The organism is Rhodopila globiformis, assembly GCF_002937115.1.
GTDB classification, from domain to species: Bacteria; Pseudomonadota; Alphaproteobacteria; order Acetobacterales; family Acetobacteraceae; genus Rhodopila; species Rhodopila globiformis.
The window spans coordinates 57672-112280 of record NZ_NHRY01000139.1 but is presented as its reverse complement, the minus strand read 5'-3'; the positions used below and the strand labels follow the sequence as shown (position 1 = coordinate 112280).

57 protein-coding genes, 1 tRNA gene and 1 riboswitch (2 of these 59 running past the window's edge) are annotated in these 54609 nt (G+C 69.9%); of the genes, 29 read left to right on the top strand and 29 right to left on the bottom strand.

Annotation, left to right across the window (positions count from 1 at the left end):
* The 6 genes from CCS01_RS14055 to CCS01_RS14030 form a co-directional block, all read right to left on the bottom strand.
* Positions 1-311: the start of an NADH:ubiquinone reductase (Na(+)-transporting) subunit F gene (locus tag CCS01_RS14055; protein WP_104519436.1), read on the bottom strand. The gene continues 745 nt to the left of window position 1, outside the view; only the first 311 of its 1056 coding nucleotides appear in the window; its start codon is at positions 309-311; the stop codon falls past the left edge of the window.
* A 1-nt stretch (position 312) separates the two neighbouring features.
* A complete protein-coding gene (locus CCS01_RS14050) occupies positions 313-681 on the bottom strand; it encodes a phenol hydroxylase subunit P4 (protein ID WP_104519435.1) in 369 nt (122 codons plus the stop codon).
* 13 nt (positions 682-694) lie between these two features.
* Positions 695-2209: an aromatic/alkene/methane monooxygenase hydroxylase/oxygenase subunit alpha gene (locus CCS01_RS14045; protein WP_104519434.1), complete on the bottom strand. Its 1515-nt coding sequence runs from the start codon at positions 2207-2209 to the stop codon at positions 695-697.
* A 12-nt stretch (positions 2210-2221) separates the two neighbouring features.
* A complete protein-coding gene (locus CCS01_RS14040; RefSeq protein WP_104519433.1) occupies positions 2222-2494 on the bottom strand; it encodes an MmoB/DmpM family protein in 273 nt (90 codons plus the stop codon).
* A gap of 284 nt (positions 2495-2778) precedes the next feature.
* On the bottom strand, positions 2779-3774 hold the full coding sequence (locus CCS01_RS14035; protein WP_104519432.1) for a ferritin family protein: 996 nt from the start codon (positions 3772-3774) through the stop codon (positions 2779-2781).
* A gap of 13 nt (positions 3775-3787) precedes the next feature.
* The gene (locus CCS01_RS14030) at positions 3788-4123 is read right to left on the bottom strand and encodes a phenol hydroxylase subunit (protein ID WP_146101749.1); all 336 of its coding nucleotides are present in this window, start codon (positions 4121-4123) and stop codon (positions 3788-3790) included.
* A gap of 209 nt (positions 4124-4332) precedes the next feature.
* Here CCS01_RS14030 and CCS01_RS14025 point away from each other — a divergent pair, with 209 nt between their 5' ends.
* From CCS01_RS14025 to CCS01_RS14000, 7 genes are all read left to right on the top strand, one after another.
* On the top strand, positions 4333-5121 hold the full coding sequence (locus CCS01_RS14025) for an FCD domain-containing protein (RefSeq protein ID WP_104519431.1): 789 nt from the start codon (positions 4333-4335) through the stop codon (positions 5119-5121).
* 119 nt (positions 5122-5240) lie between these two features.
* Entirely contained in the window at positions 5241-6002 is a 762-nt protein-coding gene (locus CCS01_RS14020; RefSeq protein ID WP_104519430.1) for an N-acyl homoserine lactonase family protein, read from the top strand.
* A 436-nt stretch (positions 6003-6438) separates the two neighbouring features.
* Positions 6439-6512, top strand: a tRNA-Cys gene (locus CCS01_RS14015).
* 566 nt (positions 6513-7078) lie between these two features.
* The gene (locus CCS01_RS14010) at positions 7079-7408 is read left to right on the top strand and encodes a hypothetical protein (RefSeq protein ID WP_104519429.1); all 330 of its coding nucleotides are present in this window, start codon (positions 7079-7081) and stop codon (positions 7406-7408) included.
* Positions 7409-7570: 162 nt separating this feature from the next.
* Positions 7571-7747 carry a hypothetical protein gene (locus tag CCS01_RS33685; RefSeq protein WP_158258382.1) on the top strand — a complete coding sequence of 59 codons (177 nt, stop codon included), beginning with the start codon at positions 7571-7573 and terminating at the stop codon, positions 7745-7747.
* Positions 7748-7833: 86 nt separating this feature from the next.
* Positions 7834-8097 carry a hypothetical protein gene (locus CCS01_RS14005; RefSeq protein WP_104519428.1) on the top strand — a complete coding sequence of 88 codons (264 nt, stop codon included), beginning with the start codon at positions 7834-7836 and terminating at the stop codon, positions 8095-8097.
* A gap of 16 nt (positions 8098-8113) precedes the next feature.
* Entirely contained in the window at positions 8114-8314 is a 201-nt protein-coding gene (locus tag CCS01_RS14000; RefSeq protein ID WP_104519427.1) for a hypothetical protein, read from the top strand.
* A 195-nt stretch (positions 8315-8509) separates the two neighbouring features.
* On the opposite strand, the gene CCS01_RS13995 is transcribed toward CCS01_RS14000, so the two are convergent.
* The 3 genes from CCS01_RS13995 to tcuA are packed head-to-tail and all read right to left on the bottom strand — an operon-like array spanning position 8510 to position 12085.
* Positions 8510-9967: a cobyric acid synthase gene (locus tag CCS01_RS13995; protein WP_104519426.1), complete on the bottom strand. Its 1458-nt coding sequence runs from the start codon at positions 9965-9967 to the stop codon at positions 8510-8512.
* Complete coding sequence (locus CCS01_RS13990) at positions 9964-10731, bottom strand: cobalt-precorrin-6A reductase (RefSeq protein WP_104519425.1); 768 nt, start codon at positions 10729-10731, stop codon at positions 9964-9966. Before CCS01_RS13990 ends, CCS01_RS13995 begins: the two co-directional genes overlap by 4 nt.
* Complete coding sequence (gene tcuA, locus CCS01_RS13985; protein WP_104519460.1) at positions 10718-12085, bottom strand: FAD-dependent tricarballylate dehydrogenase TcuA; 1368 nt, start codon at positions 12083-12085, stop codon at positions 10718-10720. Before tcuA ends, CCS01_RS13990 begins: the two co-directional genes overlap by 14 nt.
* 69 nt (positions 12086-12154) lie before the next feature.
* Positions 12155-12349: riboswitch (cobalamin riboswitch) on the top strand.
* Between the two features lie 109 nt (positions 12350-12458).
* Between tcuA and CCS01_RS13980 the strand changes: the two genes are divergently transcribed.
* From CCS01_RS13980 to cobA, 10 genes are read left to right on the top strand one after another with little or no spacing between them, the layout of a single operon-like run.
* Entirely contained in the window at positions 12459-13115 is a 657-nt protein-coding gene (locus CCS01_RS13980) for a cobalamin biosynthesis protein (protein WP_158258381.1), read from the top strand.
* Positions 13112-14011 (top strand): adenosylcobinamide-phosphate synthase CbiB, encoded by a 900-nt coding sequence (cbiB, locus tag CCS01_RS13975; protein ID WP_104519423.1) that lies wholly within the window; start codon positions 13112-13114, stop codon positions 14009-14011. The genes CCS01_RS13980 and cbiB overlap by 4 nt, the downstream gene beginning before the upstream one ends.
* A complete protein-coding gene (locus tag CCS01_RS13970) occupies positions 14004-15032 on the top strand; it encodes a pyridoxal phosphate-dependent aminotransferase (protein WP_104519422.1) in 1029 nt (342 codons plus the stop codon). The genes cbiB and CCS01_RS13970 overlap by 8 nt, the downstream gene beginning before the upstream one ends.
* A complete protein-coding gene (locus CCS01_RS13965; protein WP_104519421.1) occupies positions 15029-16453 on the top strand; it encodes a cobyrinate a,c-diamide synthase in 1425 nt (474 codons plus the stop codon). Before CCS01_RS13970 ends, CCS01_RS13965 begins: the two co-directional genes overlap by 4 nt.
* Before the next feature lie 15 nt (positions 16454-16468).
* On the top strand, positions 16469-17155 hold the full coding sequence (locus tag CCS01_RS13960; RefSeq protein WP_104519420.1) for an energy-coupling factor ABC transporter permease: 687 nt from the start codon (positions 16469-16471) through the stop codon (positions 17153-17155).
* Positions 17152-17469, top strand: coding sequence for an energy-coupling factor ABC transporter substrate-binding protein (locus CCS01_RS13955; protein WP_104519419.1), 318 nt, complete (start codon positions 17152-17154; stop codon positions 17467-17469). The genes CCS01_RS13960 and CCS01_RS13955 overlap by 4 nt, the downstream gene beginning before the upstream one ends.
* On the top strand, positions 17453-18208 hold the full coding sequence (locus CCS01_RS13950) for a CbiQ family ECF transporter T component (RefSeq protein WP_158258380.1): 756 nt from the start codon (positions 17453-17455) through the stop codon (positions 18206-18208). The genes CCS01_RS13955 and CCS01_RS13950 overlap by 17 nt, the downstream gene beginning before the upstream one ends.
* Positions 18205-19137 carry an energy-coupling factor ABC transporter ATP-binding protein gene (locus CCS01_RS13945; RefSeq protein ID WP_104519417.1) on the top strand — a complete coding sequence of 311 codons (933 nt, stop codon included), beginning with the start codon at positions 18205-18207 and terminating at the stop codon, positions 19135-19137. Before CCS01_RS13950 ends, CCS01_RS13945 begins: the two co-directional genes overlap by 4 nt.
* On the top strand, positions 19130-19648 hold the full coding sequence (locus CCS01_RS13940; RefSeq protein WP_104519416.1) for a bifunctional adenosylcobinamide kinase/adenosylcobinamide-phosphate guanylyltransferase: 519 nt from the start codon (positions 19130-19132) through the stop codon (positions 19646-19648). Before CCS01_RS13945 ends, CCS01_RS13940 begins: the two co-directional genes overlap by 8 nt.
* Positions 19645-20460 carry a uroporphyrinogen-III C-methyltransferase gene (gene cobA, locus CCS01_RS13935; RefSeq protein ID WP_104519415.1) on the top strand — a complete coding sequence of 272 codons (816 nt, stop codon included), beginning with the start codon at positions 19645-19647 and terminating at the stop codon, positions 20458-20460. The genes CCS01_RS13940 and cobA overlap by 4 nt, the downstream gene beginning before the upstream one ends.
* Here the strand turns inward: cobA and cobO are convergent.
* Positions 20415-21023 carry a cob(I)yrinic acid a,c-diamide adenosyltransferase gene (gene cobO, locus CCS01_RS13930; RefSeq protein WP_104519414.1) on the bottom strand — a complete coding sequence of 203 codons (609 nt, stop codon included), beginning with the start codon at positions 21021-21023 and terminating at the stop codon, positions 20415-20417. The two genes, cobA and cobO, sit on opposite strands and share 46 nt — an antisense overlap.
* Positions 21024-21511: 488 nt before the next feature.
* On the opposite strand from cobO, the gene CCS01_RS13925 reads away from it, so the two are divergent.
* From CCS01_RS13925 to CCS01_RS13905, 5 genes are read left to right on the top strand one after another with little or no spacing between them, the layout of a single operon-like run.
* Positions 21512-21883, top strand: coding sequence for a DUF1636 family protein (locus tag CCS01_RS13925; protein ID WP_104519413.1), 372 nt, complete (start codon positions 21512-21514; stop codon positions 21881-21883).
* Positions 21880-22935 carry a cobalamin biosynthesis protein CobW gene (gene cobW / locus CCS01_RS13920; RefSeq protein ID WP_104519412.1) on the top strand — a complete coding sequence of 352 codons (1056 nt, stop codon included), beginning with the start codon at positions 21880-21882 and terminating at the stop codon, positions 22933-22935. The genes CCS01_RS13925 and cobW overlap by 4 nt, the downstream gene beginning before the upstream one ends.
* 3 nt (positions 22936-22938) lie before the next feature.
* Positions 22939-26481: a cobaltochelatase subunit CobN gene (gene cobN / locus CCS01_RS13915; protein WP_104519411.1), complete on the top strand. Its 3543-nt coding sequence runs from the start codon at positions 22939-22941 to the stop codon at positions 26479-26481.
* Complete coding sequence (cobM, locus tag CCS01_RS13910; RefSeq protein ID WP_104519410.1) at positions 26481-27245, top strand: precorrin-4 C(11)-methyltransferase; 765 nt, start codon at positions 26481-26483, stop codon at positions 27243-27245. The genes cobN and cobM overlap by 1 nt, the downstream gene beginning before the upstream one ends.
* Before the next feature lie 20 nt (positions 27246-27265).
* Positions 27266-28030, top strand: coding sequence for a precorrin-2 C(20)-methyltransferase (locus tag CCS01_RS13905; RefSeq protein WP_104519409.1), 765 nt, complete (start codon positions 27266-27268; stop codon positions 28028-28030).
* A 76-nt stretch (positions 28031-28106) separates the two neighbouring features.
* On the opposite strand, the gene CCS01_RS13900 is transcribed toward CCS01_RS13905, so the two are convergent.
* The 8 genes from CCS01_RS13900 to CCS01_RS13865 form a co-directional block, all read right to left on the bottom strand.
* On the bottom strand, positions 28107-28700 hold the full coding sequence (locus CCS01_RS13900; protein WP_275112916.1) for a trimeric intracellular cation channel family protein: 594 nt from the start codon (positions 28698-28700) through the stop codon (positions 28107-28109).
* 44 nt (positions 28701-28744) lie between these two features.
* Complete coding sequence (locus tag CCS01_RS13895) at positions 28745-30034, bottom strand: amidohydrolase (protein ID WP_204848265.1); 1290 nt, start codon at positions 30032-30034, stop codon at positions 28745-28747.
* 411 nt (positions 30035-30445) lie between these two features.
* On the bottom strand, positions 30446-31216 hold the full coding sequence (gene cobF, locus CCS01_RS13890) for a precorrin-6A synthase (deacetylating) (RefSeq protein ID WP_104519408.1): 771 nt from the start codon (positions 31214-31216) through the stop codon (positions 30446-30448).
* Positions 31213-31761, bottom strand: a complete 549-nt coding sequence (gene cobC, locus CCS01_RS13885) for an alpha-ribazole phosphatase family protein (RefSeq protein WP_104519407.1) — start codon at positions 31759-31761, stop codon at positions 31213-31215. Before cobC ends, cobF begins: the two co-directional genes overlap by 4 nt.
* A complete protein-coding gene (gene cobS / locus CCS01_RS13880) occupies positions 31758-32513 on the bottom strand; it encodes an adenosylcobinamide-GDP ribazoletransferase (protein WP_104519406.1) in 756 nt (251 codons plus the stop codon). The genes cobC and cobS overlap by 4 nt, the downstream gene beginning before the upstream one ends.
* On the bottom strand, positions 32513-33571 hold the full coding sequence (cobT, locus tag CCS01_RS13875; protein WP_104519405.1) for a nicotinate-nucleotide--dimethylbenzimidazole phosphoribosyltransferase: 1059 nt from the start codon (positions 33569-33571) through the stop codon (positions 32513-32515). Before cobT ends, cobS begins: the two co-directional genes overlap by 1 nt.
* 33 nt (positions 33572-33604) lie before the next feature.
* On the bottom strand, positions 33605-34372 hold the full coding sequence (gene cobJ / locus CCS01_RS13870; protein WP_104519404.1) for a precorrin-3B C(17)-methyltransferase: 768 nt from the start codon (positions 34370-34372) through the stop codon (positions 33605-33607).
* Complete coding sequence (locus CCS01_RS13865) at positions 34373-34999, bottom strand: precorrin-8X methylmutase (protein WP_104519403.1); 627 nt, start codon at positions 34997-34999, stop codon at positions 34373-34375.
* Positions 35000-35127: 128 nt separating this feature from the next.
* Between CCS01_RS13865 and cbiE the strand changes: the two genes are divergently transcribed.
* From cbiE to CCS01_RS13850, 3 genes are all read left to right on the top strand, one after another.
* Positions 35128-36345 carry a precorrin-6y C5,15-methyltransferase (decarboxylating) subunit CbiE gene (gene cbiE, locus CCS01_RS13860; RefSeq protein WP_456307602.1) on the top strand — a complete coding sequence of 406 codons (1218 nt, stop codon included), beginning with the start codon at positions 35128-35130 and terminating at the stop codon, positions 36343-36345.
* 163 nt (positions 36346-36508) lie between these two features.
* The gene (locus CCS01_RS13855) at positions 36509-37078 is read left to right on the top strand and encodes a Uma2 family endonuclease (RefSeq protein WP_104519402.1); all 570 of its coding nucleotides are present in this window, start codon (positions 36509-36511) and stop codon (positions 37076-37078) included.
* Positions 37079-37189: 111 nt separating this feature from the next.
* Positions 37190-38296 (top strand): enolase C-terminal domain-like protein, encoded by a 1107-nt coding sequence (locus CCS01_RS13850; RefSeq protein WP_104519401.1) that lies wholly within the window; start codon positions 37190-37192, stop codon positions 38294-38296.
* A gap of 267 nt (positions 38297-38563) precedes the next feature.
* Here CCS01_RS13850 and CCS01_RS13845 read toward each other — a convergent pair whose 3' ends face one another.
* From CCS01_RS13845 to CCS01_RS13825, 5 genes are read right to left on the bottom strand one after another with little or no spacing between them, the layout of a single operon-like run.
* Positions 38564-38869 carry a hypothetical protein gene (locus tag CCS01_RS13845; protein ID WP_146101746.1) on the bottom strand — a complete coding sequence of 102 codons (306 nt, stop codon included), beginning with the start codon at positions 38867-38869 and terminating at the stop codon, positions 38564-38566.
* Positions 38870-38922: 53 nt separating this feature from the next.
* Positions 38923-39327, bottom strand: coding sequence for a DUF6481 family protein (locus CCS01_RS13840; protein WP_104519399.1), 405 nt, complete (start codon positions 39325-39327; stop codon positions 38923-38925).
* Positions 39328-39381: 54 nt separating this feature from the next.
* Positions 39382-40311, bottom strand: coding sequence for an LLM class flavin-dependent oxidoreductase (locus CCS01_RS13835; RefSeq protein WP_104519398.1), 930 nt, complete (start codon positions 40309-40311; stop codon positions 39382-39384).
* Positions 40308-41162 carry an LLM class F420-dependent oxidoreductase gene (locus tag CCS01_RS13830; protein WP_104519397.1) on the bottom strand — a complete coding sequence of 285 codons (855 nt, stop codon included), beginning with the start codon at positions 41160-41162 and terminating at the stop codon, positions 40308-40310. Before CCS01_RS13830 ends, CCS01_RS13835 begins: the two co-directional genes overlap by 4 nt.
* A 15-nt stretch (positions 41163-41177) precedes the next feature.
* Positions 41178-42188 carry an LLM class flavin-dependent oxidoreductase gene (locus tag CCS01_RS13825; RefSeq protein WP_158258379.1) on the bottom strand — a complete coding sequence of 337 codons (1011 nt, stop codon included), beginning with the start codon at positions 42186-42188 and terminating at the stop codon, positions 41178-41180.
* Positions 42189-42488: 300 nt separating this feature from the next.
* Between CCS01_RS13825 and CCS01_RS32810 the strand changes: the two genes are divergently transcribed.
* From CCS01_RS32810 to CCS01_RS13810, 4 genes are all read left to right on the top strand, one after another.
* Complete coding sequence (locus CCS01_RS32810) at positions 42489-42692, top strand: hypothetical protein (protein WP_146101745.1); 204 nt, start codon at positions 42489-42491, stop codon at positions 42690-42692.
* 301 nt (positions 42693-42993) lie between these two features.
* A complete protein-coding gene (locus CCS01_RS13820; protein ID WP_104519395.1) occupies positions 42994-43845 on the top strand; it encodes an alpha/beta fold hydrolase in 852 nt (283 codons plus the stop codon).
* Between the two features lie 619 nt (positions 43846-44464).
* The gene (locus tag CCS01_RS13815; RefSeq protein ID WP_104519394.1) at positions 44465-47314 is read left to right on the top strand and encodes an FAD-dependent oxidoreductase; all 2850 of its coding nucleotides are present in this window, start codon (positions 44465-44467) and stop codon (positions 47312-47314) included.
* A gap of 308 nt (positions 47315-47622) precedes the next feature.
* Positions 47623-49131, top strand: a complete 1509-nt coding sequence (locus CCS01_RS13810) for a hypothetical protein (protein WP_104519393.1) — start codon at positions 47623-47625, stop codon at positions 49129-49131.
* Positions 49132-49575: 444 nt separating this feature from the next.
* On the opposite strand, the gene CCS01_RS13805 is transcribed toward CCS01_RS13810, so the two are convergent.
* The 6 genes from CCS01_RS13805 to CCS01_RS13775 all read right to left on the bottom strand — a co-directional run.
* Complete coding sequence (locus CCS01_RS13805) at positions 49576-49818, bottom strand: DUF29 family protein (RefSeq protein WP_104519392.1); 243 nt, start codon at positions 49816-49818, stop codon at positions 49576-49578.
* 57 nt (positions 49819-49875) lie between these two features.
* Positions 49876-50178 (bottom strand): type II toxin-antitoxin system RelE/ParE family toxin, encoded by a 303-nt coding sequence (locus tag CCS01_RS32805; RefSeq protein WP_146101744.1) that lies wholly within the window; start codon positions 50176-50178, stop codon positions 49876-49878.
* A 251-nt stretch (positions 50179-50429) separates the two neighbouring features.
* A complete protein-coding gene (locus tag CCS01_RS13795) occupies positions 50430-51116 on the bottom strand; it encodes an ABC transporter ATP-binding protein (RefSeq protein WP_408887489.1) in 687 nt (228 codons plus the stop codon).
* Positions 51109-52362, bottom strand: a complete 1254-nt coding sequence (locus CCS01_RS13790) for a lipoprotein-releasing ABC transporter permease subunit (protein ID WP_104519389.1) — start codon at positions 52360-52362, stop codon at positions 51109-51111. Before CCS01_RS13790 ends, CCS01_RS13795 begins: the two co-directional genes overlap by 8 nt.
* Positions 52363-52622: 260 nt before the next feature.
* Positions 52623-53942 (bottom strand): proline--tRNA ligase, encoded by a 1320-nt coding sequence (gene proS, locus CCS01_RS13780; protein ID WP_104519388.1) that lies wholly within the window; start codon positions 53940-53942, stop codon positions 52623-52625.
* Positions 53943-54386: 444 nt separating this feature from the next.
* Positions 54387-54609, bottom strand: the 3' portion of a protein-coding gene (locus CCS01_RS13775; protein WP_104519387.1) for a DUF1467 family protein. It continues 41 nt past the right edge of the window; only the last 223 of its 264 coding nucleotides appear in the window; the start codon falls outside the window, past its right edge; its stop codon occupies positions 54387-54389.

Here is a 54609-nt window from a genome sequence, read left to right as displayed (position 1 = left end):
AAGTCGCTGACCGGGATCAGTTGCGCGTCGGGGTCCTCGTCGATGTCGGCTTCGATGGTGACGTCGCCCAGCAGCGTGCAGGTGCAGGCCAGCGCCTTGCCTTCGTCACGCTCGAAATCCATCAGCGCGAAGGCGGAGGCGTCGCCCAGCGACACCTCGCCCTCCAGCACGTCCACCTTGCACGTGCCGCACAGGCCGTGGCCGCAGGCGTGCGGCAGCCAGATGCCGGCGCGCAGGCAGGCATCCAGGATGGTCTGCCCGCTGCGTACCTCGATGGCCTGTCCCAGCGGTTCGATGCTCAGCGTCGGCATGTCAGGACGCCGAGCCGTGGTAGCCGTCGAGGCCGGGGGTCCAGAAACGGACAATCGACTTGTGGCCGACGCCGTTTTCGGCAAGCGATTTCCCGAGATCGGGTGTCGCGTCGGCGCCGTCGATCTGCCAGGTGACGGCCGCCCAGTCGATCGCCTCGGCCTGCGGGTGGGGGGCGTAGTGGGGCTTGATGACGTTGTCGATGAAGGCGCCGAACGGCATGTCCGGCGGCAACGGAAAAGCGATCGCGGCGCAGAAGGAGAGATGCTTCTCCCAGTGCACATAGACCACCTGGTTGCCGTGGAAGTTCCCGAGCCGATCGCGGACCTCGGTGTGAGCCTCGTAGTCCGGGCGGATGGCGATGACGCTCATGGTGCCTGCTCCCTCAACCGGCCAGCCGCGACTTGCTGGCCTGCCATTCGTCCCAGGTCTTCCTGTCCGGGGACTGGCCGAAGTCCAAATTGTCCTCGCCGACTTTCAGCTTGTACCAGTCGAGCACGTCGGGCACGGTCGCGCCGCCGCAGTTGCCCTGGAAGATCTGGTGCACCGGCAGCCAGCTCTGCGCGAACTTCTCCGGCTCGGCGTCGAAGATGTCCTTGCAGCCGTCGGAGCAGAAATGATACCGCTCGTTCTTGTACATGGACTGCCGGAAGGCGATGGTGGTAGGGTCGCCGGGCTCGGTGTACACCATCGGGATCTGGCAGGTGGTGCACAGCTGCGGCAGCGCCATGTTGTAGAAGCGGTGCCCGTCCTTCTCCATCTGCGCCCACATCTCATAACGCGGGCGATAATACTTGTCGAACGTGTTGGGATACTTCTCCGACAGCCAGTCCATCTCCTGCGCCGTCGGCAGCCAGGTGTGGAAGGCGGCGGCGTGGGTGTACTGGTAGAAGGTGCACCAGTTCTGGTGCGAAATGTGCTCGGCCTCGGCGGTGGCGACGTCGGCGTATTTCGGCGGGCGCAGGCCATAGCGCGCGAGGTCCTGGAACAGCGCGCCGCCGGCCTCGGTGAAGTAGATCTCCCAGGCTTCCTTCCAGGACATCACCTTCTTCGGCAGCATGTAGTCCATCATCATCGCCACCAGCCCGAGCACGCGGTGGCCGCGCCAGAACCACTTGTCCACCCATTTCTGCACAATCGGCAGGTTGTCCGGATGCTGCTCCAGCAGGAACTTGATGACCTCGATGCCGAGCGTCATGTGGCGGCTCTCGTCGGACTGCGCCGAAAACCCGAACGTGACCGTGGCGAGGTCGCCGTTATAGGCGGCGCCCGACATGAACGGCACGAACAGCAGGTTGGTCAGCACGTACTCGAAGGCGAAGCCGATGGCGATCATGAACTCGAACGGGCCGGCAGTGCGTGCGTCGTCGAAGAACGACTTCGGCACCGAGAGGTACCACACCCGGTCGTGCATGTGCGGCCACTCGGCCATGCCGTTGAAGAACTTGTTGTAGTGGCTGATCGTGTGGATCTGCGTCTGGGCATGGCGCAGCTCGTCCAGCGACTGCATCTGCGCCGCGACGCGCGGGCCGACGCCGCGCAGGTGCCGCCCGGTGAAGGCGAAGCCGCGATGCGCCTGGTACTCCAGCGGCGAGACGCCGGTGATGAACAGCTTGATGGCGTTGATGTAGCGCGGGTCGGAGATGCCGGTCTGGCCGTTGCTCTGCGCGAAGCTGTCGAGCACGGCATACAGCTTGCGTTCCTTCTCCGCCTGGAACTTCCAGTAGCTGTCCATGGTCAGGCGGAACGGGTCTTCCCACTCCGACCAGTCGCGGATCTTGATGCCCTCGAAACGGTCGTAGGGGTAGACCTCCTCCATCGGCTGGTAGGTGGTTTCCCAGTCCAGGCCGCGGGTCATCAGCGCATAGCGCTGCTTCAGGCCGAGCTTGCGTGCGGACATGATCGCGCCTCCTCAGTGACGCCAGGCGATGGTGAAGTGGTCGTCGTCCTCGTCGAGATTGCCGGCCATCGAGATCAGCACGAGGTGGATTTCCTGCGGGTCCCACGTCCGGCCGATGCGCTGCTCGACCGAGGCGCGGTTGACGGTGAGCTTGCCGTCGCAGTCGAGCTTGACGGCACCTGGCATATTGAGGACGCGCACGCCGGGATTGTCGGCGATGATCGCCTCGATGATCGGACGCGCGGCATCGGTCTGCTGCAGCGTCAGTGACGCGAACTGGGCCATTCCTGGAGTTCCTTTATTATCAGAATGCGGTCTCGCTGGCGCTCAAGGTCGATCGGGGCAAGGTCCCCGGCCCATCATCATGGCCGGGCGTGTCCCGGCCATCTGCGCTGCGGCGGCGGGGGGTGGATGGCCGGGACACGCCCGGCCATGACGGAGAGAGAACGGCCGTGACGGGGAAGTAACGGACATGACGGGGAAGTAACGGACATGACGGGGAAGTAACGGCCGCTGCCGTTGTCAACCTTCGGACTGCCATCGCCGCCAGCTGGCCAACTGTGCCTGCATTACGCATCGAGCGTCACACCGAGCCGGGTGGCGCGCGTGCGGGCGTCGTTGGCGGCGGCTTCGGCGGCGGCTTCGTCGCCCAGCAGCGCCGCGGCCAACGGACGCGCCGCGGCGGCGGCACGGTCGATCGCCCGGGCGGCCCAGCGTGAAATCAGTTGCTTGTTGGCCTCGCTCTCGGCGGCGGCGCCACTGATGACAGCGTCGACCCAGCGGCCTTCGTCGTCGCGCCAGTCGGCCATGAACTCGGTCAGCAGCGAAACAGTGGTCGCGGCGCTGTCCCAGGCGGCGTCGGCGCGGTCGTAGATCAGGCCGAACACCACGCTGTTGATCGCCAGCGTCTGTTCCACCAGCAGGCGGAACCAGTCGCGCTCGACGAAGCTGTCCTCGACCAGTCGGCGCACACCCTGCCAGGCCGGATCGGTCATCCAACTCTCCTTGGCCCGGTCCAGGCTGTGGCCGGTCTGGCCGTCCAGCAGCAGGCCAATGCGGCTGACGATCTGCGCCATGCCGAGGTGGTCGCCCGCCGAGAAGATGCACGGCGCGGTGACCGCAGTGCCGTAGCCGCGCTGGCACGCCTCGCTCATGTTCATGTTGGCGCCCCAGTGCGCGTGGCGCAGCGGCAGCAGGAACCGCTCGATCCGCCCGCGCAGGGCCGGGTCCAGCCCACCCAGCAGGTTGCGCTTCTCGGCCAGGGCGAAGTTGCGCTCGCAGGCCCCGTTCCAGCCGGCGCGGCCTATATTATAAGTGGCGTAGTAAAGCTGGCGGGGGTCGCGCAGCGAATACCAGTCCTGCATGACGATCTGCGTCTTGCGCACGTCGTAATGCCAGTATTCAGGTTCCCACAGCGGCTTGTAGTGGAAGTTGGCCGTCGCCTGGACATCCAGCGTTGCTTCCTCGTACCGCGTGGCGGGCCGATCGGCGCCGAAGCGGCGGGCGATGTGGCCGAAGGTCTGGCGCTTCGGCTCGATCGCAATCGTCTTGAGATCGACGGTCACGTTGTTCTCCCGGTTATGACTGTGTCGTTACGCCACTGCTGGCAGGCGCCGCCTGCGCGGGCAGCGCGATGTAGCCGAGTTGCCGGAACAGCTCCGGCCGGCGCAGGCGCCAGGCGAGCCGCTCGATCTGCGCGCCGATGTCCGGCGCCGGCGTCTCGATCGTGGCGCGGCGTTGCGCGCAGAACTCGGCGAAGCCGGCGAACGGCAGGATGAGCTCGACGGTGAGCGTGTCGTCGCCGAGCGAAAATACGAACTCGACGTAAGCGTCGCGCCGCAACCCGGTGACGCGCACACGGGCGGGCGGCGCTGCCCCGTGTTCGACTGCTTCTTCCCACCCTGCGCGCCCCATGTGCGCTGCCCCTTATGCTTGGCCGTTTATTGCCGGCGTGGCGCTGTCCTGCGTCAGCCGGTCCACACGCGCACCATAGGGCGGCGTTATCGGCTGTCAACAGGAATATCGATATTCACAAAAATATCGTTGTTTTGCGTTCCGTGCCGTGTACATGCTTTCGAGAGAGGACTATGGAAATTTCCGAGAATCCGGGTTAGCGTTACCCTATGTCTCGAATCGAGAATCACCCGCCGCTGCGGCCGGCTGCCAGCCGCCATGATCCGCTCGCCGAACCCGTGAGCCCGGCGTCGAGCGCCCGTACCCTGGTCGAGAGCGTCTATGCGGCGCTGCGCCGCGACATCGTGGACGGCACGCTGCCACCGGACATGAAGCTGCGCACCGAGGTGCTGAAGGAGCACTACGCCGTTTCCGGCAGTACGCTGCGGGAGGCGCTGACGCGGCTTATCGGCGAAGCCCTGGTAACGGCCGAAGGCCAGCGCGGCTTCCGGGTGGCGCCGATGTCGGTGGACGACCTCGCCGATCTGACCCAGGTGAGAAAGCTGGTCGAGTGCGAGGCGCTGCGCCAGGCCATTGTCCATGGCGGCGACGCCTGGGAAGCGACGGTTGTCGCGGCTTTCCACCGTCTCTCCAGGGTCGAGCAACGGCTGACCGAGGAGACGCGTGAACAGTTGTGGGCGGAGTGGGAGGCCCGCAACCAGGACTTCCACACCGCCTTGCTCAGCAGCTGCCCCTCGCGCTGGCTGCACTACGTGCAAGGGGTGTTGTACCAGCAGACCGAGCGCTACCGGCGGGCTGCCCTGACCACGCGCAGCGTGCCGCGCAATGTCCATGCCGAGCATGCGGCGATCAAGGATGCCGCGCTCGCCCGGGACGCCGATCGCGCCTGTGCCGCGCTTGGGGACCACATCGAGCGCACGCTGGACGTCATGCGGCGTCGCATTGCCGCACAACCGGGCGATGCCAGGACGGCGAGCGCCCCGGCCGCGCCAGATTGAAACCCGGCTGCCGGCGCCAAGATCCGCGGCGCCCGGTCCGGCAACCGCCGCCGCGGCACGCACTGCGAACCCATCGTCGACGCCCTTTCCGAAGCGGTACAGAAACAAGGACCCCTGGCATGAAAATGCATCTGTTGTCCGGCGGCCGTCTACGCTATCGGCGCGGCATCTATTATCCCGGAGCCGACCGGGAAGAAACGATCGAACTCCCGGTCAGTTGCGCGCTGCTGAAGCACAAGCAGGGCCTGGTGCTGTTCGACACCGGTTGCCATCCCTCGGTCGTAACGAATGCCGAAGCCCGCTGGGGCGGCCTGGCCCGGCTGATGGCGCCGGTCTTCGCCGAGCAGCAAGCCGTCATCAACCAGTTGCCCCTGGCCGGCGTCACGGCCGGCGACGTCGACGTCGTCGTCTGTTCCCACCTGCATCCCGATCATTGCGGTTGCAACGTCTTCTTCCCCCGCGCAACGGTCCTGATCCAGGCCACCGAAATCGCCGCCGCCCGGGCCGGGAACAGCGAATCCCGGGGATACCGCGCGATCGAATGGGACCTTCCCAATCCGATCGAGCCGCTCGATGGCGCGCGCGACCTGTTCGGCGACGGCCGGATCACCCTGCTGCACGTGCCGGGCCACACCCCGGGCATGATGGCGGCGCACGTGGTGCTCGACCGCGATGGCGCCTTCGTGCTGGCGTCCGACTCCGTCGCCGTCCGGGCGCATCTCGATGAACGCTACGCTCCGAAGAACACCTGGAACGTGGACCAGGCGATAGTCTCGATCGAAACCATCGCCCGCCTGCAGCAGGACGGCGCCACCGTCCTGTTCGGCCACGATGCCGCGCAATGGGCCAGTCTGCGCACCGGTGCGGAGCCCTACGTGTGATCGCCGCCGCCAGGATCACCCGGAGTGGTTCGCTCAGGCGCCAGGATCGCCGGACAGGGCGCTCTGCCTGCCGATGATCGAGATGCCGCGCCGGGGCCAGCCGCCGCTGATCCTGCCCCACCGTGACCGCGGCAACGGCTTTCACCCGCTGGCCGTCTGCGACTACCGCCGCCAGCCGCCGAAGCCAAAGGACAGGCGGCATCGCCTGGGCTGTCCGTCGCCAGCGGGTCACCGGCCTTGTCGCTCCCGGCCGGAGCCATTCCGCATGCGGCGCCGTCTCCACCGCGCGCCAGGACGGCCCTCCCGTTTCCGTTACGACGGGTGCGTACCAGTTGCCCCAATCCGGCAGACACGTCCGGCATGATCTGCGTTCATGATGAATAACACTAATATGAGTTGGAAAACGTCTTATGCTGCCGCACTATCCTCACAACACGGTCCGTTGGCGGAGCGGCGACGCACTGGATTGCAGATCCAATCAGCCTGGTTCAACTCCAGGACGGACCTCCATCCGCTCAAAGCCACAGCGACATCACGCGCACATCAGCCATTGCGCGCGCCTCTGCGATCCTGGGCGGCTGTCGCAGCCATGTGTCGCTGCCCGAAGCCGCTAACCTTCGCCCGACAATCGCCCCATCCGGCACGATGCGGCCATGACGCCGACGGTTGGCCCATATCCGTTCGGAACCGCACTTTGTGATGATGGAAACCAGTTCATTTCCGGTTTCGTGATCGTCGGAAAAACGATGCGTAATGTAAATTGCATATTATTTCTACATTGCACCAAAATTGTGATCACGATGATTTGTGATTTTCGTTTCAAATCACCAATCCGTGAGTTATACAGCCTGTGCTTCCTCCCTCTCCAAACTTGAGCCGCGGGAGGCCAGACATCCTTCCGCGGCGCTTCATTTGGATCCCGGGTAGGAAAAACTGTCAGCAATACGGTGACCCATGCACGCCATCGCCTTGCCACAGAATGCCGCTCCAGCCTGTGCCGCAGCCGATCCGGCGCCCGGCCTGCACGCATCGCCCATCGATCCCGCGCCCGCCTGCGCGTCGCCGGAGCCACGCGCATGATGGCCCGCCGCCCGGCCGCTGCGCCGAAGGGACTCGCATTCGCGATCCACGACCTGCTTCGCATGCGGGACTGGGCCGATCGGCATGGCGTCCGCATGGTGATCCGGCTCGACCACGACGTCGACAACGAGGACTACGAAGAAGTCATCGCGTTCCGTACGAATACGAAACAAACATGCTTCCTGCTGATCTGGCGCACCACCGAATCCATCATCGTCCAACCCCTCCTCGGTCGGCCGCTGGTTTTCCGGTCCGTCGGCCATGTGCTGGAAAACCTGGTGGAAGGACAGGACAACGCGATGACGGATACCACGGCGACTGACTGACCGCCTGGATCCAGTACGGCGCCCCTGGGCCGGGAACCGAGACGCACGACCGATTGCCTGCGGCAGCAGGCGGCGCCGGAGACGCGGACCGTCTCCCGCAATCCGCCAAAAACGTTGCCCGGGTCACAGCGAGCCACCCGATCAAACCGCTAAAGGCAGTCCATGTCCCACGTCACCGTAGCCGAACTCATCGAAATCGCGCCGGACCTGCTGGCAATGGCCCGGGTCGAAGCGTCAGCCGAGGTGCGCGACGCGCTGATCCGCCTGGCGAACCGCTACGCGGCCATGGCCGATGACCAGCCCGCCCCGGCCCGCATATCGGCGGCGAGGCCCGCATGAACGCCCGCGCCCACCTGGTCGCCCGGCCCGGCGGGCAAAGCAACCAACGATCCTGACACGCGGCAACAGCAGAAGGGACAGACGCCATGGACATGCAGTCAACCGACCTATCCACCGAGCGCTTCGACACCGCCGATGACCGGGTTGCCGCGCTGCGCCAGATGACCGCCGAGCAGTTGCTGCAACTGGGCGCGCACCGGGTCGCCTATCTCAAGGGCCGCCAGCACGACGGCGAATTCCTTTTCGTGCTGTATGGCGCCGACGGCCTGCCCGTCGCGACGGCCGACGATATCGACGAGGTCGCCGAGATGGCGTCGGAAATGGGCCTGAGTTTCATCGCCGTCCATTGAGCGGAAAGGGTTGGCCATGCCGATGATCGAAACACTGATCGAGCCGCGCCGTGTCACGCGGGTGTTCTTCGACTGTCGCAATGCCGACCCTGGCCCCGACGATCAACGTCGCATCGCGGCAGCCGTCGCCGAGGCGCTCGCGCTGGGCGACGACGAAGACGATGAGCCGGACGCCGGCTACGCCTTGATGCCGCCGGCGGAGTCCCTCGCGGCCTGATCCGCGCCGCAACGCCGCCGCCGGGGCGGCGGGCCGCCGGAATGAGGCACGGTCGGTGCACCACCGTCATGGCCGGGCGTGTCCCGGCCATCCACCCCCCACCGTCGAAGCGCAAATGGCCGGGACACGCCCGGCCATGACGGTGCGGTAACGGGCCTGAACGCCGATCTTTTCGTTCCCCAGGCCGCCCGCGCTTCACCGCATCAGGTTGAGCAGCCGATCGAGATCGATATGCGCCGCGACATGCCGCGCCAGCGCATCCAGTGCCGCCTCGACCGACGCCTCGTATTCCAGTGCCGGCGCCCCGGCGGCGAACCGCGCCAGCCATGCGCCACGCTGCCGGTCGTCGGCGAACAGCCCGTGCACATAGGTCCCGAACACGCGGCCGTTCGCCGCCATCGCCCCCTCGGCCAGCCCGCCGTCCAGGCGCGCGAACGGACGGCCCCGGTCGGGTCCCTCGGTGACGCCCATGTGCATCTCGTAGCCGCTGAAGGCGACCCCGTCGCTGGTCGTGCCGCGGACCGGCTCCAGCCGCTTGGCGCCGGACAGCACCGTTTCCACCTGCAGCAGTCCCAGCCCCGTCACGCTGCCCGCCGGTCCCTCCACCCCGTCCGGATCGGCGATGCGCGCGCCCAGCATCTGGTAGCCGCCGCACAGCCCCAGCACCGCCCCGCCCCGCCGCACATGCGCGGCAATGTCGATGTCGAACCCCGCCTCCCGCAGCACCGCCAGGTCCGCGATGGTGGATTTCGACCCCGGCAGGATGACCAGCCCGGCATCCCCCGGCAGTACGCCGCCCGGCTCGACCCGCACCAATTCGACCGCCGGCTCCGCCGCCAGCGGGTCGAGGTCGTCGAAATTGGCGATCCGCGGCAGCACCGGCACGGCAACGCGTAGCTTCGCCTCCGGGCGGCGCGGCGGCGCCTGTGCCAGCGCCAGCGCATCCTCGGCCGGCAGCCGCGCCGCGTCCGGCAGGAACGGCACCAGGCCGAGCGGCGCCCAGCCGGTGCGCTGCGCGATGAACCGCATCCCGTCGGCGAACAGCGCCGGATCGCCGCGGAAGCGGTTGACGATGAAGCCGGCGATCATCGCCGCGTCGTCCGGATCGAGCACCGCCGCCGTGCCGACCAGGCTGGCGATGACGCCGCCGCGGTCGATGTCGCCAATCAGCGCCACCGGCACGCCGGCAGCGCGCGCGAAGCCCATGTTGGCGATGTCGTTGGCGCGCAGGTTGATCTCCGACGCGCTGCCGGCGCCTTCCACCAGCACGATGTCGGCCTCGGCCCGCAGCCGCGCGTAACTGTCCAGCACCGCCGCCATCAGCCGCGGCTTCCAGCTCTGATACGCCGCCGCCGAGGCCTGGCCGACGACCTGCCCCTGCACCACGATCTGCGAGCCAATCATGCTCTGCGGCTTCAGCAGCACCGGGTTCATGTGGACGGACGGCGGCACCCGCGCGGCGCGCGCCTGCAGCGCCTGGGCCCGACCGATCTCCCCGCCGTCGGCGGTGACGGCGGCGTTGTTGGACATGTTCTGCGGCTTGAACGGCCGCACCCGCAGGCCGCGCCGCACCAGCGCCCGCGCCAGCCCGGCCACCAGCAGCGACTTGCCCACGTCCGAGCCGGTGCCCTGCAGCATCAGCGCGCGGGTCATGCGGCGATGCTCCCGAGGGCGCCCCGCACCCAGGCGACCGCCTCCGCCACCGTGGCGGCGTGCGGCGTGTCCGGCCGCGCCGGACGGCGGCGCATCACCACCGGGATGCCCAGCCGCCGCGCCGCCGCCAGCTTGCCGTCGGTGGCGCTGCCGCCGCTGTTCTTGCAGACGATCGTGTCAATCCGCCGGTCCCGCAGCAGCGCGTACTCCGCGTCTTCCGTGAACGGTCCGCGCGCCAGCAGCAGCTCGGCCTGCGCGAACCGCGGCATCGGGTCGGGCGGGTCCACCATGCGGATCAGGAAGCGGACATGGTCCAGCGGCGCGAAGGCGCCGATCTCCTGCCGCCCGAGCGCCAGCAACGCATGCCGCGCGATGCGGCCGACGATTTCGGCGGCCTCCGTCCAGTCGGCTACCACGTGCCAATGGTCGCCCGGCCCCGGCTGCCAGGCCGGGCGTTCCAGCCGCAGCAGGCTCGTCCCGGTGGCGGCGCAGGCGGCGGCGGCGTTCCAGCCCATCTGGCTGGCGAAAGGGTGCGTGGCATCGACCACCGCGGCGATGCGCGACTCGCGCAGGTAGGCCGCCAGCCCCTCCGGCCCGCCGAACCCGCCGATGCGGCACGCGCCGGCGGGTAGGCGCGGATTCGCCGTGCGGCCGGCCAGCGAGCTGACCACCCGCAGCCCGGCCGCACCGACCAGGGCCGCGGCCAACGCATAGCCCTCGGTGGTGCCGCCGAGGATCAGCAGCCCGGGCTCAGCCTGCGGCATGGCGCGCGGCCTCCTGCCCGGCGATGCGGCCGAACACGGCGCCGATGACGACGGCGGCGCCGGCCAGGTAGCCGGTGCCAAGAATGCTCTGCGCCATGATCATCCCCGCGGCATACAGGTTCGCAATCGATCCGCCGTCCTTCAACACCACGCGCGCCTGCGCATCAACCTTCACCCCAAAACAGGTGAACGTAATCCCCGGCCCGATCGGCACCGCGGCGAACGGCGGCTCGGTCAGCGCCCGGGCGTAGCGCGACTTGTCCGGCGCCAGGCCGACGGTGCGCCCGTCCCGCACGGCGGCGTTGTAGGCGCCGAGGGTCGCCACCAGCGCTGCCGGGTCCAGCCCGGCCAGCGCCGCCAGGTCCGCCGCCGTTGCGGCCCGCAGCGGCGGGAAGGCCGGTGGCGGCACGCGCTGCTCGGCCGCCGCGTCCAGAATCAGCCAGGCGGCCTGCCCCGGCTGCTCCGCCACCTTTCGGCCCCAGACGGCGTAGCGAGTCGGCCCGGTGTCGCCGCCCTCGTCATGGAAGCGCCGCCCGGCCTGGTCCACGACGATGCCGGCCGGGATGCCCCGCACCCGGGTGACGATGCCGCCGTCCACCTCCGGCGAGCGGGCGTCGACCGCCACCAGGTGGCAGGCGCCCGGCTCCCCCGCCGTCGCCGCGCCTTGCGCAATCAGGTCGCGCAGGATGGCGCCGTCGGCATAGGGCGTGCCACGGATCAGGAAGCGGTCCGCCGCCTCGCCCCACCACGCGCGCAGCCCCGGCCGATGGGCCTGGGCACCGCCGCAGCCGACGACGACGGCGCGCGGGCACAGGGTTTCGGGGCCGGAGGGCGTCATCAGGTCGACCGTCCGCACCCGCCCGTCGGCCACCGCCAGCCCGCGCGCGCCGCTGTCGTAGCCGATGGCGACGCCAAGCCGTCCGGCCGTCGCATACAGCGCATTCACCGCGGCCTTGCCGCCGCCCCAGAAGAAACAGGTGCGCCGCGAGAACGGCAGCAGCCCGTCGCCGGCCCGCTGGAACACCACGCCCTGCGCGGCCAGCCACGGCACGATGGCGGCCGAGTGCTCCACCAGCATCCGGCTGAGCAGCGGATCGCCGTGTCCCTCGGCCGCGCGCCGCAACTCGGCCAGGTATTCCTCGGCGCCGTAGCATTCCGGCGAGAACGGCGTCGGCGCGTCGTGCATGATGCGGAGGTTGCGTGAATGCCGGGTGTTGCCGCCGCGCAACGCCGGCGGCGCCAGTTCGGCCAGTCGCACCGACGCCCCGGCCCGCCGGGCCGCGATCGCGGCGCACAGCGCGGCCACGCCGCCGCCGATCACCAGCACGTCAGGGGCGGCAGGCTGTGTCGTCACGGCCGCATTAAGCACGGGCGGGCGCCGGCCGTAACGCTAAACTCTTTGCAGAATGATGAACGCGGCGATAAGGTCCGGCCAGATGCCGGTGCCCGCAAGGGCTCAAACGGGAACGCGCGGCAGGCCCCCTCGGCCCGAACCGCGGCTGCACCCGCAACTGTAGGCGGTGAGCCTGCCCGAGGTGGCCATTGTCCGTTCGGACGAGAAGGCCGGGCAAGGCGACGACCCGTCAGCCAGGAGACCGGCCGGCGTCGAGAGTGCGCGCGCGCGCCCGGGCGGGACGGACCGGACGCAGCGGGAGCGAGTCCCGTAGGCAGCAATCGCCGTGTCGATGTGCGGCAGTCCGACACTGCCGACTGCTGAGGAGTTCCGCATGCCGCTCGCCGCGGTCATGCCGCCGGTTGCCTGGCCGCTTTCGCCGCAGCACGATGCCGCGGTGCTGCACGCGCTCGCCAGGCGCCCCGCGGCGCTGCTGGTGGAGCTTGCCGGCGTCGATGCCCCGGGCCTGGCGCACCGCCTGGGCGGGGTGGCGTTCACCCGGCTGGACGACATTGATTTCACCCGGTTCGACGTCCTGGTCACGCTGACCTGGCGCGCCCTGTCCGCGCCGGTGCCGGTGGTTCCGCTGTGGCCGCGGGTGCTGTGCGTCGGCGCCGGCTGCACCGGCGGCATCCCGCCTGATGCCTTCGCCGCCTCGGCCGAGGCGATACTGCGGGCCGCGGGACTGGCGCCGCAGGCGGTGGCGGTCGTCGCCACCACGGCGCGGCGGGCCGCGGAACCGGCCTTGCAGGCCTGGGCGCAGGGGCTCGGCGCGGGATTCGTCGCCTGCGATGACGCGACCCTGGCGGCGCATCCCGGGCCGACGCGCTCGACTTATGTTCAGGCACGCCACGGCTTGCCCGGTATCGCCGAGGCGGCGGCGCTGGCAACGGCCAACGCCGGCACGCTGCTGCTGCCGCGGCAAAAGGCCAGGCTGCCCGGCGGGCATCATCATACGCTCGCGGTGGCGCGCAGGGCGGAGGCGGCATGACCATCCTGCTCGCCCTGCTGCTCGACCACCTGTTCGGCGAGCCGCCGGCCCGCTGGCATCCGGTGGTGTGGATGGGCACCTACCTCGGCCGCGCCGGCCGCACCCTGCCGGACCTGCCGCCGCAGGCAGCGTTTATCGCCGGCGCTCTGGCTTGGTGCGGCGGCGCGGCCCTGGTCGTCGTGCCGGCGCTGGCGGCGGCCTGGGCGCTGCGGCAGGTGCCCGGCTGGCTGGCGGTGCCGCTGGGCGCGATCCTGCTGAAGCCGCTGCTTTCCCTCCGCCTGCTGCTGGATGAAGTGAGCGGCGTGGAGGACGCGCTCGCCGAAGGGCTGGACGCCGGCCGCGCCCGCCTGGCGCGCATCGTCAGCCGCGACACCTCGGCGCTTTCGGCGGACCAGGTCCGGGAGTCGGCGCTGGAGTCGCTGTCCGAGAACCTGTCCGACTCCCTGGTGGCGCCGCTGTTCTGGTACGCCCTGCTCGGGCTGCCCGGCGCCGCGCTGTACCGCTTCGCCAACACCGCCGATGCGATGTGGGGCTATCGCGGCCGCTGGGAATGGGCCGGCAAGTGGGCCGCGCGCGCTGACGACGTGCTGAACCTGATCCCGGCCCGGCTGACCGCCCTGGCCCTGCTCGGGCTGCCGCGGCCGGAACGGCTGGCGGAACTGATGCGGGAGGCGCGGCGGACCAGCTCGCCGAATTCCGGCTGGCCGATGGCGGCCCTGGCGCTGGCCCTGGGCGTGCGGCTCGGCAAGCCGGGCGTCTATCTGCTGAATCCCACGGCGCCGGCGCCGGCGCCGGCACAGGTGCGCCAGGCGCTGGCACGGGCGCGCCTGGCCGGGCTGGCATTGGCGCTGCCATTGGCCCTGCTGCCGGCGGGACTGGAACTGGCGCATGGCTGACCACACCTTCCCGCTGCTGCCGCAGCATGGCGGCACCGATTCCGGGCCCGAGCCGCGCTGGGATTTCTCCACCAACGCCAATCCCCTCGGCGCCTGCCCCGCGGTGCTGGAGGCGGTGTGGGCGGCGGACCTCACGCGCTACCCCGATCCGCACTACGTTGCGCTGCGGCAGGCGCTGGCGGCGCATCATGCCACCGACCCGGCCTGCATCGTCGTCGGTACCGGGGTCAGCGAGCTGATCCTGCGCCTGGTGCGCGCCTGTCCCGGCCCGGTGCTGGTATTGCGGCCGACGTTCTCGGAATATGCCCGCTGCGCCCGGATCGAGGGGCGGACGGTGCGCGCGGTCACCTCCCCGGCGAACTTTCTGCAGCACCAGCGGGAGCAGTGTTCCACCCATCCGCAGGACCACCGGGGACTCGGCTTCCTCTGCTGGCCGAACAACCCGGACGGCGAATGTTGCGACCTCGGCTTCCTCGTCGAGGCGGCGTCCCACGGGCCTCTGGTGGCGGACCTGGCCTATGCGCCGCTCTGTCCGCGCCCGATGCTGGACGCCATCGAGGCCGCCGCTTCCCGCGCCGTGCGGCTGTATGCACCCAACAAGGCATTCGGCCTCACCGGCCTGCGCGCCGGCTACGCCGTCACGCCGTATCCCTGGCCGGAACTGCACGAATGCGCCGCTTCCTGGCCGGTGGGTCCGGACGGCGTGGCGTTCCTGCAAGCCACCATCGGCGCGCCGGCGCTGGACTGGCTGGAGGCCGCCCGGCCGGTGCTGACGGACTGGCGCCGCGCCCTCGCCACCGGCCTGGCCAACCTGGGCTGCGCCGTGCGCGAAAGCCAGGCCAGCTTCCTGATGGCCGAGGTGGGCGAGGCCACCACGGTCGCCGCCGCCCTGCGCCGGCACGGGCTGCGGGTGCGCGACTGTACCTCGTTCGGCCTGCCCGGCTGGATCCGCCTGCGCGCCGCCCCGCCGGAGCCGCGCGCGGCCCTGCTGGCGGCGCTGCGGACGGAGCTGCGCCGATGATCCCCCGCCTGCTGATCGCCGGCACCGGCTCGGGCGTCGGCAAGACGCTCTTGACAGCCGGCCTCATCGGCGTGCTGCGCCGCCGCGGCCTGCGGGTGCAGCCGTTCAAGTGCGGTCCCGACTACATCGACCCCGGCTGGCACAGCCGCGCCGCGGGCCGCCCGTGCCGCAACCTCGACACCTGGATGCTGGGCAAACAGGCCATGCGCGACAGCTTCCGCCGCGGCTGCGCCGGCGCCGACATCGCCATCATCGAGGGCGTGATGGGCCTGTTCGACGGCGCCCGCTTCGACAGCGACGCCGGTTCCGCCGCCGAGATCGCCGCCCTGGTGCAGGCGCCGGTGCTGCTGGTGCTGAACATATCCGGCTCCGCCCGCAGCGCCGCGGCGACCGCGCTCGGCTTCGCCCGGTTCGATCCGGCCCGCCCGGTGGCGGCAGTGGCGCTGAACTTCGCCGGCTCCGAACGGCACGCGCGCGGTTGCGGCGCGGCGATCACCGATGCGACCGGCCTGCCGATCCTTGGCTGGCTGCCGCGCGAAACCGGGCTGACGGTGCCGGAGCGGCACCTCGGCCTGCACCTCGCCGCCGAGGCTGGATCCGCCGACGCGGTGCTGGACACCGCGGCCGAGGCGGTGGCCGCCCGCTTCGACCTCGATGCGCTGCTGCGCCTGGCCGCGGCGGCGCCGCCCCTGCCCGCCCCGGCACCGGCGGCGCATGGGCCAGCGGACGGGCCAGCGGACGGGCCAGCGGATGGGCCAGCGGACGGGCCAACGGATGGGCCAATGCTGGCGGTGGCCCGCGATGCGGCCTTCGCCTTCTACTACCAGGACGACCTCGACCTGCTCGCCGCCGCCGGGGCGCGCCTCGCCTGGTTCAGCCCGGTCGCCGGCGAGCGTCTGCCGCCCGGCGCCGCCGGCGTCTGGCTCGGTGGCGGCTATCCGGAACTGCATGCGCGCGCGCTCAGCGCCAACACCGGCCTGTGGCAGGACCTGCGCGCCCTGCACGCCCGCGGCGCCCCGCTGCTGGCCGAGTGCGGCGGCTTCATGGCGTTGACCGAAGCGCTGGTCGATGCCGGCGGCGCACGCCACACGATGGCCGGCCTGGTGCCGGGCGAGACGCGCATGACCCCGCGCCTGGCCGCGCTGGGCTACCGCGAGGCCACCGCCCTGGCCGACACCTCGCTGGCCGATGCCGGCGATACGCTGCGCGGCCACGAGTTCCACTACAGCACCTGGGACCGTGCCGCCGCGCCGCCCGCCCCCGCCTGGCGCGCCTGTGGCACCCGCGCCGGCGCATCACCCATGCCCGCCGGCCATGCTGACAAGGGCCTGCTGGCCAGCTATCTGCACATCCCCCTCGCCCAGCGCCCGGACCTGGCGGACCGCCTGGTCGCCCGGCTGCGCGCCACCGCCTGTCCCTGAGCCAAGGACCGCAACATGCACATCATGGAAGGCTACCTGCCCGCCGCCCACGCCGCCGCATGGACCGCCGTCGCCGCCCCCTTCGTCGGCTACGGCGTGAAAAAGCTGGCCGATCGGCTGCGGGAAGACGGGGAGGCGCGGCTGCTGCTGGGGGCGAGCGGCGGCTTCACCTTCGTGCTGTCGTCGCTGAAGCTGCCCTCGGTGACCGGCAGTTGCTCGCATCCCACCGGCATCGGCTTCGGCAGCGTGCTGTTCGGACCGTGGATCATGAGCGTCGTCGGCTGCGTCGTGCTGCTGTTCCAGGCCCTGTTCCTGGCGCATGGCGGGCTGACCACGCTGGGCGCCAACACCTTCTCCATGGCGATCGCCGGCAGCTTCACCGCCTGGTGGATCTGGCGGGCGGGCAATGCCGTCGGCCTGCCGGTGAACCTGACGCTGTTCCTGGCCGCGTCGCTGTCCGATCTGGTTACCTATTGCGTCACCTCGCTGCAGCTGGCGCTGGCCTTCCCCGACCCCGTCGGCGGCATCCTCGGGGCGGCGGTGAAGTTCCTCGGCGTGTTCGCCATCACCCAGGTGCCGTTGGCGATCAGCGAGGGGCTGCTGACGGTGCTGGTGATGAACATGCTGCGCAGCCACGCCGGCGGGCAACTTGCCGGGCTGCTGCCAGCCAAGCCGGTGCGGCCCAAGGCGGTGCAGTCATGAGGACGCAGAACATCCTGCTGGCGCTGGGCGCGGTGGCGCTGGCGACGCTGCCACTGGCGCTGATCACGCCGGGCGGAGACCACTCGTTCGGCGGCTCGGACGACCAGGCGACGGCGATGATCCAGAAACTCGACCCCGGCTACCACCGCTGGTTCAAGCCGTTGTGGCAGCCGCCGAGCAGCGAGGTGGAAAGCCTGCTGTTCGGCGTGCAGGCGGCCATCGGCGCCGGCGCCGTCGGCTATGTCCTGGGCTATGTGCGCGGGCGGCGGACAAAACGGGACGGGGTGGGGCGTGACGATGCTGCGCGCGATTGAGTCCTGCGCCAACACCAACCGCTGGCACCGCCACGCCGGCCCCGTCACGCTGTTCTGCGCCGGGCTGATGGCCTGCGTGCTGCTGGCGCCGCCGCTGGCCGCCGGGCCGCTGATCGGCATCGCCGCCGGCCTCGCCGCCGTGGCAGGCGCGGGCGTGCCGGGGCGGTTGTTCCTCGGCGCCATGCTGGTGCCGCTCGGCTTCCTGCTGACCAGCGCGCTGGCGCTGTGCGTGACGCTGGGCTTCGACCACGGCGTGACCATCGGCCTGAGCGCCGCCGGTGCGGCGACCGCGCTGCGGGCCGGCCTGCGCGCCGCCGGGGCGCTGGCGGTGACGCTGTGCTTCGCCTGCACCGTGCCCGCCGCGGCCTGGATCGCCCTGCTGCGCCGCGCCGGCACGCCGGAGGCGCTGCTCGACCTGCTGATGCTGGTGCACCGCACCCTGTTCGTGCTGGATGAGACACGCGCCAGCATGGTCCGCGCGCTGGACAACCGGCTGGGCTTCGCGACGAAACGCCTGATGCTGCGCTCCGCCGCGCAGGCGATGGCGCTGCTGTTCCTGCGCAGCCTGGATCGCGCCGCGCGGCTGGAGCGTGGCCTGGCGGCCCGCGGCTATGTCGATCGCCTGCCGGTGCTGCCGCCCGATTCCGCCGCCAGCCCCCTCGGCTGGACGCTGGCCGCCGGCGTGCCGATGCTGCTCGGCGGCGTGGCGTTCGGCCTCGCCCGGGCCATCGGCGCATGACGCTGCTGGACGCCATCGGCCTGCGCTACGCCTGGCCCGGCACCGAAGCCGCCGCGGCGCGGGCGCCCGGGCAGCGCCGCGAGGCCCTGGCCGGAGCGAGCCTGGCAGTGCGGCCGGGCGTGCGGCTGGCGCTGCTCGGCGGCAACGGCTCGGGCAAATCGACGCTGCTGCTGCACCTGAACGGCACGCTGCGCCCGGCATCCGGCGAGGTCCGCTGGCAGGGGCAGCCGATTGACTACAGCCGCCGCGGGCTGGCGGCGCTGCGGCAGGCCGTGGCGCTGGTGTTCCAGGACCCGGACGACCAGTTGTTCGCCGGCACGCTGGCGCAGGACGTGTCCTTCGGGCCGCTGAACCTCGGGCTGGATCCGGCCGAGGTGGCGCGCCGGGTGGCGGCGGCGCTGGCGGCGGTGGGGCTGGAGGCGCTCGGCGCGCTGCCGCCGCACATGCTCAGCCACGGCCAGCGCAAGCGGGCGGCGATCGCCGGGGCGCTGGCGATGCGCCCGGCCATGCTGGTGCTGGACGAGCCGACGGCCGGGCTGGACCCGGCGGGGATCGACATTTTGCTGGATCACCTCGACGCGCTGCATGCGCAGGGCATGACGGTGGTGTTCTCGACGCACGACCTGCTGCTGGCGCGGCACTGGGCGGATGAGGTGGCGGTGCTGCACCAGGGCCGGGTGATCGCGCACGGCGGCGCCGCCGCGGTACTGGACGACGCGCCGGTGATCGCCGCCGCCGGGCTGCGGCCGCGGCGGTTCGCCGATGGGCGGCGGCCCGTTTCCTCACCGTCATGGCCGGGCGTGTCCCGGCCATCCACTCCCCACCGTCGAAGCGCCGATGGCCGGGACACGCCCGGCCATGACGAATTGGCGGCCCCTGACGGAGCGGCCGCCGCCCCGCTTCGCCGCGAAAGGCCCCCGCATGGCTGAGCTGACCTTCCTCACCGGCCCGGTGCGCAGCGGCAAGAGCGCGCGGGCGGTGGACATCGCCCGCGCCTGGGGCGACGGCGTCGTGTTCATCGCCACCTGGCAGACCGACCCGGACGACGCCGACATGCTAGAGCGGGTCCGCCGCCACCAGACCGAGCGTCCGCCCGGCTGGCGCACCCTGGAAGCGCCCGCCGACATCGCCGCCGCACTGGACGCGCTGTCGCCGCCGCCCGCCGGCGTGCTGCTGGACAGCATCGTGCTGTGGGCCGCGGCGCGGTTCGACCAGCCGGACGCCGCCATCCTCGACGCATGGAGTGCGCTGCTTCACCGCCTGCGCGCCGCGCCCTACCCCGTGGTGATCGTCGGCGACGAAATCGGCTGGAGCCCGGTGCCGATGGATGCCGCCCTGCGGCGCTTCCGCGACCTGACCGGCTGGCTGGGCCAGCGCACCGCCGCCGCCGCCACCGAGGCCTGGCTGCTGGTCGCCGGCTGCCCGGTGCAACTGAAATGAGCAAGAGAACCATGATGGACGCCACGATCCTCCGGCACGCGGTCAGCATCGTCGGTGCCGGGCCGGGCGATCCCGACCTTCTCACCCGCCGCGCCTTCCGCCGCATCGCCGAGGCGGACCTGGTGCTGCGCGACCTGCTGGTGCCCGATGCGCTGCTGGCCGCCACCGGGACGCGCGCCGAGATCGTCGATGTCGGCCGCCGCTGCGGCTCGGCCGAGGGCCAGGACGCGCGGCAGGCCCGCATCAACACGCTGATGCAGGAGGGCTGGCAGCAGGGCCGCCGCGTCGTGCGGCTGAAATCCGGCGACCCGCTGGTGTTCGGCCGCGCCGCCGAGGAGGCCCGCTTCCTGGCCGCGCACGGCATCCCCTATGAGTTCGTCCCCGGCATCACCGCCGGCCTCGCCGCCGCCAGCCTGGCCGGCGTGCCGCTGACCGAGCGGCACCGCGCCTCCGCCGTTCTGCTGTGCACCGGCCGCACCGCCGAGGGCGAGCCGGACCAGGCCGAGGACTGGGCGGCGTTGCTGGCCGGCGGCACCACGCTGGTGTTCTACATGGGCCTGCGCGCGCTGACCGGCCTGGTGTCGCGCCTGCGCGCCGCCCTGCCGGCGGGCACCGCGGTGGACGTGACTGCGATCTCCCAGGCCAGCCTGCCGGCGCAGCGGCAGGTGACCGCGCCACTGGATTCCATCGCGGCGCGGCTGGAGCAGGCGGCGCTGGAACCGCCGGTGGTGTTCATCCTGGTGCTGGCGGCGTTACCCGGCGAGGATCAGAACTCGATCCCCGGCTGCGCCTTCACCCCCGCGGCGGTGTGATGCTTCACCAGCGTCATCTCGGTGACCATGTCGGCCGCCTCGACCAGGGCCGGCTTCGCGTTGCGGCCGGTCACCACCACGTGCAGCCCTGGCGGACGGTTACGCAGCGCGTCCAGCACCTCGTCGAGCGGCAGGTAGTCGTAGCGCAGGGCGATGTTGAGTTCGTCGAGGATGAGCAGCGCGAGGTCCGGGTCCTGCATCAGCGCCAGCGCCTGCTCCCAGGCGCGGCGGCAGGTGGCGATGTCGCGGGCCTTGTCCTGGGTGTTCCAGGTAAAGCCCTCGCCCAGCGTGTGCCAGGTGACGAGCGGGCCGAAGCTTTCCAGCGCGGCGCGCTCGCCGGTGGTCCAGGCACCCTTGATGAACTGCACCACGCCGACGCGCTTGCCATACCCCAGCATGCGCAGCGCCAAGCCCCAGGCGGCGGTGGACTTGCCCTTGCCAGTGCCGGTGTGGACCATCAGCAGGCCCTGCTCGCGGGTGCGGGCGGCGGCCTCGGTGTCCTGCATCTGCTTGCGCTTTTCCATTTTGGCGCGGTGGCGGGCGGCGTCGTCGGGCTCGGCCATGGTGGGCTCCTTGGTGGAAAGCGAGGGTTATGGCAGCGGCGAGGCGGGCGGCGCCAGGGGCGGTTGCGGCGGGGAGACACCAGGGCAGGCATGGGCGGCGACCTGGTCGCACCTTGTGTCGGGGCGGGCGTGCCACGCCGGAACCGGCTGGGGCGTAGCCGGCTCCGCGTTTTCAACACGGAGTTAACGGAGGTTACACGGAGTTCCACAGAGCTTTCCGGGGGTATCGGCCTGATCGGCCCAATGGCGCCGTCCGGTGGTTTCAGGCGCTTCGCGCAAAGCGTAATATCATTCTTCTTCAGGCGCTTCGCGCGAAGCGCAATACCATTCTTCTCCGTGGAACTCCGTGTGACCTCCGTCTTCTCCGTGTTGAAAACCGGTCAGCGAAACCGCAACGGCGGCGCCCGTTGCGCACCACCGCCCGTCCCGCGCGTGCCGCCTCCCGCCACACGCCGCCTGAACGGGCCTTCCAACCCGGGAGCGCCCGCATGACCCGGGCGCGGCTGATTGTCTGCACCACCTGCCGCGCCGGGCGCGACCTGGCCGCGGACGAAACCCCACCCGGTACGGTGCTGCACGCCGAACTGGAAAGCAGGCTGGCCGCCGGCGACGCGCCGCTCTCCCTCTCCGGCGTCGCCTGCCTCGCCAACTGCGCGCGCGGCTGCACCGCCGCCATCGCCATGCCGGGCAAGTGGACCTACCTGCTCGCGGACCTCACGCCCGCGCAGGCCGGCGACCTGATCGACTACGGCGCCGCCTATGTGGCGTCCCGCTCGGGGGCGGTGCTGCCGTCCCGCCGTCCCGCCTCGCTGCGCAACGCCATCCTGGCCCGCGTGCCTGCCCTGGAGACACTCGCATGAGCCTGACCAACCGCGGCGCCGCCCGCATTCCCGCCACCATCGTCACCGGCTTCCTCGGCGCCGGCAAGACCACGCTGGTCCGCCATTTGCTGGAGAACGCCGGCGGCCGGCGCATCGCCGTCATCGTCAACGAGTTCGGCGAACTCGGCATCGACGGCGACATTTTGCGCAACTGCGGCGTCCCGGGCTGCCGCGACGAGGACATCGTCGAACTGGCCAACGGCTGCCTGTGCTGCACCGTGGCCGACGATTTCCTTCCCACCATCGAAGCCCTGATCAACCGCGCGGACCCGCCGGAGCACATCGTCATCGAGACCTCCGGCCTCGCTTTGCCCAAGCCGCTGCTGAAGGCATTCGGCTGGCCGGCGGTGCGCGCCCGCGTCACGGTCGACGGCGTGCTGGCGGTGGTGGACGGCCCGGCGGTGGCGGCCGGGCGGTTCGCCGACGACCCCGAGGCGGTGGAGCGGCAGCGGGCCGAGGACCCGTCGGTCGATCACGACAACCCCCTGGCCGAGGTTTACCAGGACCAGTTGCAGGCGGCCGACATGGTCGTGCTGAACAAGGCGGACCTGCTGGACCCGGCGACGCTGGCGCGGCTGCGGCACGACATCGGCGGCGCGCTGGCCCGCGCGGTGAAGCTGGTGCCGGCGCGGCACGGGCGGCTCGATCCGGCGGTGCTGCTGGGGCTGGGCGCGGCGGCCGAGGATGACCTGGCGTCCCGGCCCTCGCACCACGACGCCATGAACGGCGCGCACGAGCACGACGATTTCGAGAGCTTCGTCGTCCCCCTGCCGGAAGTGGCGGCGCCGGAGGACCTTGTGCAGCGGCTGCAAGCGGTGTGCGCCGCGCACGATATCCTGCGAGTGAAGGGATTCGCCGTGGTCAGCGGCAAGCCGATGCGCCTCGCGGTGCAGGGCGTCGGCACCCGCCTGCAGCACGCCTTCGACCGGCCGTGGGACGCGGCGCGTGAGGGGCGGCTGGTGGTCATCGGCCAGCGCGGCCTGGACCGCGCCGCCATCGCCAACGCCATTGCCGCCCCTGGGGCAGCCTGATCGATGCATCTTCTGGTCCAGGACGGCCGGACGCTCGACGACGAGCAGCGCGCGGAGGATCTCGGCCAGACTCCGGCCGATATCGTGCTGCTGTCGTTCGCCGACAGCGACCTGGCCGCCGCCGCCGCGGTGTGGGAGGCGCTGGGCGACGGGCGGCCGTCGCTGCGGCTGGCCAGCCTCGGGCGGCTGCGGCATCCGATGTCGGTGGACCTGTATGTCGAGCAGGTGGTGGCGCGGGCACGCTGTGTGCTCGTCCGCCTGCTCGGCGGGCTGGACTACTGGACCTACGGTGCCGAGGAAGTGGCGGCGCACTGCCGGCGCCTGGGCATCGCGCTGGCGATCGTACCGGGCGACGCGCGCGACGACCCGCGGCTGGCGGCGCTGTCCACGGTGCCGGAGGCGGCGCTGCGGCAGATGGATGCCTATCTGCGGCACGGCGGCCCGGACAACCTGGCGCAGGCGCTGCGGCTGGCGGCGCGGCTGGGCGGGCTGGATGCCCCCTGCCCCGCGCCGCCCGTGCCGGTGCCCGATGCCGGCGAGCATGCCCTGCCGGTGCCGGCGACGGGCGAGGCCGGGCTGGCGGTGATCGTGTTCTACCGCGCGCATCTGCTGGCCGGCGACATCGCGCCGGTGGAGACGCTGGCCGCCGCCCTGGCCGATCGCGGATTCGGCGTGCGGGCGGTGTATGTATCCAGCCTCAAGGACCCGGACGTGGGCGCGTTCGTCGCGGCGCGGCTGCGGGACTGGGCGCCGGCAGTGGTGCTGAACGCGACCGCTTTCAGCGCGGCGCAGGGCGATGCCGGCTCGCCGCTGGATGCCGCCGGCGTGCCGGTGCTGCAGGTGCTGCTGTCGGGCGCGGCGCGCGAGGCCTGGGCGGAGTCCAGCCGCGGCCTGTCTCAGGCGGACCTGGCCATGCAGGTGGTGCTGCCGGAACTGGACGGGCGGCTGCTGACGACGGCGATCGCGTTCAAGCAGCAGGCGGCGCCGGAGCCGATGCTGGAATTCGCCCGCACCCGGCATTGCGCCGATGAGGCAGGCGTTGCCCTGGCGGCGGACCGGGCGCTGGGCTGGGCGCGGCTGGCGGCGACGCCGCGCGGTGGGCGGCGGGTGGCGGTGGTGCTGTCGGATTACCCCGGTGCCGCCGGCGAGGGCGGACAGGTCGGGCACGCCGTCGGCCTGGACAGCTTCGCCAGCCTCGATGCCATCCTGTCGCTGCTGGCCGGACAGGGCTACGACACCGGCGGTGCCTCGCCCGGCGCGGCCGCGCTGACCCGGATGCTGACCGAGGCGCCACCGGCCCCTTTGCTGACCGTCGCGGACTACCGGGATGTCTTCACCACCCTGCCGGCGGCGCTGCGGCAGGACATCCTGGCGTGCTGGGGCGAGCCGGAAGCCGATGCGGCGGTGCAGGACGGACAGTTCGTGCTCCGCCACGTGCGCCGGGGCGGCTTCGTGCTGGCGGTGCAGCCCGAACGCGGCCGCGCCGAGGAGCGCCGCGCGACCTATCACGATCCGGTCCAGCCGCCGCGGCATGCCTATGTCGCGTTCTACCTGTGGCTGCGGATGCGGCTTGACGCGCATGCGCTGCTGCATCTCGGCACCCACGGCACGCTGGAGTGGCTGCCGGGCAAGGCGGTGGCGCTGTCGGAGGCCTGCACGCCGGCGGCGCTGTGCCGCGGGCTGCCGGTGGTCTATCCGTTCATCGTCAACAACCCCGGCGAGGCCGCCGCGGCCAAGCGCCGGCTGGGCGCCGTCACCATCGGCCACCTGACCCCGCCGCTGAAGCGCGCCGGCAGCCATGGCGGCGCCATCGAACTGGAGCGGCTGATCGACGAATACGCCGTCGCCGATGGCCTGGACCGCCGCCGCGCCACGCTGTTGCGGCGGGAGGTGCTGGACCGTGCCGCGTCGCTGGGCCTGCTGGCGGAGAGCGGTGTGGCGCCGGATGCGCCGGAGGACGAGGCGCTGGCGCGGCTGGATGCCTACCTGTGCGACGTGAAGGAACTGCAGATCCGCGACGGGCTGCATGTGTTCGGGCAGGCGCCGGGTGCGGACAGCCGCGCGGCGCTGGTGGCGGCGCTGCGCCGGGCGTGCGGGGACGTCGGGCGGCGAGCCCCAGCCCCATCGTCATGGCCGGGCGTGTCCCGGTCATCTGCGCTTCAGCGGCGGGCGGTGGATGGCCAGGACACGCCCGGCCATGACGATGGGGCGGAGAGGGCCGAGGGGGCGCTCCTGCCGCCTGCCGATGCGCACCGCCACGACGCCAACCCGACGTTCGCCCGGATCGAAGCTGCCCTCGACCGCTGCGCTCCTTCCGAAGCCGCCGCCCTGTGCGCCGCGCTCGACGGCCGCTGGGTCGCCCCCGGCCCGGCCGGCGCGCCGACGCGCGGGCGGGCCGACGTGCTGCCGACCGGGCGCAACCTGTTCACCGTCGATCCGCGCACCATCCCGACCCGCTCCGCCGTCGCGCTGGCCGAGCGGGCGGCCGACGACCTGCTGCGCCGGCACCTGCAGGACCATGGCGACTGGCCGCGGTCGCTGGTGCTGGACCTGTGGGGCAGCGCAAGCCTGCGCACCGGCGGCGAGGATCTTGCCCTCGCCCTGGTGCTGCTGGGCGTGCGGCCGACATGGGACGATTCATCGGCCCGCGTCACCGGCGTCACCGTGCTGCCGCTGGCGGTGCTCGACCGCCCCCGGGTGGACGTGACGCTGCGCATCTCCGGCCTGTTCCGCGACATGTTCGAGCAGCAAATCCTGCTGTTCGACTCCGCCGTCCGCCTGGTGGCGGAACGCGACGAGGCGCCGGACTGGAACCGCCTGGCCGCCACGGCACGCGGCCTGGACGCCGAGGCGTTTCGCCGCGCCACCGCCCGGATCTACGGCAGCGCGCCCGGCGACTACGGCGCCGGCGTGGACGCGGCGCTGGCCGCCGGCACCTGGCGCGACCGCGCCGCGCTTGGCGCCGCTTACCTGGCCGGCTCGGCCCATGCCTACGGCAGCGGGCTGGACTGCGGCGCCGATTTTTCAGCGCGCGTCGCCGCCGCGGATGCCTTCGTTCACCCCCAGGACCATCGCGAGACCGACCTGCTGGACGGCGGCGAACATGCCGCGCACGAGGGCGGCTTCGCGGCGGCGGCGGACGCGCTGGGGCAGCTTCCGGCGCTGTACCACCTGGACACCTCGCAGCCCGAGGCTCCCCACACTCGCACGCTGATCGAGGAAGTCGCGCTGGTGACCCGCGGCCGCGCCGCCAATCCGGCCTGGATCGCCGGCATGATGCGGCACGGCTACCGCGGCGGCGCCGAGATCGCCCGCGCCGTCGACGGGCTGTTCGCCTTCGCCGCCACCCTGCCACAGCGGCTGGACCGCCCGTTCGACCTGCTGTTCGACGCCACGCTGGGCAACCCCGAGGTGGATGACTTCCTGCGCGCCGCGAATCCGCAGGCCCGCGCGGCAATGCAGGCGCGGCTGCGCGAAGCCCTGCGCCGCGACCTCTGGCGCCCCCGCCGCAACGCGGTGATCGGCCTTCTGTCTGGAGACGAGTGATGACCGTGCATTTCATCGGCGCCGGCCCGGGCGCCGCGGACCTGATCACCCTGCGCGGGCGGGATTTGCTGGCGCGCTGCCCGGTGTGCCTGATCGCCGGCTCGATCGTGCCGGAGGACCTGTTGTCGCACTGCCCGCCCGGCGCCCGCATCGTCAACACCGCGCCGCTGTCGCTGGATGAGATCGAGGCGGAATACGTCAAGGCGCATGAAGCGGGCGAGGACGTCGCGCGGCTGCACTCCGGCGACCTGTCGGTGTACAGCGCGGTGGCCGAGCAGGTCCGGCGGCTGCGGCGGCTTGGCATTCCGTATACGCTGACCCCCGGCGTCCCCGCCTTCGCCGCCGCCGCCGCGGTGCTCGGGCAGGAGCTGACGGTGCCGGAGGTGGCGCAGAGCCTGGTGCTGACCCGCGTCTCCGGCCGCGCCTCGGCAATGCCGCCAACGGAGACTCTGTCGGCGTTCGGCGCCACCGGCGCGACGCTGGCGATCCACCTGGCGATCCACGCGCTGGACCGCATCGTCGCCGAACTGACGCCACTGTATGGCGCGGACTGTCCGGTGGCGGTGGTGGAACGGGCAAGCTGGTCCGACCAGCGCGTGGTGCGCGGCACGCTGTCCTCCATAGCCGCCCAGCTTGCCGCGGCACCGATCGAGCGTACCGCGCTGGTGCTGGTCGGGCGTGCGTTGGAGGCCGACGCTTTCCGCGAAAGCGCCCTGTATGATCCCGACTACCGCCGCCGCTTCCGCCCGGAGCGCGGCCAGTGATATCGCCCGCAGCAGGTCCCATGAACGACACACCGAATTTCTCCGCGCGCCACACCGGCCGCCTGCTTGGCCTCGGCGTCGGCCCGGGCGATCCTGAGCTGATCACCCTGAAGGCGCTGCGCCTGCTGCAGGAGGCACCGGTGGTCGCCTATCCGGTGGCGAAAGGCCGCGCCAGCAATGCGCTGGGCATCGTCGAGGGCTACCTGCGCCCGGAACAGGTCCGGCTGCCGCTGGTCTATCCGGTGACCACCGAGAAGCTTCCGCCGCCGTTCTGCTACGAGACCGCGCTGCGGGACTTCTATGACGACTCCTGCGTGGCGGTGGCCAGGCACCTGGACGCCGGCCGCGACGTCGCCGCGATCTGCGAGGGCGATCCGCTGTTCTACGGCTCGTATATGTACCTGCATGACCGCCTGGCCGGCCGCTACGAAACGATCGTGGTGCCGGGCGTCTGCTCGGTGGTGGCCTGCGCCGCGGCGGCGTCCACGCCGCTGATGTACCGCAACCAGACGCTGACGGTGCTGTCCGGCGTGCTGCCGGCCGAAGATCTGGCCCGGCACCTGGCGCGGACCGAGGCGGCGGCGATCATGAAGCTGGGCGGCAATTTCCCCAAGGTATGCGGCGTGCTGCGGGAACTCGGGATGACCGGCCGGGCGATCTACGTCGAGCGCGGCACTATGGCCCGCCAGCGCGTGCTACCGTTGGCCGAGGTCGATCCGGCCAGCGTGCCGTACTTCGCGATGATCCTGGTACCGGGGACGCGCTGGGTGGGAGAGGCGGCATAGAATTGTTCCTGCTTCGTCATGGGAGCCGGCCAGGACGCGCCGGCGCCAATCCCGTCATGGTTGCGAGGACGGTGGCTCATTGCCCGGCTTTTTCGAAGCGGGCGCCGGGCAGCTTCCAGCCTCGATAGAGTGCCATCAGGCGCAGGAACACGCAGAGTACGATCCCGGCCGGCGCGACGACAGCCGGCGGCAGCCCGGCCTGGCTGCCTGCGACCACCACCAACGCGCCCGCCAGCGCGGCGACGGCATAGATATCTGAGCGCAGGACAGTCGGCACCTGTGCCGTCAGGACGTCGCGCACCATGCCGCCGCCGATGCCGCTGACCATGCCCAGGATGGCCGCCATCGGCAGATTGATCCCGTACTCCAGGGCTTTCTGGGTCCCGGCCACGGCGAACACCCCAAGCCCGGCCGCATCGAAGAACAGCACCGGGTGCTGCAGCCGGTCGAGCAGCCTGTGGAAGCGAAAGACCAGCAGCCCGGCCACGACGGCCAGCGCCAGATTGTGCCAACTCGCGATGGAGTCAGGCGGGATGGCGCCGATGAGCATATCCCGCGTGATGCCGCCCACCACGGCGGTGACGAAGGCGAGCACCAGCACGCCGAACAGGTCCATGCCGCGCTGCACGCCCAGCGCCGCGCCGCTGATCGCGAAGACGAACGCGCCGATGAGATCGAGTATCCTGACCAGCAGGATTGCCGGTTCGATGGCGCTCAGGGCTTTTCCTCCCCGGCGGCCAGCCAGGCACCCGCGGCGGCAAGCATCGCCTCGACGCCGGTGCGCAGGGTGGGGTGGATCACCGGCGCGAAGTCCGGCGCGTGATTGACCGGAATCTCATCCAGCTTGCCGGCCTGCTCGGCCGCCTTGAATTTCTCCGGATCGGTGCCGCCGACGACCCAGAACACCGCGGGCACGTCCCAGGCAGCGCCGAACAGGCCGAAGTCCTCGCTTGCCGTGGCAGGCTCGATCTCGAGCACCTGGTCCGTGCCGAAATGACGCGCCAGGGCCGCCACGACCTTGCGCGTGGCAGCCTCGTCGTTGCGGGTCACCGGGTATTCGCTCAGCACGGAAAACTCCGGCGGCTTCGGCGCGCCCGATGCCGTGGCCTCCGCCTCCAGGATGCGCCGGGTCGCGGCCAGCACCCGGCTGCGCACCTGGTCCTTAAAGGTGCGGATATTGAGCCGGAGCAGGGCCCGGTCCGGAATGACATTCTCGCTCATGCCCGCCCGGAGGGTGCCGACCGTGACCACGGCGCTGTCGGTCATGGCCACTTCGCGCGACACCACCGTCTGCAGGCGCATGACGGCGGAGGCAGCCATCACCACGGGGTCGATGCTCTTCTGCGGCATCGACCCGTGGGCGCCGCGGCCGAACAGCGTCACCTCCCAGCTGTCGCCGGCCGAGAGCATGGTGCCGATGCGCCAGCCGATGAGGCCGGCGCTGAGTGGCATGACGTGCTGGCCCAATGTCACGTCCGGCTTCGGGAAGCGCCTGACCATGCCGTCCTCGATCATGGCGCGCGCGCCCTGGGCGGTTTCCTCCCCGGGCTGGAACACCGCCATCACCGTGCCGTGCCAGCGGTCGCGGTTCTCGGCCAGGATGCGTGTCGCCCCCATCAGCCAGACGACATGCATGTCGTGGCCGCAGGAATGCGCGATCGCGGTGGACTGGCTGAAACGGTCGGTGCCGGTTGCCTTGCTGGCAAAGGGCAGGCCTGTGCTCTCCGCGATCGGCAGCGCATCCATGTCGGCACGCAGCAGCACCGTGGCGCCATCGCCGTTGCGCAACAGCCCGACGACGCCGGTGCCGCCGACGCCTTCGGTGACGTCGTAGCCATGCGTCCGCAGCCAGGCGGCGGCGATGCCCGCCGTGCGGCGCTCCTGCATCGACAGCTCGGGATGGGCGTGAATATCCTTGTAGGCTGCCTCCAGCTCGGTGAGGAGATCCTGGGATGGGCCGGGCATGGTGCCGTGTTCCGGCGTCTGGGTGCTGTTGTTCTTCATGATCGCCTCCCTTCGTGTTCCAGCGGGCTTCATGGGCTGCCTGAAGGCGGAGTCACGGGCTCGCACCGGCGCTCGGTCCGTTCCTCCCGGATCAGTTCCAGAATTTCTCCGGCGAGCCGCAGCGCCGCCTCGGCCGGGAGCGCATCAGGATGCTCAACGAGCGCCAGGAGTTGGAGCACATGGGCGCGACCCGCCGAGGATCTGCGTTCCACATTGGCCATGCATAGCAGACACAATTCCTGCCTCCCTCATCGAGAACATCGCTCTCAGATGGAGGATGGCCTCGACGAGGCGCAGGTCCTAATAAACTCGTGCTGTTTCCCTTCAGCCGTTAATGGTCACCCATGATCCCATGTGCCGAGCCGCGGGCAGAGGGCATGACCAGGTCGATTACCGGCTGAGGTTTTCCCATCACCCCCCGGCCCGCCGCCGCTTCAGCAGGTAGATGTCCAAAATCCACCCGTGACGCTGCTTCTGCTCGGCGACCAGTTCGGCGATCCGCCCGCGCACCTCGCGCAGCGGCCCGGAGACCAGCACCTCATTCTCCGTGCCCAGGTAGGCGCCCCAGTGGATATCCAGGTCGTCCCCGTCGATCCGCTCGAACGCGGCGTTCGAGTCCAGCATCACCACTGCGCTGGAGTGGCCGTCGACACTGCCGGCCTGCATCCGGCGGGCGGTGGTGATCAGCACGTCCTCGCCGATTTCGTTCAGCGGCACCTGGTGGCGGGCGGTCAGCAACTGGGCGCTGGTGATGCCGGGGATCACCTCGAACCTCAGTGCCGGCAGATGCTCGCGGCGGATGCGATGCAGGATGGCGATGTTGCTGTCGTACAGCGCCGGATCGCCCCAGACCAGGATGCCGCCGATCTCGCCGTGCCGCAGCGAGTCGCGGATCATGCCGGCGATCAGCGCGGTCTTGCGTTGGTGCCAGTCGGCCACGACGTCCAGGTAGTCCTCGCCGGCCGGCCGCCGCCCGGGGCTGGGCGCGGTCACGATCCGGAAGGTGCCGGGCTCGCAGTAGGTATCCAGGATCTGCCGCCGCGCCTCGCTCAGCGCCTCCTTGCCGCGGCCGTCCTTCTCCAGGATGAAGACGACATCCAGCTTCCGCAGCGCCGCGATGGCCTGCATGGTGAGGTATTCGGGGCCGCCGGGGCCCATGCCAATCAGGTAGATCATGCTCATGGCGCGAGGCTCTCCGATACGGCGTGGATGCTGCCGTGCGGCACGGCGATGCTGAAGGCGTCGGCATAGCCCAGGCCGCGGCGCGGGGCGAGCAAGGCGCGGATGATGCCGGCGTGCGTCACCGCCAGCACCGTGCCGTCCGCGTGCCGGCGGGCGACGTCGGCGACGAAGTCCTCGGCGCGGGCGATCAGGTCCTTGAAGGATTCGCCGCCGGGCGGGCGGGCGTGGACGAAATCCGCGCACCAGCCATCCAGCGCCGCGCGCGGCAGGTCGTCCCAGGCGTGGCCGTCCCAGTCGCCGAAATCGACCTCGCCCAGGCGGGGATCGAGGGTCACCGGCGCGTCGAGCGTCTCGGCCAGCAGGCGGCAGCGCAGCGCGGGACTGGCGTACAGCGTCCAGGGTTGGGGCGCCAAGGTGGTGTGCAGGGCGGCGCGTACGGCGGCGGCCTCGGCGGCGAAGCTGGCGGCCAGAGGGACCTCGGTGCGGCCGTAGCACAGGCCGCCGGCGCCCATCACCGCGGTGTGCCGGATCAGCAGCAGGGTCATAGGGTGGCCAGCGCGGCCAGCAGGATGGCGATCTCGGCGACCTGCTGCGTTGCGCCCAGGCAGTCGCCGGTGTAGCCGCCCAGGCGGCGGCGGAACCACAGGGCGCAGCCGGCCCACGCCGCCACCGTCACCGCCAGGCAGGCCACCCGCGTGCCGAGTGGCAGCAGCAGCAGCGGCGCCAACGCCACCACCGCCCCAGCCGCCAGCCGCGCGCCGGAGACCCCGGTCATGCGCTGCGCCGGCCGCCCGTCGCTGCGGGCATAGGGCAAGGTCGCGGTGATCCCCAGCGCCGCGCCGCGGCTCAGCGCGTGCGCGGCGATCACCACCGCCGGCAGCAGCCCCGCCGGCAGCGCCGCCATCGCCTGCCATTTCAGTCCGAGCAGCATGACGACGCCGACGGCGCCGTAAGCCCCGACACGGGAGTCGCGCATGATCTCCAGCACGCGCTCGCGGGTCCGGCCGCCGCCGAAGCCGTCGCAGACGTCGGCGAAGCCGTCCTCGTGCATCGCGCCGGTGAACAGCATGCCCGCCGCCAGCGCCAGCCCCACGGCGACGCCGCCCGGCAGAACGCGCGCGGCCAGCCACCACACAGCCGCCACCAGGGCGCCGACGCCGACGCCAATCAGCGGCCACCAGCCGGTGGCGCGGCTCTCGTCCTCGGGCCGCAGCACCGGCAGCGAGGGCAGCGGCAGGCGGGTGAAGAACATCGCCGCCGCCCACACGGCACGCCCCTCGCGGGCGGCGAACGCCATCACGGGGCGGTCCGCTGGCTGACCGCGGCGGATTCGAACGTTGCCATCTCGGCCAGGAAGCCGGCCGAGGCGGCGATCAGCGGCCAGGCCAGCGCCGCGCCGGTCGCCTCGCCCAGCCGCAGGCCGAGGTCGAGCAGCGGCTTGCCGCCCAGCGCCTGCAGGGCGTGGTGGTGCGAGCGGTCGCCGGAGGCGTGCGCGAACAGCATATAGCCGGTCACCGCCGGGTCGATCCGCGCCGCCACCAGCGCGGCGGCGGTGGAGATCAGCCCGTCCACCACGATCAGCATGCGCCGCGACGCCGCCTCCAGCATGGCGCCGGTCATCATGGCGATCTCGCAGCCGCCGAACGCGGCCAGCGCGGCCAGCGGGTCATGCACGTCCGGACGGCGCTGCTGCACCTTCGCCAGCACCGCCTTCTTGTGCGCCAGGCCGGGGCCGACATGGCCGGCGCCGATGCCGATGCATTCATCCAGCGGCGCGGGCGCCAGCGCGCTGGTCAGCAGCGCGGCCGACGAGGTGTTGCCGATGCCCATCTCGCCGGGGAGGATGGCGTTGCAGCCGCTCGCGGCAACGCCGGCGACGACCTCGGCGCCGCGCGAGAGGCACAGCGCGACCTCGGCATCGGTCATCGCATCCTCGTGCAGGGCGTTGCGGGTGCCATAGCGGACCTTGCGCACCAGCAGATCGGGATGCGGCCGCAGGTCGACGGCGACGCCGGCATCGACCACGACGATCGCCAGGTTGGCCGCGCGGGCGAAGACGTTGATCCCGGCGCCGCCGGCCAGGTAGTTCGCCACCATCTGCGGCGTCACCTCGGGCGGGAACGGGCTGACGCCCTCGGCCGCCAGGCCGTGGTCACCGGCGAACACCACCACCGTCGGCTTGCGCAGTTCCGGATGGGTGGTGTCCTGCATCAGGCCGAGCTGCAGCGCAATCTCCTCCAGCCGCCCGAGCGAGCCCGGCGGCTTGGTCTTGAAGTCGATGCGCGCCTGCAGCTCCGCGGCGCGGTGCTGCGCCAGCGGCGGAATGGCGGGCGGGGTCCAGGGACGATCGGTCATGGAGGTTCCATCATTATAGTGAGAATGAACGGATCAGCGTTCGGGATAGCGGCGCGGCGTATAGACCCACGCGCCATGGCCGGAACGCGGCAACACCCGCGTTTCCGAGGAGCCGACGATCACCACGGTACGCATATCGACCATCGCGGCGGTGACCGCGCCCAGCGTGGTGACGGTCAGCGTCTCGCCAGGGCGGCCGATGTCGCGGCCGAGCACCACCGGCGTCGCCGCGTCGCGGTGGCGGCGCAGCAGCGACAGGGCGCTGTCGAGCTGCCACGGCCGCGCGCGGGACACCGGGTTGTACAGCGCCAGCACGAAGTCGGCCCCGGCCGCGGCATCCAGCCGCCGCTCGATCACCGCCCAGGGCTTGAGGTTGTCGGACAGCGAGATGGTGCAGAAATCGTGCCCCAGCGGTGCCCCGGCCCGCGCCGCCGCCGCCTGCGCCGCGGAGATGCCGGGCAGCACCACGAGATCCACCGCGTGCCAGGCCGGGTCATCCGACTGCTCCAGCGCCTCGAGCACCGCCGCCGCCATGGCGAACACGCCGGGATCGCCGGACGACACCACCGCGACATGCCGGCCGGACGCGGCCAGGGCGAAGGCGTGGCGGGCGCGGTCGAGTTCCTCGCGGTTGTCGGAGACATGCAGCGTCTGGTCGGGACGGAAGGCGCCGGCGAGCTGCACGTAGGTGGCGTAGCCGACGATGTCCTGCGCGCGGTCGAGCTCGGCGCGGGCGTCCGGCGCCATCAGGCCGGGCGAGCCGGGCCCCAGGCCGACGACCGCGAGGCGTCCGGCGGCCATCTACTCGCGCTCGGCCGCCAGGGCGTTGACCGCGGCGCCGGCCATGGCGCTGCCGCCGCGCCGGCCGCGCACGATGACGAACGGGACGCCGCGGCTGTTGGCCGCCAGGGCCTCCTTCGACTCGGCGGCGCCGACAAAGCCGACCGGGAAGCCCAGGATCAGGGCGGGTTTGGGGGCGCCGGCGTCGAGCAGTTCCAGCAGGCGGAACAGCGCCGTGGGAGCGTTGCCGACGGCCACGACCGCGCCGGCCAGCACCGGCTGCCACAGGTCGACCGCGGCGGCCGAGCGGGTGGTGCCAAGCTGCCGCGCCAGGTCGGGCACCGCGGGGGCGTCCAGCGTGACGATGGTGCGGTTCGCCGCCGGCAGCCGCGCCCGGGTGATCCCCGACTCGACCATCCGGCAATCGCACAGGATCGGCGCTCCGGCCGCCAGCGCCGCGCGCCCGGCGGTGCCGGCGCCGGGAGAGAATCGCAGGTCGTCGATCACGTCCGGCATGCCGCAGGCGTGCGCCACGCGCACCGCCAGCTTCTCCAGGTCCGGCGGAATGCGGGACAAATCGGCCTCGGCGCGGATGATGGCGAAGGACCGCGCGTAGATGTCGGCCGCGTCGCGCCGATAGTCGAGCATGAAGCATCCCCCCGGGGAAGTTGAGGCGGAACGGAAAGTCGCGGGCGTCGTACCGAACCGGGCGGCAATGAACAAGCTGTTTTGCCGATGGCAGCCCTGCCCTATGAACGCCCGGCGGATTTGCGGGCATGGGGCGGCGGATGACGGCGTGGCTGACGGTGGTGGGCATCGGCGAGGACGGGCTGGACGGGCTCGGCGCCGCCGCGCGGCAGGCGATCGCGGACGCCTGCGTACTGGTGGGCGGCGAGCGGCACCTGGCGCTGGTGCCGGCGGTGGTGAGCCAGCAGCGTCACCCCTGGCCGCGCCCGTTCGACGCCGGCTGCGTGCTGGCCTGGCGCGGCATGCCGGTGTGCGTGTTGGCCAGCGGCGACCCGATGCTGTTCGGCGTCGGCGCGACGCTGGCGCGGCTGGTGCCGGCGGCGGAGATGCGGGTGCTGCCGGCGCCCTCGGCCTTCGCCCTGGCGGCGGCGCGACTGGGCTGGGCGCTGCAGGATACCGCGCTGCTGAGCGTGACCGGGCGGCCGGTGGCGGCGGTGCTGCGGCATGTGCATGAGGGCGCCCGGCTGCTGGTGCTGTCGGCTGATGGCAGCAGCCCGGCGGCGCTGGCGCAGGCGCTGGCCGGGCACGGCTTCGGCGCCAGCCGGATCGAGGTGCTGGAACATATGGGCGGGCCGCAGGAAGCGCGGCGCAGCGGCACCGCCGCCGGCTGGGACGTGCCGCGCTGCGCCGAGCTGAACGTGGTTGCCGTCGAATGCGCGGCCGATGCGGACCATCGCGGCTGGTCCGGGCTGGCCGGCCTGCCGGACGAGGCGTTCCAGCACGATGGGCAACTGACCAAGCGCGACATGCGGGCGGTGACGCTGGCGCACCTGGCGCCGCTGCCCGGTGAGTTGCTGTGGGATATCGGCGCCGGCAGCGGCTCCATCGGCATCGAGTGGATGCGCAGCCACCCGGCCTGCCGCGCCATCGCCATCGAGGCGCATGAGGGGCGGCAGGCGCTGATCGCGCGCAACCGGGACGCGCTGGCCGTACCCGGGCTGCGGATCGTCTCTGGCCGGGCGCCGGCGGCACTGGACGGGCTGGAAACGCCGGATGCGATCTTCATCGGCGGCGGCCTGACCGTGCCCGGCGTGCCGGAACGCTGCTGGGAGGCGCTGCGCCCCGGCGGGCGGCTGGTGGCGAACGCGGTCACGGTGCAGACCGAGGCGATGCTGGCGGACCTGCGCGCCCGGCTGGGCGGCGATCTTGTGCGCCTGTCGGTCGCGCACGCCGAGCCGCTGGGGCGGTTCGACACCTGGCGGACCGCGCTGCCGGTGACGCTGTGGCGGGTGCGCAAGCCGTTGTAGCGGCGGTGAGCTGGCCGGCTGTGACACCGGCGTAGCCGGGTCCGTCAGTGCGTTATCGAAGTCTCGGCTCGGCCCAGCCGATGGTGCCGAGGCCGGCCTTCAACAAGCTATCTGGAGTTCCCCAGGGCCATCGCGCTATAGAGGCTGATCGAGGGATCTCCCGATGAGTAGCACTGCCGAAGACCAGTCTCTCGGCGTCATGTCGCGCAATGCCTATCGCCGCTGGGCCGAGGCCCAGCCACGCGGCCGCTTCGAGCGGATCGACGGCCAGGTCGTCGCCATGGCGCCGGAACGTGCAAGCCACGCTGATCGCAAGGCGCTTGCCTGGCTGGCGCTGCGCCGGGCCGTCGCGGAGGCGAACCTGCCATGCCACGTCTATCCGGATGGAATGACAATCGAGGCCGGTGAAGACGGTGATTATGAACCGGATGCCGTCGTGCATTGCGGCGGTAAGCTGCCCGGCGATGCGGTTGTCGTGCCGGCACCGCTGATCGTTGTCGAAGTGCTCTCGCCCAGTACGCGCGCCAACGACCTGACCCGAAAGCTCGTCGGCTATTTCCAGGTGCCGTCCATCCGCCACTACCTCATCTTCGATGCCGATCGGCCGCGGGTGATTCATTATCGGCGGCGGAATGGCAGCCAGGAATTCGATACACGAATCCTGACCGCGGGTGAGATCCGGTTTGACCCGCCAGGCATGGTGATCACCGTCGAGGACGTTTACGCGACATAGGCACGACGCTGCCGGGCACGCGTCAGGGAAAGAAGCGGGCCGTTCGCGCAAATTTCCCCGTCCCCGCCTTTCATGCCACTCTTCCCCGCCGGCCAACGGGGAGAAAACACCATGAAAATCGACGACGTCACCCTGACGATCTTCGCCTGGGACAATATCCCGGTCACCGTCTATCACCAGGGCGCCACCGCCGCCTCGGGCAGCAATCTCGGCCTGCTGCGGATCCGCACGGACGCTGGCCTGGAAGGCCACGCCTTCCTCGGCTCCGCCAGCAATCCCGCGTCGATGGACGGGCCGCAACTGATCCGCTCGCTGAAGCCGATGCTGATGGGCCAGGACCCGCTGCAGCGCGAGCGCATCCACGCTGGCATGCGGCTGATCAACCGCACGGTCAGCTACCGCACCATCGGCGCCGTCGATACCGCGCTGTGGGACCTCGCCGGCAAGATCGCCGGGCTGCCGGTGCATGCGCTGATGGGGACCTACCGGACCTCGATTCCGGCTTACGCCAGTTCACAGGTGCTGCCCGACGCCGCGGCGTATGTCGACCAGGCGCAGGCATTCAAGGCCAGGGGTTGGACTGCCTATAAGATCCACCCGCCGCGCGACCCCGAGCGCGACATCCGCGTCTGCGAGGCGGTGCGCAAGGCCGTCGGCGACGATTTCCGGCTGATGCTCGATTCCACCTGGTCCTACGACTACACCGATGCCCTGCGCGTCGGCCGCGCCATCGAGGAGATGGGCTACTACTGGTTCGAAGACCCGCTGGCCGACGAGGACATCTACGGCTACGTCAAGCTGCGGCAGAAGCTGGACATCCCGATCATGGCCACCGAATTCCCCGCCGGCGGCCTGGACACCTACCCGATCTGGCTGACCGAGAAAGCCACCGACTACCTGCGCGGCGACATCCCGAACAAGGGCGGCCTGACGACGATGCTCAAGACCGCGCACCTGGCCGAGGCGTTCGGCCTCCGCTACGAGGTGCACCATTCGGGCAACTCGCTGAACAACCTCGCCAACCTGCATCTGTGCATGGCGCTGCGCAACACCACGATGTGGGAGGTGCTGCTGCCGGACGGCGCGCACAAGTACGGCATGGTGAAGGAACTGGAGATCGACGCCGACGGGCTGATGCACGCCCCAACCGCGCCGGGGTTGGGCGGCGAGATCGACTTCGGGCTGGTCGAAAGCAAGACGGAGGCGGTGCTGCGATAGCGGGGACGGCGCGATCGCAAACACAGGCATGGCAACCACAGAGTTGGCGAACCGGCGGCACAACGAGGTGGAACATGGGCGAGAGGCCGTTGCTCCATCGTCATGCCTGGGCGTGTCCCGGCCGTTCACCCCCCAACCGTTGAAGCGCAGATGGCCGGGACACGCCCGGCCATGACGATAGGGAGACGACCTTGCGCCGTGGGAGAGAGAGACGGCCTCGCTCCGTGCGAGAGAGACGACCCCGCTCCGCGGAAGCGCTCCTGCGGGTCAGGCGGCCGACTTCTTACCCTTGGCCGCCTCGTCCGACCGCCGTTGCCACAGCGCCATGTCGGCACTCTTGGCAAACATCACGCGCACGCCGGTCAGGCCCTTGCTGACCCGGATCTTCCCGCCATGGCGGGCCTTGTGCTCCGCCAGCCATTCCTGAAATTCCGGATCCTCGCTGGATCTGCCGGCGAATTCGAGGATGCCGGCGATGTCTTCCTCTTTATGACGCTTGACCACAACTGCCTCCGTTTGCGCCCTGCGGCGCTCCGGTTGAAGGATAAGCGCCTTACATAGTGGCGCGACCATACAAATGCATCTGACGGCGGCCGGGCAGCCGCCGCACGCTGGCTACAATTTGCTTACTTTTTCCGCGCCTTGCGTGCGGCGTAGCGGGCGTCGCGGACGGCCTTGCGGTCCTGCTCCTCCGCCGCCCGGGATTCGGCGGCGCGGCGCTGCTCCTCCCGTTGCTTCTCGGCGCGTTCGGCGGCGAGGCGGGCTTCCTCGGCCGCCTTCACGGCCTTGCGCTCGGCGAGGCGGGCTTCCTCGGCCGCCTTCACGGCCTTGCGCTCGGCGAGGCGGGCGGCGCGGGCCTCGGCGACGGCGGCCAGTTCGGCCTGTTTCTGCTGGAAGACCGGATCGTCGCGCCGGGCGAGGAATTTCTCCAGGGCTGCCTTCCTGGCGGCAGCGGCGGCGTCAATGCGGTCGTCGAAATTGATGCGTGCATGCGGCGGCTTGCCCGCCGAGGATCGTTTGGCGCTTGGCATTGGCGGTCCATACCGCGGCGCCGGGAAGGCGGCAACCGGTTGCACGCGTTCTTGCTAGGCGTGTCGCAGCTTCGCCACTGCATCCAGGTGGCGGTCATGATCGCCGGCGAAGCGCACCACCAGGTGTTCCGCCCCGGCCTGCGCATAGCTGCCCAGCCATTCCGCCATACCGGCCGCCGGACCGGCGTAGCAGGCCTGCCGCCGGCGGATCAGCGCGGCGGGCTGGTCGTAGTAGCGCGCCAGGAAGGCGTCCAGCCGCGCCTCCGCCGCTTCCGGCTCGTCGTCGAGCGACACGGTCAGGTACATCGCACCGCTGACCGAGGCCGGGTCGCGGCCGTGGCTGGCGGCGACCGCGCGCACGTGCTGCAGCCCGGCGGCGAAATCCGGCGCGGCGGGGGCGATCGGGAACCAGCCGTCGAAGTGCTTCCCCGCGCGCTCCAGGCTGGCCGGCAGGTTGCCGCCGATCCACACGGGCGGCCCGCCGGGGCGGGCCGGCGTTGGCGCGACGGTTGCGCCGGCGGTCTGCCAGCGCCCGTCCCAGTCCACCGGCTGCCCGGACCACAGCGCGCGGCACAGGCGCAGCCCCTCGATCATGCGGCCGATGCGGTGCTCGAACGGCACCCCCGCCGCCGCGAACTCCGCCCTGATGTTCGGCCGATCGGCGGCGAAGCCGACGCCGAGGATGAGGTTGCCGCCGCAAAGCTGGTCCAGGGTGGCGACCTGGTGCGCCAGCAGCACCGGGTTGCGCAGCGCCGACAGCAGCACCGCCGTGCCCAGCGTCAGCCCGGGCACCCGGCCCGCCACCGCCGCCAGCAGGGTCAGCGGATCGTGCCGCGGCCGGGCGGTCAGCGAATCGCCGACCCAGACGGAGTCGTAGCCCAGCCCGGCGGCGCGTTGCGCCAGCGCCAGCAGCGTGCCGGTCTCCGGCTGCCCTTCCATGATTCGCTCGCGCGTCGGCAGCAGGTAGCCGAGCTTCACGTTCACAGGCCAAGGTCCCGCTTCACCGCGACCCAGCGGTCGAGGATGGGCAGGATTTTGTCGTCCTGTTCCGCCGGCAGGCTGAACACGACGCGGTCAATGCCGATCTCCTGGCAGAAGCGCAGTTTCGCCAAATCGTCCGGCACGCGGAAAATGGTGATCGGCAGCGACGCCGGATCGCGGCCGGCCTCGGTCGCCATGGCCCGGAACTTCCCGATCACCGTTCCGACCCCGTCATGTTCCAGCCGATCGGCGCGGGGAATCCAGCCGTTGCCGTAACGGATGGCGCGACGGGCGGCGTGCGGGAAGGCGCCACCGACGATCATCGGGGGATAGGGCTTCTGGAACGGCTTGGGCCACTGGTTCATCGGGCCGAATTTGACGAATTCGCCGTCGTAGGATGGCGCGTCCTGCGTCCAGATCGCCTGCATCGCCTCGATGCGTTCCCGCGCGAGCTTGTTGCGGGTGGCGAAGGCGGTGCCGTGGTTCTCGATCTCGTCGCGGTTCCAGCCGTTGCCGACGCCGAACAGGAAGCGGCCGTGCGACAGCTGGTCGATGGACGACACCATCTTCGCCGTTACGATCGGGTCGCGCTGCACGACGAGACAAATGCCAGTGCCGATCATCAGGTTTTTGGTTACGGCAGCGGCGGTGTTGAGCGCCAGGAACGGGTCGTAAATGTCGTAGTAGGGGCGCGGCAGCGGGCCGCCGCCGGGATACTCCGACAGCCGGGTCAGCGGCACATGCGTGTGCTCCGGCACCCACAGGGATTCGAAGCCCCGCTCCTCCAGCGCCCGGCCCAGCGCGGCGGGGTGCATGGAATCGGCGGTGAAGAACATGACGGCGCCAATTTTCATGTGCAACGGTCCTGGTCAGGCAGAGCGGACGGCGGGGAAGACATCCTCGGCAATGATCTGCATCTGCTCCATTGCCAGGCTGGCGGGCATGCCGGCCCAGTGGATGCCCAGCACAATTGTGTTTATACCGAAACGGCGCTGCAGCCCCAGGATCTGGTCCGTGACCTCGGCGGGGGAGCCGAACAGGAAGCGGTCGTTCATCAGGTCCTCGAAGTCGACGCTGAACGCGTCCCCGGCCGGCATCACCTTGTCCTGGCCCCAGTCGCGATAGGCGCTGTACTTGGCCTCCAGATAGGGACGCGCGAGCCGGATCGCCTCGGCGCGGGTGGGGGCGACGAAGACCTCGCGCAGCATCGGCAGTTCGCTCGGCAACGGCTTGCCGCACGCGTCCAGGGCGCGCTTGTACACCTCCATCTGTTGCGCGATGGTGTCGATCTTGTTGTGCGGGTTGATGAACCAGGCATCGGCGACGCGGGCGGCGCGGCGGATGCCGGCGTCGGCGTTGGCGCCGATCCAGATGGGCGGCATGGGCTTCTGCAGGGGCTTGACGGTGCAGTTGGCGTTGTCGAGCGCGAAGTAGCTGCCCTTCATGGTCACGAAATCCTCGCCCCACAGGCGCTTGACCGCTTCCAGGCATTCCTCGAAGCGGCGGGCGGACTGCTTCTGGGTGGCGCCGAATGCCTTGAATTCGACCTCGCGGTAGCCGATGCCGGCGCCGAACACCAGCTTGCCGTCACACATGATATCCAACGATGCGAGTTCCTCGGCGACGTGCAGCGGGCTGTGCAGCGGCAGCAGCACCACGCCGGGGCACAGGCGCAGCTTCGGCGCGACCAGCGCGACCTGGCAGAGATACGGGATCTGCTGGATGTACTGGAACGGGTGCGAGGCGTAGTGCGATCCCTTGGCGATCAGGTCGTAGCCGAGTTGCTCGGCGCGTTTCGCGGCATCCAGGTCCTCGCGCAGGCGCAGCCGCATGTCGTCGCCCTGCGGGTACTGGCCGCGGATGATCAGGCCGAAGCGCATTGTGGTGCCTCCCGGATGATGGCTGCCGCAGCGTGGCACCGGGGGCATGGGTGTCAAGCGCGACGCCTTGAGGGTCTGCCGTGATGGGTGGCTGCGCGCGCCGGGCGATGGGTGCATGCGTGGCCTGGACGCCGATCTCCTTGCAATCGTCACCCCCGCACGGTAACGTCCTCGTGCGTTCGCTTTGAGGGGTTGGTTTCATAAGAAGACTGCAATGGTAGCCGCCGGGTGACCTGGCGGAGATCCGGCCTGATGGCCGCCGGCATCGTTTCGCTTTAGCTTTATTCGCGAAGGTGACTCATGGCTGAGCCTGCCGCCTCCCATTCCATGACGCCCAGCCGGCAGCTTGAACGGTTCGTTGCACAAACGAACATCAAGCGGTTCCAGCACATGCTGCAGGAGGTCCGCGCCGACGCCGAGCAGCGGCTGATCGAGGAGCTGCTGGCCGAGGAATTCCGGAAGCTGCAGCTGGTCGAGAGCGATGCCTACTGCCCGCCTTTTTGACGCCCGTCCGCGGTGTTGCACAGGCGCCGGCATGGCGGCGGCCGTTGCCCCTCCGTCATGGCCGGGCGTGTCCCCGTGCGTATCAGGATAGGGCAACGGTTGGAGAAGGATTTGGTGCCCAGTCCGTTGCCTCACCGTCGTGGCCGGGCGTGTCCCGGCCATCTGCGCTTCAACGGTTGGGGGGTGGATGGCCGGGACACGCCCGGCCACGACGATAGAGAGACGATCGGCTGCCGGTCTCTTGCCGCAGCCCCTGCGCCTCGTTTAGCGTCCGCCGTGTGATCGTCGGACGGATAACATCATGATATCACGCCGATTGGTGACTGCCGCGATGACCCTGCTGCCGATGCCGCTGGCCTGGGCACGGCCGCCGCTCTGGCTGGAACTGCCTCCCACCCCCACCCTGCCGGAAACGACACGCAGCGGCTACGCGCCGGTCAACGGCATCCGGCTGTGGCACGCAGTGTTCGGCCAGGGCGAGCCGGTGGTGTTCCTGCACGGCGGCCTGGCGAACGCGAACTACTGGGGCCTGCAGGTGCCGGTGGTGGCGAAGCAGTACCAGGTCATCGTCCTCGACAGCCGCGGCCACGGCCGCAGCACCCGCGACAACCGGCCGTACGGGTACGACCTGATGGCGGACGACGTGATCGGCCTGCTGGACTATCTGAAGGTACCCAAGGCCGCGGTGGTGGGCTGGAGCGACGGCGGCATCCTGGGGCTCGACCTGGCGATCCGCCACCCGGAGCGGGTGACCAAGGTCTTCGCCTTCGCCGCCAACAGCGATCCCTCGGGCGTGGTCAACGGCGTCGAGAAGAACCCGACCTTCGCCCGCTTCATCGCCCGGGCGGGCCTCGAGTACCGGGCGCTGTCCACCACGCCCAACGAATACCAGGCCTTCGTCGATGCCATCAGCCGCATGTGGGCGACGCAGCCAAACTGGACCACGCGGCAACTGGCCGCGATCCGCACGCCGACGCTGGTGGCCGACGGCGACCACGACGAGGCGATCAAGCGGCCGCACACCGAATACCTCGCGGCGTCAATCCCTGGCGCCGGCCTGCTGATCCTGCCGGAGACGAGCCATTTCTCGTTCCTGCAGGACCCGGACCAGTTCACCTGGCACGTCCTGCACTTCCTCGGGCAGCCGGCCTAGCGCCGCTCGCCGGAAATGCCGACCCTGTTGGATGTGGGAGCGGAAGGCCCGCCGCCTTTCGCCTTGGCCGCGGTCGAAGGTCTGGGGGAATGGGTCTGGATCTCTGGCGGCCGGCATCGACGCCATCCGGAACCGTTCGTACCCGCTTATCCTTTCGCACTCTTCAACACGAAGAAGACGAAGGATCACGAAGCGCCACGGAGACCGGACCATGCCGGCCGATCGGGACCGGACGAACCGCCTCATCGGGCTGGTGATCGCGGTGCATCGCACGATAGACCCGGACCTGCTCGCATCTGCCCTGCTGATCGCTTAAGGGCAGCACGCGCCGCCTCGTTGTTTGACTCGTTCACACCCCTCCGGGGTCCTTCGCGTTCTCCGTGTTGAGAGCGGTCGCCAATCCAGGCTCCGCCGCCGCCTTGAGCCGCCCGGACGGCAGTGCCGCCCGCCGCAAATGCCACTCCACGGGAGCGTGACGGAACACCCTTTGCCTTTCGCCCCGTCACGGTCTGCAACGGCTGAGGGAATGGGGGGCGGACTCTCCGGCAGCCGTCCCAGCAAGGCTGTTTCATGCAAATGACGGGTTGGAGCCGGGCGTGATGTTTGCCATAGAGCGCCCATGCGCCTGACCCATCCAAACATCCAGCCCGCCGCCCAATCCATCACCTTCCAGTTTGATGGCCAGACCATCAAGGCGCTGGAGGGCGAGACCATCTCCGCCGCCCTGGCGGCCGCCGGCGTCACCACGCTCCGCCACACCCAGTCCGGCGCGCCACGCGGCGCGTTCTGCGGCAATGGCGCCTGCTACGACTGCGTCGTCACCATCGACGGCCGGTCCGGCCAGCGCGCCTGCATGACGCCGGCGGCGGACGGCATCACGGTGACCAGCACGCCGCCCGAGACTCTGGCCGTGCCGCAAGCGGCGCCGGCCGCCGAGGAACGCGCGTGCGACATCCTGATTGTCGGCGGCGGCGTCGCCGGCCTGTCCGCCGGCATCGCCGCGGCCCGGGCCGGCGCCTCGGTGGTAATTCTGGACGAACGCCCGGCCCCCGGCGGCGAGTTCGCCCGGCCGCTGGCGCCGAGCCACACCAATCTCAGGCCGGACCGGAAATTCAGGCTGGGCATCGACCTGCGCGGCCAGGCCATCAACGCCGGCGTGCAGATTGAATCCAACGCCATCGTCTGGGGCGCCTTCGCGCCGGATGAGATCGCCGCGGTGGTGCGCGGCCGGTCCGTCACCTATCGCCCGCGCCGGCTGATCCTCGCCACTGGTGCGTTCGAGACGCCGATCCCGGTGCCCGGCTGGACTTTGCCGGGGGTGATGACCACCGGCGGTCTGCAGGCCCTGGTGCGCTCCCATCGCGTCGCGCCCGGGGAGCGTATCCTGCTCGCCGGCAACGGCCCGCTGAACATGCAGCTTGCCTGCGAACTGCTGGCCTGCGGCATCAAGCCGGTGGCGGTGATCGAGGGCGCGATGAACCCCGGCATGCTGCAATGGCCTGACGTCTTCAAGATGTCCTGGTGGGGCGGCGACCTGCTCCGCGAGGGGCGGGAGATGCTGTGGGAACTGAAAAAGGCCAAGGTGCCGGTGCTGTGGGAAACGGCGCTGGACCGCCTGGAAGGCGACGGCCGGGTGCAGGTCGCCATCGCCGGCGAGCAGCGGTTCGAGGTCGACGTCGTCGCCCTGAACGTCGGCTTCCATCCCGAGAACACCCTGGCCCGCGCCCTGGGCGTGGCGCACCGGTGGGTCAATGTCGGCCCGGGCTACCTCGCCACCAAGGCGGATGACGACGGCCGCACCTCGATCGAGACGGTCTTCGCGGCTGGCGACAACACCGTCATCGGCGGCGCCCGCATTGCGCAGTGGCAGGGCTGGCTGACCGGCCAGGCGGCGGCACGCGACCTCGGCTTCAACGCCCCGGTGCTGGAGCGGGCGGCGATCGCCGTCGCGCGCGCCAAGGAATTTCAGCAGTCGCTGTTGTTCGTGTTCGACGCCGATCGGGTGAAGATCAAGGACGAGGCGATCGTCTGCCGCTGCGAGGAGGTCACCGCGGGCGAGCTGCGGGCACAGATCGCCGCCGGCGTGACCTCGCTGCCGGCGCTGAAGAAGGCGACGCGCGCCGGCATGGGCGACTGCCAGGGCCGCTTCTGCGCGAATACCATCGGCCGACTGTGCCCCGACAAGCAGGAGGACGTCGCCTTCGCCTCGCCCCGCGCCCCGCTGCGGCCGGTGCCGATCGGCGCGGTGATGCGGGAGGCGCCGGAATTCGCCGCGGACGTCGTGGCGGACCCGCCGCTGCCCGCGCACCTGCACGCCGTGCCGGCCGAGCCGGTGGCGGCGCGGCAGGCGGACGTCGTGGTCGTCGGCGGCGGGGTGGTTGGCGTCTCGACCGCCTACTTCCTCGCCAAGAACGGCGCCGACGTCCTGCTGCTGGACCGTGACGAGATCGGCATGGCGGCCAGCACGGCGAATGCCGGCAGCCTGCACGTGCAGTTGCTGTCCTACGACTTCACCGGCGAGACCCCGGCCGACGGCGGGCCGGCCGGCCATACCCTGCCGCTGGGACCGCGCGGTATCGGGCTGTGGCAGGACATCGCCGCCGAAGCTGGCGACGACCTGGGCCTGCACGTCAGAGGCGGCCTGATGCTGGCCGAGGATGAGGCCGGGGTCGCCTGGCTGCGCCGCAAGGCGGCGGTGGAGAAGCGCTACGGCATCGACACCCGGATGCTGACCAGTAATGAGCTGCGCGACCTCGCCCCCGCGGTGTCGGACCGGATGCTGGGTGCCGCGTTCGCCCCCGGCGAGGGCTTCGGCGACCCGCTGCGTGCCATGACGGCGCTGCTGCGTTTGGCAAAGGCGCATGGCGCGCGGGTGTTGCGCGGGGCGGAGGTGACGGCGATCGAGCGCTCGGGTTCCGGCTGGACGCTGGCCACGGGTAAGGGCACCGTCTCGGCCGGGCGGGTGGTGAACGCGACCGGCGCCTGGGCGGCGCGGGTTGGCCGGATGGTGGGACTGGACCTGCCGGTGGCGGGGACGGTGCAGCAGGTGACCGTGACCGAGGCGGCGCCGGTGCTGACGAAGCACCTGGTCGCGATGGCCGGCCGGCATCTGTCGGTGAAGCAGCAGGCCAACGGCAGGCTGCTGATTGGCGGCGGGTGGTACGGCAGCCTGGATGCGGCGACCGGCTGGACGCGCAACCAGCGGACGGCGATCGAGGGCAATTTGTGGACCTGCGCCCGGGCGCTGCCGGCGGTGGCGGCGCTGTCGATGCTGCGGGCGTGGACGGGGCTTGCGCCGGCGATCGACCGCGCGCCGCTGCTGGGCGAGGCGCCGGGGCGGCCGGGGTTCTACAATGCGGTGACCGCCAACGGGTTCACGCTGGGGCCGGTTGTGGGGCAAATGACCGCGGCGGCCATCCTGCATGGCGAGGCGATCGATCCGCGGTACACGCTGCAACGGTTCGGGTGAACGGTGCGGCGGTTCGGCTGGAGGGCGCGATACTGGCAGGCGCGGTGGTTGACCGTTGCCCTCGTGTGATTGCCGGGCTTGTCCTGGCTATCCTTGTCTTTAGTTGGCCGAAAGCGGAATGGCGGGTTCTTGGCGGAGGGCGCGAAAATCTGACATACGTTCAGTTGAAGAGGGAAGAGGCTTCGGTCTGACGCTGAAGGTCGCTTGGGTGCTTCCGTCATGAGGGCCAGCTTATAGCTGCCCATAAATCGTCGCCGTGACAGGATCGACACTGTGTTGTATCGTTGCTGGGACTGGATAAGCACGGCATGGCCTTTTTCGACGATTATAAGCCCTTTCGGAACCATCTGCGCAAGTTTCCGCTGCTTCCGAGCTTAGTGGAAATTTGGCGCCTATCGCTCGACCTGCTCTATGATCGGCCGCTACCGCCCGATTATCTGACCGGCCGACCGGCGCTCGCCCATGGGCCGTTGAACAAATATTTGTATCCCTGGGATCTTGACATCCTGTCGAGGGAACTGTTGCTGAACGCATCGACAAATGGGACGCGCACGCTCAAGAAATGGAGCGACCTCGCCAACACGATAAACTATATTCGGCGCCTCGAGGATGTCGCCTTCACCACGGGACATGACCCTCAGGCTGATGTCCTACGCGATTTGCACCGCATCGCTCATCGGCAGTGGCCATGGCAGATTGACGCGGGGGCGGCCCCGTTGATGCGAGCGTTGAAGGTATTCGGAACCGAGGCCGTCGACCGGCTTGTTGTCCAGACGCTCGGCATGACGATAAAGCAAGCCATTTTGCTCGGATCTGCCGTTAGTGGGAGCTTTCTAAACAATTCGGGCATGAGTATCAATCAGGACTATGGGGTTCTAGGAATTCCCCGCGACGCGTCGATTGCACTGCTCAGTAGACTTACAAGTACGACTTCAGATCTCCGCCGCGAAATCGTCGCTCAGCAACGCTATGACCAGGATTGGGCATATGGCCAAAATCCACTCGAGAAACGGCCCCTAATCAGTGTTGACCCGAGCTTTCCTGATCGTGTTCTCTGCCCTATGCCATGGTGGTTAATGCGACGGCTGTCGGGCGGCATTTTCTACGACCTTGTGAGCCTCGCGGAGTTTAGCAATCCGTTCGGCGAGTCTTTCCAAGACTATGTGGGCGACATTATTAAGCTTACGTGCAAACCGCCGAGGTTCACCATCCTGCCCGAGGAGCCTTACTTTGTTGGACAGCGGAAGATGCACGGCGTTGACTGGACGGTCTCCGACCACACTGGCCATCTCTTTGTAGAGGCGAAGGCGAAGCGTCTCACGGTTGGCTCAAAGGTCCGTTCCGAAACGGCACCGCTCGATCGCGACCTGAACATTATGGCCATGGCCATCGTGCAGCATTATCAGAATATTCGGCGTAGTCTCGATAGGCAGACTTCATGGAAGCCGGACGGCCTTCCAATTTACCCGCTGATCTTGACGCTAGAGGACTGGTTTTTTATCAGCCCACGCGTCAACGAAATGCTGACGGCCCATATCGGCACGCTGCTGGCGAAGGCCGATGTACCAGCTTCTATCGTTGAGAGTATGCCCTACATCATTGCCTCCGCCCAAGAGTTCGAGATTATCAGCCAACTTATTAGCCAGATCGGTATTAATCCGATCTTGAGCAGGTGCATTGAGCCGGACAGGCAGAGCTGGGCCCTCCTTCCTATTGTACGCGGGTTTTTCAAAGACGAACTCAAAAATGCTGATGGCTTTCTGTTTCGGGCAGAGTTCATGCAGCTTTGGCAAAACATCTATGCGAACCACCAATAGGATATAGGGAGATGCCAGCCCCAGTGACCCCGGCTGAGTTCGACAAGATTCGAGACAAGGTTTGGCCGCTAGGGGACCGGTACTGCTTGCCAACAGCATGACGACTTCGGTCCAGGATTTCCGCCAAAACGCTGGCCGGACCGACGGCGGGCTGACTTGCCCAAGACAGTTGAGTTTGCACTCTCCGACATGATGACCGCTCTTGAGAAGGGGCCGGCTTCAGTTGATCGGAAGCTCTGGCCGCCTTCACGCCATCCGGCCAGGCGTTGGCTCGCGTCGCAGCGGCTGCGCGGCACTTTCCAGTCACCGCGCGGCCGCCTCGGCAACCCGTTCGGTCCCGGCTGACCATCGGCGCACGGTCGTCGCGCTGCACGCCCAGCCGCTGAGCAAGCTCGCACCGCGGCCAATCAAGAGCGGCAGGACAATCGCGGAACCGGTCGGGCGTCATTGCGTAACGGCCTCCGGCCAGAACCCATCGTCGATTACCTGCTCGAACGGCCAGGGGCATGTTGTGGGAAAGCTGCTCTCCGGCAGGCTGGTCACACGCTCCGCCGCCAGCAGCGCGTCGCCATAGGGTTCGGCGAGGATGGTGGGGAGCCTGTCCTTCAGGCTGGGGTTCTGCCCCGGAATGCGATCATCCCGGCGACGTTGCTCGCGAATGATCGTGGCACAATCCCGTCCTGTCATATCATCAGGGTCAGGTGGACCCGCGCCGCCACCAAGGGTAGAGACACCGGGCGCTTATCAAGGCAGCATACGGTTCGGTATATCCGCTGTGACGTAGAAAACGCCCGAGATAACCGGCGGCATCGTCAGGCTGTAGGAAATCCAGTAACTTCCTTCAATGATCCAACGCCGGCCATAGCGTTTCAGGGCGGGATAAGGGCGGGGCGCTTCCAGTCCGGCCTCTGGCGCGCGGGCGATGCGAAGTTTCGCTCGCTCAAGGGCATTCAAAAGATTGACCGCGGCTGCAATCCGTTTCTTTGCTTCATAGTGGGCAATAAGCCGATCGACCTGGGCTTCGGCTTCGGGACTGAGCGAGATCACTCGTCGGGGGATGGCTTTCGCTCAGCCTGCAGCCGCTTGCCCTGCATGCGGGCTATGCTTGCCCGAAGCCGATGGAGAACTGGCTCAAGCGGGACCGCTTGCCCAGCCTCTATTTGCGCCTCGCTGCGTTCAAGCGATTCCATGACCCAGCCCGGCGGCATTTTTTCGGGAATGGTATCCATGGCCAACTTATAGGCCAACCATGGGTGCCTTTCCAGCCTGACCGATATCTCTCATGCCCCCGCCCCCGCCTACCCCAACCGCCCGTCCCGCAACGTCACCGTCCGGTCCATCCGCGCCGCCAGGTCCGGGTTATGCGTCGCGATCAGCGCCGCCAGGCCGTGCTGCCGCACGATCGCCAGCAGCTCGTTGAACACCACGTCCGCCGTTCCGACGTCCAGGTTGCCCGTCGGCTCGTCGGCCAGCAGCAGCTTCGGGCCGTTGGCCAGCGCCCGCGCGATCGCCACTCGCTGCTGCTCGCCGCCCGACAGCTTGCCCGGCAGGTGCGAAAGCCGCGCCCCCAGGCCGAACGCCGACAGCAGCGCCCGTCCCCGATCCTGTGCCGCCCGGCGCGACCGCCCGGCGATCATCTGCGGCAGCACGACGTTCTCCAGCGCCGAGAACTCGGCCAGCAGGTGGTGGGCCTGGTAGACGAAGCCGATGGTGTCGCGGCGCACGGCGGTGCGGGCGGCGTCGGGCAGGCCGCCGGCATCCCGCCCCTCGATCAGCACCGAACCGCCGTCGGCGCGGTCCAGCAGCCCGGCGACATGCAGCAACGTCGACTTGCCTGCCCCCGAGGGCGCCACCAGCGCGACGATCTCCCCGGCCCGCACCGTCAGATCGGCGCTGCGCAGCACCGGCAGGTCGCCGCCCTCGCCGCGGTAGGTCCGCTTCACACCGCGCAGCACCAACGTGTCACCCATGGGCGTGTCACTCATGGCGCAGGGCCTCCACCGGGTCGGTGCGCGCCGCCCGCCAGCTTGGATACAGCGTCGCCAGCAGCGACAGCGCCAGGCCGAGCGCGACGACCTGCGCCACGTCGCCCCAGTCGATCGTGTTGGGCAGCTCGGTCAGCATGAACACCGAGGCGTCGAACACCCGCCCGCCGGTGACGTTCTCGATGAAATGCTGGATCGCGTGGATGTTCCAGCAGAACACCACGCCGATCAGCGTGCCGATGACGGTGCCGGCGACGCCGACGAAGGCGCCGCACATCAGGAAGATGCGCATGATCGCGAAGCTGGAGGCGCCGATGGTCCGCAGCACGGCGATGTCGGCGCGCTTGTCCTTCACCAGCATGATCAGCGACGACACCACGTTGAACGCGGCGACCAGGACGATCATGCCCAGCACGATGAACATGGTGTCCTTCTGCACCTGCAGCACGCCGATGATGGTGTCGTTGGCGTGGCGCCAGTCGCGGGCATAGACCGGGCGGCCGCGCAGCAGCGGCGCCAGTTCGCGCGCCGCGGCGTTCACCTTGTCGGGGTCCTTCAGGCGGATCTCGATCCCTGTGATGGCGTCCGGCTTCTGGAAGAAGATCTGCGCCGCCGGCAGCGGCAGGAACACCACGCTGCTGTTGTAGTCGTTCAACCCGGCGTCGAAGATCGCCACCACCTTGTAGGCGCGCACGCGGGGAATGGTGCCGAACGCCGTCGCCGCGCCCTCGGGCGAGATCACCGTCAGCGAACTGCCGATGCGCAGGCGGTAGGCGTTGGCCAGCCCGACGCCGATGACGATGGCGTCGTCGCCGGTGAAGCTATCCAGGCTGCCGGCGACGATGTTGTCGCTGATCGGGTGCAGCGCGCGCAGGTCCTCCAGGCTGATGCCGCGCACCAGGCCGCCGCGGGCGCCGCCGTTCTGGGTGGACAGCAGCGCCTGCCCGTCCAGCACCGGCGTCGCCGAGGCGATGTCCGGCAGGTCGCGGATCTGCCCGACCAGGGGCCGGTAATCGGCGATTTTCTGCCCGGCGTAGGCTTCCACCGTGATGTGGCCATTCACGCCCAGGATGCGCGACACCAGTTCGACCTGGAAGCCGCTCATCACCGAGGTGACGACGATCAGGGTGGCGACGCCGAGGGCGATGCCGATGAGCGAGAAGATGGCGATGATCGAGACGAACCGCTCACCCTTACGGGCGCGCAGGTAGCGGCCGGCGACCATGCGTTCAAAGGGGCCGAACATTCAGGGGCACTTCCCGGATGAGAGATCGGGACGGTTCAGATGGGACTGGTACTGCCAAGCTGCCGGGATGACACCGGCGGCGCCAGGTCGTCTCCCTATCGTCATGGCCGGACGTGTCCCGGCCATCTACGCTTCAAGGGCGGGGGGTGGATGGCCGGGACACGCCCGGCCATGACGGAGAGGGCGGCCATGACGGAGAGGGCGGCCATGACGGAGAGGGCGGCCATGACGGAGAGGGTACGCCTCAAACGGAACCTGCCCTAGCCAATCCTCGCCAGCGCCTCTTCCGGCGTCACTTCTACCCGTTCGCCGGTGGCGCGGCGCTTCAGCTCCACCGTGCCGGCCGCCGCGCCGCGCGGGCCGACGACGATCTGCCAGGGATGCCCCATCAGGTCGGCATCGGCGAACTTGGCCCCGGCCCGGTCGCTGCGGTCGTCGTACAGCGCGTTGCCGCCGAATGCCGCGTACAGCCGCTCGCACAGCCCGTCACAGGCGGCATCGCCCGGCTTGAGGTTCAGGATCGCGGCCTTGAACGGCGCGACGCTGTCCGGCCAGATGATGCCGTTGTCGTCGTGGCTGGCCTCGATCACAGCGCCCACCAGGCGGGAGACGCCGATGCCGTAGCTGCCCATCTCGGGATGCACCAGCTTGCCGTCCGGTCCGGCGATCGCGGCGTTCATCGGCTTGGTGTACTTGGTGCCGAAGTAGAAGATGTGCCCCACCTCGATGCCGCGGCCCTCGCGACGGCGGTCCGCGGCGACGCTGTCCCAGCGGGCGGCGTCGTGCTTCTCGTCGGTGGCGGCGTAGTGGCTGGTCATCTGCTTGAAGAACCGCTCCAGGTCCTCCGGCTTGTCATGGCTGAACCCGCCGGCTCCGCCCGAGAGGTAGTCAATCTCCTCGAACGCCGCATCATAATACACCTGGCTCTCGCCCGTCGGCGCCAGGATGATGAACTCGTGGCTCAGGTCGCCGCCGATGGGCCCGGTGTCGGCTTCCATCGGGATCGCCTTCAGCCCCATGCGCTGGAAGGTGCGCATATAGGCCAGCATCATCTTGCGGTAGCTCATCACCGCGCCGGCATGGTCGAGGTCGAAGGAATAGGCGTCCTTCATCAGGAACTCCCGCCCGCGCATGACGCCGAACCGGGGCCGCACCTCGTCGCGGAACTTCCATTGGATATGGTACAGGATCTGCGGCAGCTCGCGGTAGCTCTTGACCGACTGGCGGAACAGGTCGGTCACCATCTCCTCGTTGGTCGGCCCGTACAGCATGTCGCGCTCGTGGCGGTCGCGGATTCGCAGCATCTCCTTGCCGTAGTCCTCATACCGGCCGCTCTCTTTCCACAACTCGGCCGGCTGGATGGTCGGCATCAGGATTTCCTGCGCCCCGGCATTGTCCTGCTCCTCCCGCACGATTCGCTCGATGTTGCGCAGCACGCGCAGGCCCAGCGGCAGCCAGGCGTAAATGCCGGCCGAGGTCTGACGCACCAGGCCGGCCCGCAGCATCAGCCGGTGCGAGGTGATCTGCGCCTCGGCCGGCGTTTCCTTCAGGGTGGGGATGAAAGCATGGGACAGGCGCATCGCGATCGGGTTCCGTTCAGAGGTGCCGTTGATCAGGGACCAGAGGCGGCCCTCGTAACCCGTTTACGCCGGCTCCGCTACCAGTATGGCGGCCGGCAATGAATGGCGCGGTTGCAACGCCGCGGGGCGGGTTACGTAAAGACGTACCAAAAATGATGCTATTTGTTAAATTATGTCCGCTCTAATGATCGCGCCGTAAGTTTTGTGCGCTGCACAACCCCTAAACGCAATAAACTTTCTGTTAGGGTCTGAAAAAGCTACAAAACAGCGTGACACGGGGCCGGAGTTTGGGTAACAAGGCCCGGGCTGCTTACCGGCGAGTATGCAGGCCAAGTTTGGGGAGGAAACGCCAACCGCTGGGAAAGTCAAGGACACTCCTGAGCTTTCCGTAGTGGGGAAGACCGGTCTAACGAATCAACAAACAAAACGTCCCAATACAAAAAGTCAGTTATCAACCGGCGCGGCAAACATGCCGTGCCGGAAACTGACATAATCGCTGCCAATCAGCCAGTACGCCCCCGTCCACAACACGCATGCCACGATCGTCGTGATGATGATTTTCATCAGCATCCGCGGCCGTTCCGGCGCCCCCCGCCAGCCGCTGCTGGCATCCGCTTTCGCCACCGGACGGGTGCCGATCGGCAGGACGGCAAACAGCGCCGTCCAC

What these genes read in the sequence shown, in the direction of transcription:
- CCS01_RS14050 (WP_104519435.1), bottom strand. Translation starts at nt 681, where the DNA reads ATGAGCGTCATCGCCATCCGCCCGGACTACGAGGCTCACACCGAGGTC.
- CCS01_RS13805 (WP_104519392.1), bottom strand. Translation starts at nt 49,818, where the DNA reads ATGACAGGACGGGATTGTGCCACGATCATTCGCGAGCAACGTCGCCGG.
- CCS01_RS13815 (WP_104519394.1), top strand. Translation starts at nt 44,465, where the DNA reads ATGCGCCTGACCCATCCAAACATCCAGCCCGCCGCCCAATCCATCACC.
- cbiB (WP_104519423.1), top strand. Translation starts at nt 13,112, where the DNA reads ATGACCATCCTGCTCGCCCTGCTGCTCGACCACCTGTTCGGCGAGCCG.
- CCS01_RS13790 (WP_104519389.1), bottom strand. Translation starts at nt 52,362, where the DNA reads ATGTTCGGCCCCTTTGAACGCATGGTCGCCGGCCGCTACCTGCGCGCC.
- cobS (WP_104519406.1), bottom strand. Translation starts at nt 32,513, where the DNA reads ATGGCGTTCGCCGCCCGCGAGGGGCGTGCCGTGTGGGCGGCGGCGATG.
- CCS01_RS14040 (WP_104519433.1), bottom strand. Translation starts at nt 2,494, where the DNA reads ATGGCCCAGTTCGCGTCACTGACGCTGCAGCAGACCGATGCCGCGCGT.
- cobW (WP_104519412.1), top strand. Translation starts at nt 21,880, where the DNA reads ATGAGCCTGACCAACCGCGGCGCCGCCCGCATTCCCGCCACCATCGTC.
- proS (WP_104519388.1), bottom strand. Translation starts at nt 53,942, where the DNA reads ATGCGCCTGTCCCATGCTTTCATCCCCACCCTGAAGGAAACGCCGGCC.
- CCS01_RS13990 (WP_104519425.1), bottom strand. Translation starts at nt 10,731, where the DNA reads ATGCCGCAGGCTGAGCCCGGGCTGCTGATCCTCGGCGGCACCACCGAG.
- CCS01_RS13865 (WP_104519403.1), bottom strand. Translation starts at nt 34,999, where the DNA reads ATGCTCGACTATCGGCGCGACGCGGCCGACATCTACGCGCGGTCCTTC.
- CCS01_RS13810 (WP_104519393.1), top strand. Translation starts at nt 47,623, where the DNA reads ATGGCCTTTTTCGACGATTATAAGCCCTTTCGGAACCATCTGCGCAAG.
- CCS01_RS13925 (WP_104519413.1), top strand. Translation starts at nt 21,512, where the DNA reads ATGACCCGGGCGCGGCTGATTGTCTGCACCACCTGCCGCGCCGGGCGC.
- CCS01_RS13960 (WP_104519420.1), top strand. Translation starts at nt 16,469, where the DNA reads ATGCACATCATGGAAGGCTACCTGCCCGCCGCCCACGCCGCCGCATGG.
- CCS01_RS13980 (WP_158258381.1), top strand. Translation starts at nt 12,459, where the DNA reads ATGCCGCTCGCCGCGGTCATGCCGCCGGTTGCCTGGCCGCTTTCGCCG.
- CCS01_RS13970 (WP_104519422.1), top strand. Translation starts at nt 14,004, where the DNA reads ATGGCTGACCACACCTTCCCGCTGCTGCCGCAGCATGGCGGCACCGAT.
- CCS01_RS13950 (WP_158258380.1), top strand. Translation starts at nt 17,453, where the DNA reads ATGCTGCGCGCGATTGAGTCCTGCGCCAACACCAACCGCTGGCACCGC.
- CCS01_RS13820 (WP_104519395.1), top strand. Translation starts at nt 42,994, where the DNA reads ATGATATCACGCCGATTGGTGACTGCCGCGATGACCCTGCTGCCGATG.
- CCS01_RS13825 (WP_158258379.1), bottom strand. Translation starts at nt 42,188, where the DNA reads ATGCGCTTCGGCCTGATCATCCGCGGCCAGTACCCGCAGGGCGACGAC.
- cobA (WP_104519415.1), top strand. Translation starts at nt 19,645, where the DNA reads ATGAGCAAGAGAACCATGATGGACGCCACGATCCTCCGGCACGCGGTC.
- CCS01_RS13940 (WP_104519416.1), top strand. Translation starts at nt 19,130, where the DNA reads ATGGCTGAGCTGACCTTCCTCACCGGCCCGGTGCGCAGCGGCAAGAGC.
- CCS01_RS13995 (WP_104519426.1), bottom strand. Translation starts at nt 9,967, where the DNA reads ATGACCCGCGCGCTGATGCTGCAGGGCACCGGCTCGGACGTGGGCAAG.
- cobF (WP_104519408.1), bottom strand. Translation starts at nt 31,216, where the DNA reads ATGAGCATGATCTACCTGATTGGCATGGGCCCCGGCGGCCCCGAATAC.
- cobC (WP_104519407.1), bottom strand. Translation starts at nt 31,761, where the DNA reads ATGACCCTGCTGCTGATCCGGCACACCGCGGTGATGGGCGCCGGCGGC.
- CCS01_RS14005 (WP_104519428.1), top strand. Translation starts at nt 7,834, where the DNA reads ATGGACATGCAGTCAACCGACCTATCCACCGAGCGCTTCGACACCGCC.
- CCS01_RS14010 (WP_104519429.1), top strand. Translation starts at nt 7,079, where the DNA reads ATGATGGCCCGCCGCCCGGCCGCTGCGCCGAAGGGACTCGCATTCGCG.
- cobO (WP_104519414.1), bottom strand. Translation starts at nt 21,023, where the DNA reads ATGGCCGAGCCCGACGACGCCGCCCGCCACCGCGCCAAAATGGAAAAG.
- CCS01_RS33685 (WP_158258382.1), top strand. Translation starts at nt 7,571, where the DNA reads ATGTCCCACGTCACCGTAGCCGAACTCATCGAAATCGCGCCGGACCTG.
- cbiE (WP_456307602.1), top strand. Translation starts at nt 35,128, where the DNA reads ATGGGGCGGCGGATGACGGCGTGGCTGACGGTGGTGGGCATCGGCGAG.
- cobT (WP_104519405.1), bottom strand. Translation starts at nt 33,571, where the DNA reads ATGACCGATCGTCCCTGGACCCCGCCCGCCATTCCGCCGCTGGCGCAG.
- CCS01_RS13855 (WP_104519402.1), top strand. Translation starts at nt 36,509, where the DNA reads ATGAGTAGCACTGCCGAAGACCAGTCTCTCGGCGTCATGTCGCGCAAT.
- CCS01_RS13905 (WP_104519409.1), top strand. Translation starts at nt 27,266, where the DNA reads ATGAACGACACACCGAATTTCTCCGCGCGCCACACCGGCCGCCTGCTT.
- CCS01_RS13850 (WP_104519401.1), top strand. Translation starts at nt 37,190, where the DNA reads ATGAAAATCGACGACGTCACCCTGACGATCTTCGCCTGGGACAATATC.
- CCS01_RS14025 (WP_104519431.1), top strand. Translation starts at nt 4,333, where the DNA reads ATGTCTCGAATCGAGAATCACCCGCCGCTGCGGCCGGCTGCCAGCCGC.
- cobN (WP_104519411.1), top strand. Translation starts at nt 22,939, where the DNA reads ATGCATCTTCTGGTCCAGGACGGCCGGACGCTCGACGACGAGCAGCGC.
- CCS01_RS13830 (WP_104519397.1), bottom strand. Translation starts at nt 41,162, where the DNA reads ATGAAAATTGGCGCCGTCATGTTCTTCACCGCCGATTCCATGCACCCC.
- CCS01_RS13965 (WP_104519421.1), top strand. Translation starts at nt 15,029, where the DNA reads ATGATCCCCCGCCTGCTGATCGCCGGCACCGGCTCGGGCGTCGGCAAG.
- CCS01_RS14045 (WP_104519434.1), bottom strand. Translation starts at nt 2,209, where the DNA reads ATGTCCGCACGCAAGCTCGGCCTGAAGCAGCGCTATGCGCTGATGACC.
- CCS01_RS14000 (WP_104519427.1), top strand. Translation starts at nt 8,114, where the DNA reads ATGCCGATGATCGAAACACTGATCGAGCCGCGCCGTGTCACGCGGGTG.
- CCS01_RS13795 (WP_408887489.1), bottom strand. Translation starts at nt 51,116, where the DNA reads ATGAGTGACACGCCCATGGGTGACACGTTGGTGCTGCGCGGTGTGAAG.
- CCS01_RS13955 (WP_104519419.1), top strand. Translation starts at nt 17,152, where the DNA reads ATGAGGACGCAGAACATCCTGCTGGCGCTGGGCGCGGTGGCGCTGGCG.
- cobJ (WP_104519404.1), bottom strand. Translation starts at nt 34,372, where the DNA reads ATGGCCGCCGGACGCCTCGCGGTCGTCGGCCTGGGGCCCGGCTCGCCC.
- cobM (WP_104519410.1), top strand. Translation starts at nt 26,481, where the DNA reads ATGACCGTGCATTTCATCGGCGCCGGCCCGGGCGCCGCGGACCTGATC.
- CCS01_RS13845 (WP_146101746.1), bottom strand. Translation starts at nt 38,869, where the DNA reads ATGGTCGCGCCACTATGTAAGGCGCTTATCCTTCAACCGGAGCGCCGC.
- CCS01_RS14030 (WP_146101749.1), bottom strand. Translation starts at nt 4,123, where the DNA reads ATGGGGCGCGCAGGGTGGGAAGAAGCAGTCGAACACGGGGCAGCGCCG.
- CCS01_RS13840 (WP_104519399.1), bottom strand. Translation starts at nt 39,327, where the DNA reads ATGCCAAGCGCCAAACGATCCTCGGCGGGCAAGCCGCCGCATGCACGC.
- CCS01_RS13895 (WP_204848265.1), bottom strand. Translation starts at nt 30,034, where the DNA reads ATGAAGAACAACAGCACCCAGACGCCGGAACACGGCACCATGCCCGGC.
- CCS01_RS13945 (WP_104519417.1), top strand. Translation starts at nt 18,205, where the DNA reads ATGACGCTGCTGGACGCCATCGGCCTGCGCTACGCCTGGCCCGGCACC.
- CCS01_RS14020 (WP_104519430.1), top strand. Translation starts at nt 5,241, where the DNA reads ATGAAAATGCATCTGTTGTCCGGCGGCCGTCTACGCTATCGGCGCGGC.
- CCS01_RS32810 (WP_146101745.1), top strand. Translation starts at nt 42,489, where the DNA reads ATGGCTGAGCCTGCCGCCTCCCATTCCATGACGCCCAGCCGGCAGCTT.